Origin of the sequence: Litorivita pollutaquae, from assembly GCF_003205515.1 — a bacterium.
In the GTDB taxonomy this organism is placed as follows: domain Bacteria; phylum Pseudomonadota; class Alphaproteobacteria; order Rhodobacterales; family Rhodobacteraceae; genus Litorivita; species Litorivita pollutaquae.
Map to the genome: position 1 here is coordinate 57672 of NZ_KZ826488.1, position 57671 is coordinate 115342.

A 57671-nucleotide genomic window follows, 5' to 3' on the forward strand; every position below is an offset into this window, starting at 1 on the left:
GCTTTGACGCGAACTTTCACGTTATAATCGATCACGCGTTTGACAGGCACAAGCACCTTCATTTGCGGTCTCCTTAAAGTTCTTGATATGGTTGCGACCGGTTTATTGGTCGTTGAATTCAGGCTTTCGTTTTTCCGAGAACGCTTTCATGGCCTCGGGAAAATCATGGGCGCAGAGTAGAACGCTTTGCACGTCGCGCTCAATGTCGAGCGCTTCGATATAGTTGCACTCTGCAGTGCTGCGCATCACCCGCTTGGCGCTTTGAACACCAAACATCGGATGCTGGGCAATCTCGCGGGCGATTTCAAGCGCACGCGCTTCGACTTGATCTGCAGGCACGCATTCTTCTACAACTCGCAGGTCCTTTGCGGTGATCCCGTCGATCTCGCGACCTGTGAGAACAAGCATCCGCGCCACACCGGCGCCGACGCGTTGTTGCAAAAGCCAGCTCGACCCGGTGTCGGGACATCCGCCAACGCGGGCGAAGACTTCGCACAGTCGCGCATCTTCGGCAGCCACAACGATATCTGCCGACAAGGCCAAGCTCAGGCCCGCGCCAAAAGCGACGCCGCATACAGCAGAAATCAAAGGCTTTTTGAACAAATAGGCCGCGCGGCCGCCATCATGCACCCGATCGACCATTTCGGACGTGGCGCGTGCTCCCTTGGCGATCTCGGCTTGGAACCCGACCAGGTCGCCGCCACTGCTGAAATGATCGCCGCCGGTCATGACCACGGCACGGATCGTATCGTCGCGCTCGGCATCGCGCAGATGCGCCACCAGTTCTTCAACAAAAGCCATGCTGTACGGATTGCGTTTCTTGGCCTCAAGAAAGCGCAGGATGCCAATCGGCCCGTCCCGCTCCAGACGAATAAGTTCGCTCATTTCAGCCTCCTCAGGTGCCGGTCCAAACCGGCGCGCGTTTCTCTGCAAAGGCTTTGGGGCCTTCGACGCCATCATTGCTGGCATACACCACCTCATGCAGGCGCTTGCCCTCTTCCAAACCGCCGGCGCAGCCCAGATCCATGGTCGCGCGCACACTGCCTTTGGCCGCAACGACGGACAACGGCGCCGCAGAGGCAATTCGTTTGGCAAGATCATACGCCCGCGCACGCACTTCGTCCGGGGTGTCTTCGATATAATTGGTAAAGCCGTAATCATGCAGCCGCTCAATCGGCATCAGGTCACCGGTCAGGACGATTTCCATAAGGATCGGTTGCGGCAGCATCGACAGCGCCGGAGCCGCCCACGGAGAACCGCGGCCGATCTTAACTTCGGTAATCCCGACCTTGGTGCCCTTCAGACCCACGCGCAGATCACAATTCAGCGTCAGCATCATGCCGCCCGCCATCAGGGATCCGGTCATGGCGGCGATAATCGGCTTTTTGCAATCGCGCATCTTTTCGTGAAACGGATCGCGCATCTTGCTGAGGATATCGACACCCTCATCACGGGCGATCTGCGTTGCTTCCTTCAAATCGAGCCCGGCGCTAAATACACCGCAGTCGGTTGAGGTCAAAATGGCCACGCGAACATTGTCGTCGGCTTCGATCATTTCCCAAGCATCGGTCAGCCCGTTTGTTGCTGCCACGGACAAAGCATTCTTGCGCTCGGGCCGGTTGATACAAACTGTTGCAATGCCGTCTTCAATCGTCACGTCGATGGGGTTCATGAGCTACGCCTCTTCTCGTCGTAAAATTTTCGGCTGTTAAGCCAGCAGGAAGTCCCCCGCAGCTGGAATGCTGCGGGGGGTAGGTTTTTTTAGTCTACGTGGAACTTCTCGGAGCTTTCCTTGATCACTTCCCACACAACGTCGAGATACTCGGCGCTCCAGTCGGTCAGCGGAACCCATTGTTCACCGTCCCACTGCTCAACGCGGGTTTTACCACCGCCACCGTGATCTTCGCCGGTCACAGTCAACGGAGCCATCAGACCATTGGCATCGTAACCTTCAAGCTTCTCGTAACCCGCTTTCATGGTCTCGGGGGTCAGCGGCCAGCCATTTTCTTTGATGGCGATACGGGCGGCTTCGAACGCGGCGGAGTACATGCTCATGCCGGTGTTGTAATACACGTCACGGACTTTTTCTTCCGGGCCGCTGCCTTTGCCGTTGGCGTAGTAAGTGTCGAGCATCGTTTTGATGATTGGCACTTCTTGACCACCGGCAACGTTGGTCCCGCGAAGAACGCCTTTGGCGTCTGCTTCACCGATGTTGCTGATGTCGACTTCGTTCATCCAGTTCACCGACAGGTAGCGGTCAATCGGGAAACCGTTACGGCGCATTTCCTTGGATGCGACAACGTGGCCACCGGCGAGAAGCCAGCTGATCACATAGTCAGGCTTGTCACGACGGATTTTACTCCACGCACCGGACTGGTCCGATCCCGGCAGTGGCACCGGATAGAGATCAAGTTCAAAACCTTCTTTTTCGGCAAGTGTCTTCAGGATCTCGATCGGTTCCTGACCGAACGGATAATCAAGATAGATGAAGCCGATTTTCGCATCGCTCAGATTGCCGTCCAACTGTTGCTTGATAAAGGCAACGTCGTTGGCGGCTTGCTGCCAATAGGTCGGGCCGATTGGGAAGACCCATTCGAAGACTTCACCATCGACCGCGTCACCACGACCAACCGCAGATTGCATCAAGATGTTCTCGTCTTTCATGATACGCGGCAAAGCAGCGTTCGAGACGGGCGTGGACAGGAAGTTAAAAATAAACACCCCGTCACGCTTGAGCTGCTCGTAGCATTCAACGCCACGCTGCGGTTCGTTACCGTGGTCACGCACGACCATTTCAACCGGATGGCCTTCGATGCCGCCATTGTCGTTGGCATACATCGCGAGATCCTGCGCGGCTTGAGCCACCTGGGGCGAAATGAATGTGTACGACTTGCTAAGGTCGAAGCACAGACCGAAACGGATCGGTTCCTCGGCTTGGGCGGAGCCCACCGCTGCGCCAGTTGCCAAAGCAGCGGTAAGAGCCGCCACCTTGATGTGTTGAGTGATTTTCATCTTTACTCTCTCCCTTTGAGTGAATGCAGGGCGTTCGTTCTTCTATGACGACGGAGCGCCCTGCCAGATAGTTTACAATCAGTTAATCAAACTGTCATTGTCCGTATTTCTCGGAGCTTTCCTTGACCACGTCCCACACAACGTCAGAATATGCGGAGATCCAGTCAGTTTGCGGAACCCAGGTTTCGCCGTCCCACATTTCGATGCGGGTCTTGCCACCGCCGCCGTGATCTTCTCCGGTCACGGTAATCGGCGCCATCAGACCGTTTGCATCAAAATCCTTCAGAGTTTCGAGGCCAGCCTTGTAAGACTCCGGCGTGATCGGCAGCCCTTCGAGTTCAACAGCCTTGCGCGCGGCTTCGAACACGATCGAATACATCGCAAGCCCGGTGTTGTAGAAAACGTCTTCTGTTTTCTCCAGCGGGCCAGAGCCTTCACCCTTTTCATAAAGCTCGGCAAGGATCTCTTGGCGCAGGGGCACGTCAAGACCGCCCACCACATTGGTGCCGCGCTTCAAACCAATGGCGGCCTCGTTGCCGATATTGGCGATATCAACTTCGTTCAACCAGTTGACCGAAATGTACTTGTCCATGGGGATGCGGTTACGCTGCATCTCTTTCGACGCGACAACATGTGCCCCGCCCAACATCCAGACGATGACATGATCGGGCTTGTCGCGGCGCACCTTGGACCACACGCTGGCCTGATCGCTGCCGGGAAGCGGAACCGGATAGAGTTCGAGGTCGAAACCCTCTTTCTCGGACAGGGTTTCGAGAATCTCGATCGGCTCTTGGCCAAACGGATAATCGAAGTAAACAAATCCGACTTTTACATCCGACAGATCGCCATCATGCAATTGCTTGAGATAGGCAACATCGTTGGCCGCCTGTCCCCAATAGGTCGGTCCGACCGGATATACCCAATCGAAGACCGTGCCGTCCACCGCGTCACCACGTCCGACGAGTGATTGCATCAAGACGCGCCCGTCTTCCATGGCCCGCGGCAGGATCGCCAAAGACACCGGGGTGGACAACGTATCGAAGACAAAAACGCCCTCGCGGCTAAGTTTGGAGTAGCATTCAATCCCGCGCTGTGGCTCGTTGCCGTGGTCACGCACGATGACTTCCACCGGCTCCCCACCGATGCCGCCCTTCAGGTTGACCAGCTTTGCCAGATCCATGGCGGCTTGCGAAACCTGCGGCGAAGCAAATGTATATGCTTTGCTGAGGTCGTAACAAACGCCCACTTTGAACGGCTCGGCCAGAGCCTGCGACCCTGTAATCAGGCCGCCCATCATCGAAAATACGGCTAATGCCTTGGTAAGTTGTCTCATGTTGTCCTCCCTGGATGTTGTCTTTTTTAGTACCTCAGCTCAACCAACGCTTACGCCGGCTGTAATGCTTCACATTGTGGAAGTCGGTGCCTTCACCGCCACCAAGATAGAATTCTTGGATATCGGAGTTGGACTTGAGAGCTTCCGCAGTGCCGTTCATGACGACACGACCGTTTTCAATCAGATATCCTTCCGAAACGATCTCCAAAGCGGCCAGAGCATTCTGTTCCACAAGGAGAACCGACATGCCTTCTTCTTTGTTGATCTTCTGAAGGATGCCGAAGATCTCGGCCACCAAGAACGGCGCAAGGCCGAGGCTCGGTTCGTCCAGCATCAACAGCTTCGGTTGCGTCACCAACGCCCTGCCGATGGCGAGCATTTGCTGCTCGCCTCCGGACAGATACCCGGCTTGCGAATTGCGGCGTTCGGCGAGACGGGGGAAGTAAGCGTAGATCTTTTCCTTCTCCGCATTCAGCGTCGACCGGGACATCCCCGTCGGCGCAGCAGCGGTCAGGTTCTCGTCCGGAGACAGATGTTCAAAGACACGGCGCCCTTCGATGACGTGACAGATACCTTTCTGCACGCGATTTTGAGCCAGTGCGTCGGTAATATCTTCTCCTTCGAACTTGATCTCCCCGCGGCTGATACGTCCACGTTCAGCTTTCAAAAGACCGCTGATCGCTTTCAGGGTTGTGCTTTTTCCCGCCCCGTTCGAGCCCAAAAGCGCGATCATCTCGCCTTTTGGAACTTGAACAGAGACACCTTTGATTGCCAGCATCACGTTGTCGTACAGCACCTCGACACTGTTCATCGACAGAATGGGCTGGGCTTCTGCTTTATCTTGCATCGGGATCTCTCTTTATTTTCTGAGCTGATCGAAGGGCCAGACCATCAAATATTCTCTGATGTTGCCGTAGAGCTTACCAAGCCCCAGCGGTTCGATCAAAAGAATGACGACAATCAGCGCACCATAGACCGCGTTCGGGATATGAGCGAGCGTTTCAACGTTGATCTGCATTCCAATCGCCTCGCTGCCTGCGGCAACCAGACCATTCACCAGACCCGGAACAAGCAGGATCAAAGCAACCCCGAAGTAGGATCCGATGATGCTACCAAGACCGCCAACGATCACCATCGCAAGCACCTGGATTGAAACGTTCACCGAGAACTGCTCAGGCGCAGCCAAGAAGAAGAAGGTTGCGACAAGCAATGCACCGCTAACGCCCGCGATAAAGGACGACGTCGCAAAGGCCAGGATCTTGTAGTAGAAACTGTTCACACCCAAGATCGCGGCTGCGAAGTCTTTTTCCCGCACGGCGACCAGAGCACGACCAAGGCCGGTGCGCTTCAGGTTCAGCATGAAAATCGTCACCAACACACACCATCCGAAGGCGACATAGTAGTAGCCGGCGTCAGAGGTGATGTCCTGCCCAAGCAAGGCCAGAGTAGGAGATTGCAACGACGCGTGCGAGCCGCCCGAGATTGCTGGCGAGTGGGTCAACACCCAATCCATTACGAACTGCATCGCAAGGGTGGTAAGCGCCAGATACAAACCTTTGACCCGCAGAGCGGCGAAGGCGAAGAGGCTACCAATCACCGAAGAGGCCAGGCCCCCGATGATCAGAGCGAACTCCCAAGGCACGCCAAACTTTGCGGCGTGGATCGCGGAGTAAGCCCCAACAGCCATAACCGCAGCATAGCCCAAGTGAAGCTGACCGGCCCAACCCGTCACCAGGTTCAGCCCAAGTGCGGCCGCAGTCCAGATGAGCCAAGGCAGCATGTAGCTGTTCAGGTAAAGCGACGGGATAATGAACGGTGCCGCCACCCCGATGATTAGGAAAAAGACCGCCAGATTTCGGTCCGCAGGGACCTTGAACATACGACTGTCTGAAATGTAATCGGCGTGATGGACACCGGAAAGTCGGTAAAACATCTTTTATACCCTTTCGATGTCGTGACGGCCGAACAATCCATGTGGACGGATCATGACCGTAAGAATGAGAACCGCAGCGACGATAAGTTCACGGCTACCGCCACCAACGAGCGGATCGATGAAATCTGCACCGACGTTTTCGATAATGCCGAGAATGATACCGGCAATCACCGCGCCGAGGATGCTGTCGAGACCGCCCAGAACCGCAACTGTCAGACCTTTAAGAAGCAACAGCGACAGGGATTGATCGACACCTTGAACTTCGCCCCAGATGACGCCTGCGGCGACGGCAACAACCGAAGCCAGGGCCCAGGACAAACCGACACCACGTTCGACCGAAATCCCGACCGACCACGAAGCGGTATAATCATCCGCAATCGCGCGCAGTTTGATGCCCGTCCGGCTGCGGAAGAACAGCATGAAGGCCACAAAGAGACCGATCGCCACAGCAGCACCGACAAGATGGATACGGCTGATGAAGATGTCGCCCAAGAACAACGGATCATAGCTGACGCCCAATTCCATCGAACGCGACGTGCCGCCCCAGATGGCAAGCGTTGTGCCGCGCAGGAAGATATCGAGGCCCAGTGTCAACATCAGGATCATGACAACAGGGCGACCCGCGAGACGGCGCAGAGCGACACGCTCGATGCCAAATCCCAATGCGAACATGAACAACGCCGCCAGAGGGATCGCAAGCCACAAAGGCAAACCCGCGTCATGCGAAAGAGCCACAACCACATAGGCCCCGAGCATTGTCAGCCCGCCCTGTGCCAAGTTGGGCACCGAGGAAGCTTTGTAAATCAGCACCAAGCCGATGGCGAAAAGCGAATACAGAAGACCCGTGAGGGCACCGTTGATCGCAAGCTCCGATAAAAATATCCAGTCCATTTATACCTCCCTGATGGGAAGGCTTTTTTCGACCTTCCCTACTTCCCCGGTCTCGTAAGTCACTTGTGCGCTTACATGGACCTCTTTTGAACCGTCGTAGAGCGCAGCGATAACATCGGCATAACGTTCCTGAACGACTTTACGACGTAGTTTACGGGTCCGTGTGATTTCCCCATCATCCGGGTCGAATTCTTTCGGCAAACTGACAAAACGCTTCAACTGCAAAGGCTCCGTGACGGCCTTGTTCACCCGCTCGAACGCCTGGTGCAGCAGCTTGGAAACTTCATCGCGCTGAGACAAATCGGCATAAGAGACGTAAGGCACGCCATTCACTTCGGCCCAGTGACCTACCGCTTCGAAATCGACGCAAACCATGGCTGTCAACTCATCCAGTCCCGCACCCAGAACAGCCGCATCTTTGATGTACGGGCTGAACTTCAGACGGTTCTCGATGTAGTTGGGAACATAGCGTTCGCCGCCGGCCGTATACATGACCTCAGACACACGCCCGAGAACCACCAGCTGGCCGTTATCTTCAAGATACCCGGCATCGCCAGTACGCAACCAGCCCCCTTCGAGGGCCTCGGCGGTTGCTTCGGGCTTGTTGAAATAGCCTTCGAACACGCTATCCGAGCGCAGCAGGATCTCGCCGCTGTCGTCAATCTTGACGTCAACACCCGGTGCCGGTTTGCCAACAGTATGCAGGCGCACTTCGTCCGGTGCTTGCATCGCACTGATCGCGCTGATCTCGGTTTGACCGTAGAACTGACGCAGTTTGATGCCAAGGGCGCGGTAAAACACAAAGGTGTCTTCGCCGATGGCCTCACCGCCGGTGAAGGCATTCTTCAAACGGCTCATGCCGAATTGGTCCTTGACCGGCCCGAAGACGAGCAACTCGCCCAGCATCCGGCCCAAAGGTTCCAGCACGCCGCCGGTCTGGCCATTCAGCTTGCGGGTTTCGGCTGCCGTGGCCCGATCCATGAAGAAATGGTACAACCATTTTTTCAACCGGGTGGAATCTTCCATACCGACCTGAATTGTGGTCAGCATCTGGTCCCAACTTCTGGGCGCCGCCAAATAGAATGTCGGTGCGATTTCGCGCATGTCCCGAACGACCGTTTCCTGCCGTTCCGGCACGTTCACGGTAAAGCGGTACAAAAGCGCAGCAGCCACTGTAATGGCATAGTCCCCGACCCAAGCCATCGGAAGATAGGCAAGAATTTCCTCACCCTCTCCATATGCCCCGGCGTCATGGCCATTCTTGGCCGCCGCCAAAACATTCTTCTGGCTCAGAACAATACCCTTTGGCGCGCCGGTTGTGCCCGACGAGTGCAAGAAGATCGCCGGATCGTCAGGCGTTGCTCTCTTTGAAAGTTCTTCGCGACGCTTGGGATCTTCGTTCAGATGGTGTGTACCAACTTCAACCAAGTGGTCCCACGACATCAGACCTTCGTCTTCGTAGAACCCGAGCCCGCGCGTCTCATCATAGATGATATGTGCGATGCCGCTTGCGCCAGCGTCCCGAAGCTCAAGGATCTTGTCGACCTGTTCCTGATCTTCCGCGATCGCCGCAACAATTTCAACTTCGCCGAGGAAATGCTGCAGCTCGTCAAGCGTTGCCCCCGGATAGGCCGGCATTGCGTAGGCACCAAGCAGTGAAATCGCCAGCATGCCGCCATAAAGCCGCGCGCGGTTGTCGCCCAAAATGAGCACAGCCTTGCCCGGCTTTACGCCAAGTTTCTCCAGACCTGCCGCACAGGCCAAGATTTCTTCTGCGTAATCGGCCCAGGTTGTTTCCTTCCAGATGCCGCGCTCTTTCTCGCGAACCGCAATACTCGACCCGTGGCTAGACGCATTCCGCGCCAACAAAGCGCCGATCGTCTCGCTGGCAGAATGCAATTTTGCTCCTTCAGCCATGGGACCCTCCAATATATGCTTCGATGACCCTTGGGTCTTTTACAACTTCTTTCGGAATGCCGCTGGCGATCATTTCGCCGTAGTTCAATGCAAGCATCCGATCGCAAATGCCGGTGATGACATCCATGTGGTGTTCAATCAGCAGGACGCTGACGCCACGTTCGGCCCGCGCATCCAGAATAAAGCGGGACATATATCCCTTCTCTTCCTGGTTCATACCGGCCATCGGTTCGTCAAGGATCAGCATTTGCGGTTCCGCCACCAGCGCGCGCGCCAGCTCGACCCGTTTTTTCAACCCGATCGGAAGACCATCGACCAACTCGTGGCGGATGCTTTCAAGTTGTAGAAACTCGATCACTTCCTCGACGATTTTGCGGTTCTCGATCTCTTCGCGTTGTGCTGCCAACCAATAAAGCGCGGTGCGCATAACGCCCGGCTTCATGTGGATGTGCCGCCCGAGAAGAATGTTATCCAGAACGCTCATCCCGTTGAACAGGGCGAGGTTTTGGAACGTGCGGGCCACGCCGAGCGTCGCAACCTTATGCGGTGCGGTGCCGGTGATGTCTTTTCCTGCCAGCCGGACAGTCCCGACGTTTGGCGGGTAAAACCCGGTGATTGCGTTTGTCAGTGTTGTTTTGCCGCTGCCGTTTGGGCCAACGAGACCAAAAATTTCACCCTGCTGAATAACAAGGTCAACACCGGTAACAGCGACGATCCCACCAAACCGGCGTTCGATCCCACTGCATTCCAGTATAGCCCCATCTCCGGCGCTGTTTGCTGTTTGCTTGTTCGTCATCATCTAGATTCTGTTGTCCCCCTATGTTCGTAGCTTGTGTTAGGAAATCCGGAAGTAGTCCGGTCGCCCTGTTGGCCAGGGATCCCCCCACAGCTGCTGCCCGCCGTCGATATTTAGAACTTCGCCAGTTACGAATTTCCCCGAATTAGCCGCCATATAGACGACACCTTCCGCAACATCCCATTCGTCCCCTGCATGCCGCATCGGATTGGAATCCTGAAAGGTTGCCGAGCCTTCTGCGGGATAGTTTCCAAAGCCGTTGCTTTCACAGCAGCCCGGCGCCACGCAGTTCACCCGGATATTATGCGGTGCCCACTCCACGGCAACCGATTTGGACAGGTATATCACCCCTGCCCGCGCCGCACAGGTATGCGCGATGCCCGGCATACCGCGCCAGATATCGGCAACGATATTCACGATTGAGCCCGGTTGTTTGTTCTTTTCCCAATGGCGCGCCGTGGATTGCATCATCCACCAGGTGCCATTGAGATTGGTATCGATCACCGCGTTCCAGCCCTTAGGGGTGAAATCCAGAGCAGCCTGTGGAAACTGCCCGCCCGCATTATTGACCAGAACGTCAATCGATCCGTATTCCTGATTCACCTTGCTGACGAAATCCTCGACCTGTTCAGGGTCGCGGATGGTCATCGGCATGGCAAAGACTTTGGCACCCAAGTCTTCGAGAAATGCCTTGGCCGAAGCCAGCTTTTCCTCGTTACGTCCATTGATTGCAAGATTGGCACCCAGTTTGGCGAACAGGGCCGCGATCGCCAGGCCCAGGCCACCACCTGCGCCAGTTACGACAACCGTTTTACCCGCGAACAAGTCGCTTGAAAAAACGGTCGAGCGCTCCCGTAGGTCTTCTCGCGAAGACCCAAATTGCGTCTCACTCATGACGCCTCCTCCCTTTGTCCCTCGTTCGAGGTTTTCCCCGATAATCTAACGCGCGTTAGAAAAACAATCAAGCAATAATGCCCGATGTTTCAACGCCCCCCTCATACCTAGTAAGATTTTGGAAGTCCAAGGGCTTTTTCAGCAATAAACGACAAAAGCATTTGCGGCGTCACCGGAACGATCCGGAACAGCAATGCCTCTCTCACCAGCCGTTCGACATGATATTCCTTGGCATAGCCGAATCCCCCAAAGGAAATTTGCGCCGCTTCGGTCGCCTCAACGGCCGCATCCGCCGCCAAAAGCTTGGCCGCGTTTGCCTCGACGCCGCAGGCCTCGCCCGAATCGTAGAGGGCAGCCGCGTGCATTACCATAAGGTTGGCTGATTCCACCCGCGCCCACGCCCGTGCCAACGGGTGCTGAACCCCCTGATTCTGACCGATCGGCCGGCCAAAAACCACGCGCTCGTTGGCGTATTTCGCGGCACGGGTCAAAGCATTGCGCGCAATGCCGATGCATTCTCCGGCCACAAGGATGCGTTCAGGGTTCAGCCCATGCAAGATCTGCCGGAACCCCTGACCTTCTTCACCGATCAGATCTTCGGCCGGAATGGGCAGACCGTCGATGAAGACTTCATTCGAATCGACCGCTTTGCGCCCCATTTTCTCGATCTCGCGCACATCCACGTATTTGCGATCAAGGTCGGTATAGAACAGGCTCAATCCTTCGGTCGGGTTGGTCACCTCTTCAATCGGCGTGGTTCGGGCCAAAAGCAGCATCTTATGCGCGACCTGCGCCGTCGAAATCCAAACTTTCTGACCATGCACGATGTAGTGATCACCCTGCCGCACAGCCATGGTTTTCAATTTGGTCGTATCCAATCCGGTGGTCGGTTCGGTCACGGCGAAACAGGCCTTTTCATCGCCGGAGATCAGAGGCGCCAACATCCGCGCGCGCTGCGCGTCAGAGCCGAACTTCACCACCGGATTGAGCCCGAATATATTCATATGGACCGCCGAAGCCCCGCTGGCCCCCGCACCCGATTCGGCGATGGCCTGCATCATGATGGTTGCTTCGGTGATCCCCAAACCGGCCCCGCCGACCGATTCCGGCATGGCAATCCCAAGCCATCCGCCATCGGCCATGGCCCTGTGCAGATCATGCGGAAAGCCGCCGTTGCGGTCGCGCTCCAGCCAATAGTCGTCGTCGAACTGTTCGCATATCCGCAAAATCTGGTCGCGAATTTCTCTTTGCTCGTCCGTCATTCGAAATGTCATGATCTGTCCTCCCCATCGTCAAAACTTATCAGCCCTGCATCGCTCAGAGCCGCGATCCGGTCATCGTCAAAACCAAGTTCGCGCAGAATGCTGCGGGTGTCGGCGCCGGGCGCCCGTCCCAGCCACCGCAGCGCGCCGGGTGTGGCGCTCATATGCGGGACCGGACCGATGACTTTTGTCGGCTCGCCTTCGACCGATACGATATCGCCGCGATGCTTGATTTGCTCGTTGGTCGTGATCTCTTCGACACTCAGCACCCGCGAGGCAATCGCGTCGTGACGGGCGAATACCGCCTCGACCTCGGCAAGGGTGTGCTGCGTGACGAAATCATTGATGGCATCAAAGACCACGGACATGTGCTGCGACATCTCGGCAAGGGTCGCAAACCGCGGATCATCGGCCAAAGCATCGCCGCCCACCGCACGCAACAGCCGCTGCGCGGTCTCGGCGCTGCCTGCTGAAACCGTCAACCACACGCCATCGGAGGTGCGAAACATGCCCCCCGGCGCGTAATCCATCGGCTGGCGCAACCCGTTGCGGCGCGGCGAATGATTGGCACCCGTCAAAGCCGGAACCGGATAATCCATCAATCGCAGCAAGGCCTCGAACACCGCCAGATCAATAACCTGACCACGCGCCGTGCCTTTTTCGCGCGCAAACAGCGCGATCATAATGCCCAAAGCGCCCATCAAACCGGTGGTGCTGTCCGCCGCCGGAAATCCGGGATGCATTGGCGGCCCGTCGGTGAACCCTGTCAGATGCGCCAGACCGCTCATGGCTTCTGCGGCACGTCCAAAGGCGGGCACATCCCGCATCGGGCCGTCCTGCCCATACCCCGAAATCCGCAAAATGGTCAGATCCGGATTCCATTCGTGCAAGGTCTCTGGCCCGACCCCTCCGCGCTCCAGCACGCCGGGGCGGAAATTTTCAACCAGCACATCGGCACCTTCAACCAGTTTGCGCAGGATCTCGCGACCTTCATCCGACTTCCAATTCAGGCTCAGGGTTTGCTTGTTGCGGCCCAGCGTTTTCCACCAGACGCCCACCCCATCTTCGGCTTTGGGTCCAAGGTCGCGCACCATGTCGGTCCGGTTCGGCGATTCGATCTTGATGACATCTGCGCCAAAATCAGAAAGCAAAGCGGCGGAAAGCGGCCCGGCAATAACATGGCCGAGTTCAATGATTTTCAGGTGTTGAAGTGGTCCGGTCATCTGCTCTCTTCGCTCATATTCTAACATTTGTTAGATTATTAGCCACCCGGGACGCAAACCTCAAGTCATCAGATCGCGAAAGAGCACCGCAGCAGGCTGGCACGCAGACGGAAAGCAAGGCAACCGCGATGCATCAACACCGCCCGCAGATCTGTCAAATGGGCCTCCAGGGCAATCCCCCACCCCGTGGCCGCAGCCCATCTAACCCGGCCATGCGGCGATACACTCGGACATGCAATCTGGGAAACCCGCAGGCCACGGCCCCTCTGCGCAATGGTCTCAACCAATCACCGGCGCCATGGCCCATAACCGATCCGTTTAGGAGCGGGGCGGCGATGCGCTTCGCCATGATCGCTCAATCCTCGCGCCACAAAGCGCGATAAATGCGGCCCCGAAACACGGGTCAAACGCCCGCGCCGGCCCCTTGAGCCTCGCCGTGTCCTGCCGGCCCGTGCACCACGCCGCTATTTATCCGGCCCTCGCACCAGCCCGTGCTGCGACCGCACCACACCAGACTTGAGGCACGTTGATGCTGCACAACCCGTCGAAAACACGGCTAAAAGCGGATTCCAGCGGCCAAGACCATGACTACTGACTTGCCCTGAGGGCAGTGTATCCCTAGACATTCCATCGACCAACCGTTCCAGCCAGAGCGGACTTTCATAATCTGAGGACTTTCAGCTCTTGCTCGATCAAACTGCGCTGCGCACCGAACTTGCCAATCACTATGATCTTGCCCCTTCGCCCGAATTGGCGGCGGCACACCCCGAGATTTATGCCAAAATGGCCCGGGTGGTTTCTCCGCCCGATTGGGCAATGTTTGCCCCCTATGTGGTGGCAATCAACCAACTGAAGAAAGAGCGCAACGCGGTGATCCTGGCGCATAACTACATGACGCCCGAAATTTATCATGGCATCGCCGATGTCGTCGGGGACAGCTTGCAGCTGGCGATCGAAGCGACCAAAGTCGAGGCTGATGTGATCGTGCAATGCGGCGTGCATTTCATGGCCGAAACCTCGAAAATCCTGAACCCGTCGAAAACCGTGCTGATCCCCGACATGGAGGCGGGCTGTTCGCTGGCCGAAAGCATCACTGCCGAGGGCATTGCCGAGATGCGGGCCCAATACCCCGGCGCGCCGGTGGTCACATATGTGAACACCACCGCCGAAGTGAAAGCCGCGTCAGACATTTGCTGCACCTCGTCCAATGCGGCGCAAATCGTGGCCGCACAGGACAGCGACACGGTCATCATGACGCCCGACAAATATCTGGCACAGAATATCGCACGGGAGGTGCCACAAAAACGCATCGTCTGGTGGGACGGGTCATGCATCGTGCATGAGCGGTTCACGGCACATGATCTGAACGCGTTTCGCGCCCATAATCCCGACACCCGCATCATCGCCCACCCCGAATGCCCACCCGATGTCGTCGATGCGGCGGATTTCTCTGGCTCGACCAGTGGCATCATCGCCTATGTCGAACGTGAGCGCCCCGCACAGGCGATGCTGGTCACCGAATGTTCAATGGCTTCGAATATCTCCGACAACCTGCCGGATGTGGATTTCGTCGGACCTTGCAACATGTGCCCCTACATGAAGAAGATCACTTTGGAAAAAGTGCTTTGGTCGCTGCACAGCATGCAGGGCGCGGTCGAGGTTGATCCGGCCATCGCGGACAAGGCGCGCCGCTCTGTTCAACGGATGATCGATCTGTCTCAGCAATTGGCCCGCTAAGCGGATGAAACGCATCGAGACCTCACGTGTTGTCATCGTCGGGGCGGGGCTTGCGGCGCATTATGCCGCGCTCAAACTGGCACCGCGACCGGTTCTGATGATCTCGCCCGAACCCTTGGGAAAAGGGGCCTCTTCGGCATGGGCACAAGGCGGCGTTGCTGCTGCGATGAGCCCTGCCGATAGCGCCGCAGCCCATGCGCGCGATACGGTGCGCGCCGGCGCAGGCACAGTGGATGCGCAGGTCGCATTGGCCGTGACCGAAGAAGCCCGCGCCCATATTCTTGATTTGACCGGCCTTGGCACCCCCTTCGACCGCACCGAAACCGGCGACTACGTGATGTCCCGCGAAGCGGCGCATTCCTTTGCCCGCGTGGTGCGGGTGCGCGGCGATCAGGCCGGCGCCGAAATCATGCGCGCGCTGACCGCGCAGGTGCGCGAAGCTCCCCATATTCAAGTCCTCGAAGGCCTGATGGCCTCCGGTCTGGAGGTGGTGGATGGCACGGTGCGCGGCGTCGAGGTCATGCGCTGTGATAACGGGGTCTCTGCGCCTTGCCTGATCCGCGGCGCGGCAGTCCTTCTGGCGGGCGGCGGATCAGGCGGGCTCTATGCTTTGACGACCAACCCGCCGCGAGTGCGCGGGCAAGTGATCGGCATGGGCGCCCGGGCCGGCGCCGTGATTGCCGATGCGGAATTTGTGCAATTCCACCCCACTGCGATCGCCTGCGGCCTCGACCCGGCCCCGCTTGCCACCGAAGCCCTGCGCGGCGAAGGCGCCATATTAATCAACCGCCATGGCGAAAGATTCATGCGCGGCGCCCACCCCGACGCCGAACTTGCCCCGCGCGACATCGTGGCCCGCGCCGTATTTGCGCAAACACAGGCCGGGCTGGCCCCGGCGCTGGATACACGCGCGGCTTTGGGGGCGCGGTTGTTGCACGATTTCCCTGCTGTCGCTGCCGCCTGCGCACAGGCTGGGCTTGATCCGCTCACCACCCCGATCCCGATCGCGGCCGCCGCGCATTATCATATGGGCGGTATTGCCACCGATGCGGCAGGACAAACCTCATTGAGCGGCCTTTGGGCTTGTGGCGAAGTGACCTCAACCGGATTGCATGGCGCAAATAGATTGGCCTCAAACGGGCTTCTCGAAGCGCTCGTCTACGGGCGGCGCGCCGCCGTCGATATCGAAGCCGCATTGGGTCCCATGACCGGACAATGCGCTCCCGTTATATTGCCCGACTTGCCCGACGCCGTGCCGCCGCGTGCCGATCTGGTAACCCCACTTCGCCAAGCCATGACCAACGGCGCAGGCGTGATCCGCACCGCCGAGGGATTGCAAAGCACCCTAAGTGACATTGTCCAGATCGAAGCCGCACAACCCGATAGCGTCACCCTCGCAAATATGACCGCGACCGCGACACTGATCGCGGCGGCGGCGCTGAACCGCTGCGAAAGCCGCGGCGCGCATTTCCGTTCTGATTATCCCGAAAGTGACGGCGACACCGGCGACCGTTCGTTCCTGACCCTGACCGACGCGCGGGCCATTGCCCGACAGGAGACCCCATGACGCATACCCCCCTGCCCGACCTGATCCTTGAACCATTGATCCGCGCCGCGCTGATGGAAGACCTCGGCACCTATGGCGATATCACCACGCGCACGGTCATCCCGGAAAAAACCCGTTATACCGCGCGATTGAATGCACGTGAAAATGGCGTGATTTCGGGGATGCAGATTGCGGCACTGGCCTTCCGTCTGGTTGATCCCGAACTCAAGGTGACCGCGCATAAGGCCGATGGCGACACCATTGTCGCCGGTGATCTGCTGATGGAGATCGAAGGCCGCGCCGCATCGATCCTGTCGGCCGAGCGGGTGGCGCTTAATTTTGCCGGGCGCCTTTCTGGCATCGCCACGCTGACCGCAGGCTTTGTCGCACAGGCCAAAGGCACGGCGACGCGCATCACCTGCACCCGCAAAACCACGCCGGGGCTGCGGTTGGTGGAAAAACAGGCCGTGCTGCATGGCGGCGGCTTCAATCACCGGTTTTCGCTATCGGATGCGATTTTGATCAAAGACAACCACATCGCCGCCGCCGGTGGGATCCGGCCCGTGCTCCGCGCTGTCAAAGCCCAAGCATCGCATATGATCCGCACCGAAATCGAAGTTGATCGTCTCGACCAATTGGAAGAGGTCCTGGATGAAGGCGGCGCAGAGGTGGTGTTGCTCGACAACATGGACACGCCGACGCTGAAAGATGCGGTCGCGATGACAGCGGGGCGTTTGGTTTTGGAAGCCTCGGGCAACATGCGGATGAGCCGCGTGGCGGAAGTGGCGGCAACAGGGGTGGATTATATCTCCTCCGGCGCGCTGACCCACTCGGCCCAGACCCTCGACATCGGATTGGATTTCTAAGCCCGCAAAGCGACCGGTTTCTTCCGCAAGAGAGCCAAAAGTCCCGCGCCCGACATCACCGGATCGAACCGCATCAGTCACCGCAGGCTGCACGGCGGCAGCAGGCCGCGCGCGGCCTGCTTTGGGCGCAGATCAGGGGCGGAAACCCCATGATCTGCATGATGCCAAAAACGGGTTCAGTTTGCCCCCTACCCCACGACACATCGCGGCCAACGCCGAGTCAGGCGGTTGACGGATCGCCTTCGGCCCCTGATGCGGTGCGCTGTGGCGGGCGAATTTTGAAGAAGAGCGCATAGAGAACCGGCACCAGAACCAAGGTCAGAACCGAAGCAAATGCCAAGCCGCCCATGATGGTCACCGCCATCGACGCAAAGAAGGCGTCAGGCAACAGCGGCAGCATACCAAAGATCGTGGTGCCCGCCGCCAGAACAACCGGCCGTAGCCTGCTGACCGACCCGTCCAGAACCGCCTTATAATCCTCGACCCCATTGGCGCGCTGCGCATCAATCTCTTCGACCAGAACAATCGCGTTTTTCATCAACATGCCCGACAAAGACAAGAAGCCGAGGAGCGCGGTGAAGGTGAACGGCAGACCGGTGAACAACAGCCCCAAGACCATGCCCGTGACCGACATCGGCACGACAAGCCACAGGATCAGCGGCTGCCGCAGTTTGTTGAACATCAGGATCGAAATTGTCAGCATCACCAAGAAGCCCAAGGGCAACTGTTTGCCGAGCGAGGCTTGCGCGTCGGATGCGCTTTCAAATTCTCCGCCCCACTCCATAGCATAACCGGGCGGAAGCGCGATGGCTTCGATCTGCTCTCGGACGCTGCGGAAGGCTTCATCGGCGGTCAATTCATCGCGTGCGCCGCCCAATGCGGTGATCGTGCGCTCACGGTTGCGGCGGTGGATCAAGGCTTCGGAAAGCTGCGGTTCGAATCTTTCGACAAGGCCGGACATCGGCACATATTTTCCGCCGCCATCTGACCAAACATCAAGATCACGCAACCTTTCGACCCCATCGCGGTCGCTTTCGGGAAGCCGCAAGATCAGCGGAACTTCGGTATCGCCTTCGCGCAAGGTCCCGACACGTAGCCCCGACGTGCCATATTCAATTGTATCCGCGATGGCCTGACGGCTGGCCCCGGCAAGACGCATCCGCGCCTCGTCAACCACGGGGTTGATCGTCAGCTCGCGCTGACGCCAGTCGGTGCGCGGATCGGTGATGGTTCCGGTCTCCCGATAGATCAGCAACGCCTCGTCCGCGAGGCTGCGAAGAACAACCGGATCGGGCCCCGAGAATCGCACTGCGACCTCTGCACCTGCGGGGGGGCCGAACACCAGCTCATCAATCCGGACCAATGCGTTGGGGAACTGCGCCGGCAAGGATTGCCGCAGGTTCTGGGCCAACGCCGGAATGGTATCCGCATCCTCGACACGGACAATAAGTTGCCCATATCCGGAATTGGCCTGTTCAGGGTTATAGGTCAGCATAAAGCGGCTCGCCCCCCGCCCGACCAACGTGGCCACATCTGTGACGCCATCCGTCTCAAGCAGAACCTTTTCCAGCCGTTTCATATCCGCATCCGTGGTCCGGATGTCGGTCCCTTGCGGCAATTGGTACTGGACATAAAACAGCGGTGTGGTCGAGGCCGGGAAAAAGGCTTGTTTGACCTGCCCGAACGCCATCAAAGACAGAACCGTGATCCCGACAACAGACCCGACGACCAACACACGAGACCGCAGCGCGCCCCAAAGAATGCCACGATACATCGAGTAGAACCCGCTTTTGTAAGGATCTTCCGACACGTCTTTTGGGGCCCGCAGCAACAGCGCGCCAAGGTAGGGTGTCACCGTCACGGCAAGAATCCAGCTCAGCAACAAGGAGATGCCGATCACCGCAAAGAGCGAGAATAGGAATTCGCCGGTTGCGTCAGGCGACAGACCGATACCGGAAAAGGCCATAATGCCAATAACCGTTGCCCCCAAAAGCGGGATCGAGGTCGCGGTTTCCGTTTCCGATGCGGCCGCTTCGGCGGATTTGCCGCGTGCCATGCCAATCACCATACCTTCGGTGATGACGATCGCGTTATCGACCAGCATCCCCATCGCAATGATCAAGGCGCCAAGGCTAATGCGCTCCATGGGAATGCCGAACACAGACATGAAAAAGATGGTCGCAAGCACGGTCAGGGCAAGCGTGGCCCCCACCACAATCCCGGCGCGCCACCCCATCGTCAGCATCAGCGCGCCGATCACGATGGCGACGGATTGACCCAGACCGATCAAAAAGTTGGATACGGCGGCATCCACGACCTTATGCTGCTCATAGATCGGTGCGACCTCGACGCCCTCAGGAAGCCCCGCGATCAGCATCTGCAACCGTTCCTCAACACGTTTACCAACCTCAACCACGTTGCGATCTGCCAAGGCCGAAACACCCAAGGTAAAGGCCCGCTCCCCATTGTGGCGGATGATCTGCGCCGGTTGTTCTTTCTCGCTGCGCGTTACGCGCGCAATATCTGCCACGGCAATCTGGCCCACCTCACCGGGCGCACCCAGCCGGAGCGCCTCAATGCCGGAAACTGTCGCGTAACCTTGCGGCACGGACACGCCGATGCGGGCCGATCCTTCGGTGATTTCACCGTCTGCAAACACCCGGTTTTCATCTGCAATGGCGGCCAAAATCTGATTTGGCGGCAGCCCGAGACCGATCAGCCGCGAAGAGGGAATTGCGACCGTGATTTCTTCTTCGGTCAGCCCTTGAATTTCAACCTTCGCAACCCCGTCCACAGAGACAAGACCGCGGCGCAAAAAGCGCGCGATCTCGCGCTGCTCTGTTGGCGAATACCCGTTGGTGCCGACAGCGTAAAACAGGCCGTAAACGTCCCCAAAATCATCGTTGATGATCGGAGCGCGCGCCCCGTCGGGCAGATCGCCGCTTAAATCGCTTAACCGGCGGCGCATCTCGTCCCAGACCTGAGGCATCTCTTCAGGCCCATAGCTATTGTCTATTTCGACGGTAATTTGCGCCATGCCCGGCATCAATTTGGATTCGATCCGGTCCAGTTGCGTCATCTGCTGCAACGCACCTTCAATCACCTCGGAAACCTGTTCCTCGACCTCCTCGGCCGTGGCGCCGGGGTATGGGACAAACACCAATGCGGTTTTGAGGGTAAAGCTCGGATCTTCAAGCCGGCCAACGGTGTTCAGCCCCCAAAGTCCGCCAAAGACACAAAAGATAATGGCCAGCCAGATGGTGACAGGACGCTTGATTGAACCCGCTGCGAGAGACATTGCCATGGTGTTTTCCTAAAGTGCGTCGGGACGGACCATCATGCCGTCAATCAATTTCCACCAGCCACCCGAAACGACGCGCTCCCCTGCGGTCAGCCCCTCGAGCACCAGGATGGAGCTTTCGCGAGGCAGTCCCAAACGCACAGTGCGCGGTTCTACGGTTTCGGTCGAATCATCGAAAATCCAGACTCTGGGCTCTGGCGCACTGGTCGTGTCGATCGCAGACACAGGAACAAGAACGCTTCCGGTGTCATCCGCCACCTGAAGCCCGGCCGTGACATTTGCGGTCATACCGGGCAACAAACGCGGATCGGGCTGACCGGCAATTGCGAATTCGACCATATATGTCTGGGCAACGGGGTCTGCTTCGGTCACAAACTCGCGCAGGATCAGCTCGACCTGATATCCCGGTGCGGCGGGGAATGTCGCGGTGATGTTGAAATCATCCGCGCGCGTCCGCGCCAAGGCGGCGACCTCCTCTGGCAGCGAGATATAGACACGCATTTCGCTGACATCCTGCAACCGGACGATCGGCGCCGCCGGTGTCGTATTGGCATAGGCTTCGGTAAAAATGCGCCCGACAAGCGCATCAAACGGGGCCTCGATCCGTGTCTGTGCCAACCGGCGTTCCGCTTCGCGCAACGCCACCTCGGCCTGTGCTTGCTGCGCCTTCGCAGAATCGAGCCGCGCCTCGGAGCCAGCACCGCGATTGGCCAGCTCCTCGGAGCGTTTGAATTCACTCGCGGTCAGGTCAAACGCGGCCTGCGCCCGCGCGAGCGCCAAATCGAAGTCCGCGACATCCAAGCGGGCGATCAAATCGCCTTTCTTCAGCCTCTCCCCCGCCGAAACCGGCAATTCCAGTATCTGCCCCGGCACCTGAAAGGCCAGATCAACCACTCTCAACGGTTCCAACCGGCCCACAAAGACGCGCTGCACGCTGTTCTTCGCCTGCACCGCCTCTGTCAGCGGCACGGTCACGGCTTCGGTGCCGGTCTTGGTGCTGGCCAATTGCTCTTGTGCGATTGTCGCCGTTGTGACGCATCCCACAAACACCGCCATCAACCCCAAAGACCGGGTGATGCGCGTAAAGGTCTTACCGTAAATCATAGATCATTCTCTCGAGCCGGTGTTATCGTGTTGATCGTGCCGTGGTTGCCATGTGGTGGCCTGTCCAATTGCGGTTGACGCCGCAGGTCGTGCCCTGCGGCCGCGACGGGCGCAGTTCGTAGATCGTCAGAGGCAAACCCGGCCTTTTGCGGATTGCTTCCAGTCATACTGCCGCGCGGATCGAAACGATCGGAGCATTTTGCAGCAACTGCAGGTATGGCCATCAATAGGTTTTCCTTAGGATCGGTTAGAAGCAGCAAGCAAATGCAAGGGCCGCCGCAAGGGTGCGTCCGGTTTCGTCGGGACCACCGCGTATTTGCGCACGGGAGGGCCCTCAATCATGTTGTGAGGATGGGCCGATAACACTGCCTGCTTGGATGATACGTTACAGCGCACGCCGCCTTTGCTCATTCTAATCGCCCACTGCGGGCGGAATTTCACACGTTGCGTGCCGGTCTTTTTTCACCTTTTTACCTCTGACCATTTGATCGGCTTTTAATTCTGACAGATCAGTTAAGCTTATGCCTAACAGTGTCAAGTTAAAGAACCGTAGATCCGCGCAGATTTGTCCGCCGCGTAATACAACGCCGAAATCTTTGGCTTTTTCGCACAAGGACACTGCCGGTGCGACGATCTACCGCGCGCGGTCACGCAGGCGGTCAATCCATTTTCCGGCAGGGCAGAAGGATGGGCAGCGACACCCGCATAGGCCCCGCGCGGCCCGCCTCTTCGCAACCTCTTCAGGGCGGCCCATTCAGGCGAGCACATGCGTCTCACCTGCTCCGCATGAAAAAAATTATATTTTTCAATGCCTTATACATCACTTGACCGACTTCGCACCGTATCGGGTGGGGCAAGGCCCCTGCCCTGCCCCACCGGTATTGGTACGGCAAGGACGCCCGACACTGCACGACCTTATCCGCGGATAAGGTCAGCCCAACCCATCAACCAAAGAGGCAATCGCCCGTTCCAATTTGGCCCGATCAATGGTCGAAAAATCACGGTCAACTTTGATCTCAAGCCGGCCGACCCCGGCGGTGCATTTCACCTGCCCTGCTGAGCTGCGGATATGAAAGGTGGTCTTGGTCTTGGACCCTGCCCCCCCGCGTGCGGGTTTGGCGGCGGGCTTCGGCGCCGCCTCCTCAAAATCATCCAGGCCAGCAAACCGGCGCAATACGCCCAGCTCATCGGCGATGCTGCGGTTCTTCCAAGTCTTCAACTCATCCGTGATCCGTCCCACCACTTCGGGGCGCTCCTTGATCTCGCGGGCCAAAGCCACGCCGAGCGCGCGGGGGATTTCGGTCGGGTAATCCAGCACCTCGCCAAGACGGTCAAGCAAGACAGCAAAAGACCGGATGTAGCTGCGCTTGGAATAGGGGGCGGATTGGAACAGGGCCGCCACCGCATCGGAAAGGTTCTTCGCCTCTGTCGCGGGATCGGCAGCATAGTTTTGCGCCGCATAGGCCATCTCGGCAAAGGACAGATCCTTGCGGATCACGTTCTCATCAACCATCCGGCGGTAAAGGCCGGCAACGTCGCCCTCGCCCGCCATGACCAGCGCCGGGATCGTCGCCCAAACGGCATTGCCCGTGTCCTTCAACAGCCGCTTATAGGCGCTCAGCCGGCGGAAGCCTTGGACCAGTTCGAACCCGCTGCCATCGGGGCGCGCCATCACGCGGATCGGGTTCGACAACCCCAATTCCTTGATGGATGTCACCAGCCCGTCAAGCTCGTCATCCTCGCCGGGAAGACGGTCGCGCACCAACATGAACATATGCACATCATCCAGCGCCACGGCCTGCACCACATGGCCCGCCTCGCGCAGCGCAACATATTCATGGGCCAGTGCGTCATTCTCGTCGCGGATCGCTTCGGCGGCGCTTTTACGATGCTTCAACGCCTCGGCATTCTCATTGATCGCTGAGGCCATAGGCCCGCGCCGCGCTGCCGTTTCCGCGGCCGGCGGCGCGACCACATCTTCGGGCATTTCGATATCGAATCCACGCTTTTTGCGGCTCATGTCTGTTCTCCTTCACCTGCCACCTTATCTGCGGATAAGGTCGGGGCCGACATCGCCGCCCAATGGGGCAACATCGCCTCTTTAAACTCGCTATAGGCCTGATCAAAACTTGCGCGCGCCCGACGCCATGTTTCACGAGTCATGTCGCGATAATCCATCTCATAGATCGAGCTCAGGAACCGGCCGGATTGCTCCACGGCACGGGTCATTTCGACCGGATGCTTGGCCAATTTGTCACCGAACACCTTACCGAACGCCTCAAACATCGCGCGGTGCAATTCATTGCCCGGCTCATACCGAGTAAGCAAAAACCGCACGTCCTGAAACACCTTCGGCAGGGTGACCTTATCCGCGGATAAGCTGCCATCGAATCCATGAGCAAGATCCTCGAGCGCCTCGCTCAACTGTCCGATGAACGACGTGGTGCTATCGTATTCCCAATAGCCGGGGCCAGAGGGCACATAAAGCATATCCGCCGCGAAGACCGCATTCATCGATTGGTAGCCAATCGCCGGCGGGCAATCAAAAAACACCAGATCCCATTGATCATCCGGCAACTGATCCAGGAAACGATTGACCGCCGCAAAGAACGACCACTCGGGGTTCAGATGTCGATACTGTGCCGAGGCAAATTCGACAAAGGCCGCGTTGGCACAGGACGGAATGATGTCGATCGTCGGCCAATTGGTGGGCTGAATGAAGTCCCCGATGCGCAGATCCTGAAGACCAAGGTCAGAGATGCTCGACGGGATTGCACGGCGGGGCAGGGCGGTGCCCGAGGCCGCGCCGCGCGGCGCATTGTTCTGCGCCTCGGTCTCGCGGATCAGATCGCGCGCCATAATTCCCCATACGGTGTGCTCCTCGCTGACCGTGTTCAACCCCATCGAATGGGACAAGGTCGCCTGTGGATCGAAATCAACACACAACACGCGATACCCGTCCAACGCCGCTGCATGGGCGAAGTGCAGCGCCACGGTGGATTTGCCCGCACCGCCTTTGAAGTTGGCAATCGCTGTCCGAAAGGCCCGCCCCTTGGGCCGCGTCGGCATCAACGATTTGCCACGCGGTTTGAGCTTACGGCGCAGGGTATTGACCTCGTCCAACGTGAACCACCGCTGTCGCCCCTCCGGCTCGACCTTACCCGCGGGTAAGGTGGGATCGGCGGCCATCTTGCCTCGAAACGTCGACTGGTTCAGCCCGAGGATCAATTCCGAGACCTCCCACGACGAGAACCGCCGCAACTGCTTCTCATTTTGCGGCGAGAAGGTCTGCTGCCGAATCCACCCCTGCATCTTGAGCGACCTGGATTGGAGCTCTCTCAAATCTGTATGCGTAAACATATTCCCTCGGACGTAGAATGTTGCGTTCCCCTGATTTACGCTGAACTTGCAAGATTTGTCGAGAACCTTATTATATATAGAGCGTGGAAAATCTCCGTGCCTCACAGGGCCCCCGCCAAGGCCAGCAAGGCAAACCCATCCGAATCCCACATGATTCGGTTCTTGCAAGACACGGCCTGCAAAATGTCTCTGCTTCGGCTGATTTGGGGGGACATAGGATGCGCCCAACTATATCTTGAGGGGACATCAAGGGCGGTTGAGGGGACACTCAAGACGTCCCCTAATACCAATCAATACCTATTTTCCTTTTCAAATAGAATTTGGGAGGCACGGCAATTCACGCGAATCCTTGACAACAGGCCCACTTCCAACGCTAATCATCCCAAGATCAGAAAAAGCGTTTGAATAGCCTCATCAAAGAATGGCGACCCGCGCTTTCACGAGGCATAAGGCAAGACCAATCGAGGGATCGGCATGCAGGGACGACAGATCGGGCAGGGCAGTCCGGACATGAAAGCCGCCGGCCCCGGATCACAGGCCATCAAATACGATATTCTCACCGCATTATTGGCCATGGCCTCCAGTGGACCGGCCATCGAAGCGCGGCTGTCATTGCGGTTATCGTTGTTGATCACCGCCCGGTTCAATTGGCGGATCGGGACGTTTGCCGTGGGGCAACGGGAAATGGCGCGCATGTGGGGCGTCAGCGAACGCACCGCGAAACGCGAGATGGCAGCAATGCGCGCGCTTGGATGGGTTGCAGTGGCGCAGCCTTCGGCGAAGGGCAGGGTGGCCCAACACCGTATTGTTTTACCGGCGGTTCTGCGCGCCACAATGCCCTATTGGGATGCGGTTGGCCCTGATTTCGCCGCCCGCATGGCGGGGGCACCGGAGCCGGAAAACCAACCGCCCTCAAATGTGGTGCCTTTGCATGCGGAGCCGGCGCCAATGCCAACCGAAGATGAAACCGGATGGGGCGCCGCCGCGCGCCGTTTACAACAGCAAGATCCGGCCATCTACAGCGCATGGCTGGGTCAACTCGAGCCGCTTGAAATCGAAGGCGATGTGTTGAGCCTTGCCGCGCCGTCACGGTTTGTCGCGGATTATATCAAAACCCATCATCACACCCGCGTGCTGGCCGCGCTGGTCGCCGAAAACCGCGCCATCCGCGACATTCACATCATAGCGGTGCAATCGTAAATTGGTTTCTATTCGGCGATTCAAGGCGGATTAGTGTCACAAAACCGGTTGTAAAGGTGATTGTGACTGCTGCTGTACGACAAGGGAGCCTCATGATGAGGATCGCGCGCGTGGGGCTCCAAACCCGATCGCGGGGGCGATCATCGACCCCAAGCGCGCCGTGTGTTGGGCATTGTTGATATCGTTTTGCTCCTCTTGCGGCAGCAGGGGCGGACAGGGAAGGCATCCCTCGGTCAAACTTCGCCCTGCGGCGGCGTTGATCACCATCAACCGCGCCACTTGCGGCGTGGCGCCAGAGGTGCCAACCAAACGGGATTGCCCGCCGGAATAACATCCAATGGAGGGCGTGCCGCGCAAAACCCGCGAATGATCGGCGACCGCCGAAATCGTGGTCTGGGCCCCCCATGGTTGGACACCACCGATGTCATGGCGCAGCCCGCCTGCCGCGCTGTAAGACGCGGGTTGGCCGGAGGATTGGACATATCCCGCCACACGGGTCACCCGCGGCGCAGAGCCGACACCGCTGAGGCTGCCAAAGCCGGAAATCGGTTTGATTGCGGTGGAATAGAGACGATATGGCGGGGCAGGGGGGCGGGCATGCCCGGGCCCGCGCGGCGTTAGATCGACAAAGCGGCTTTGCCGTCCGCCGGTTTGCAGGGCGCTCGGATCATCGTCGCGTTGCACCCAAAGCCGAATGTCTGCACCCTCGGGCAAGGCAGGGGCGCCCGGCCTTCGCGATATCTCGATCTGCCACCGGCCAGCGGGCGCGCGGCGCGTCTGATTGCGGACATATGCACTGGGGATCAAGGCAATCAAGACCCGCCAGCGGTTGCCACGGTGCAAATCTGCCGAGAGTTGCCCGATATTTTGTCCGTTCATCTCCAATTCAGTAAACCGCCGCGGATCGCCGCGATGGCCCAGTTCCGGTGTGAGGGTGATGGCCCCCCCTGAGGATAGGGAAAAGCCGTTTGGCGGTGTAACAGTGACAGAATAGTCCGCGCCATCGACGCCTTCGGGTAGCCAGATTTCGAGATAATTTGAGGTGCGATCCTCGGGTTGAATTTGCCAACCCACCGCATGTGCGCCGCCGCTCAGATCTTCTTCGCGCAGGGCCGCGTGCATCTGGCTGTCGAAATTATTTCCTGTCGGCATGGTGATCGCGGTTTCGGGTTGAAGTTGCTGGCGTTCGGAGAGCAATTGTTCAATCGCCAATTCCATTTCTGATTGCCCGTCATGGCGACCCGCGCTCCAACCGTAGCTGAAGTTCAGCACCAGCGGCAGTTCGTCGGGATGGGCGGGATCGGCGGCATATTTGGCGGCAATCGCGCGGGCACGGTCAAACACATAGTGGATGGCGCTGAGCATATACATTTCTTTGCCAAACCCGGAGGTGTCCCATGCGATCGTGTTCGGCAGTTGCACGGCAATGATTTGAATGTCATCGCCGAGCACCGCATCGCCATAAAGAGGCCCATTGCCCGCCGCCATCCCCATGACATGCGCGCCATGGGTCATGGCGCGGCGCATATAGGGGCCAAGTTCGTCCAAAACAGGGTCTATTGCACCGGAATTTCGATAAAATGCAGCCTCGTCATCCCCCGCTGCGGCGCGCAGGGCATTGATATCACCGTTCATGAATTCGCGGCCAAAAGGCACGGCGCTATGCCCATTTGCGGCGTGCGCGCGGGCGGATTGCAACCAGATATGCGATACACGAGTATGGCCGGTGCTGTCCAAAAAGGCACGGTGGCCAAAGGGCAACCCGTCGTCGATCACCGCTATAATGGCTTTGGGACGTGTATGCGGCACCACCCAGTGGTCCATATCACAATGGGGGTGATATTGCCGCGTCCATGCTTCGGGCGCGATGGGGAAATTGACTCGAAATCGCGGGCGAATGGCGCTGCGGGCGGCGCTTTCGGCACTGACGCTGTCGAGCAGGCTGGCGACTTCCCGATCCACACGGGCGCGGCGGTTGGGATCGTTGGCGCCTTTGTCATAGAAGGCAAAAGGCACGATCGTGCGGGTGCGGCCCATGGGATTCCACAGCGGCGGCAGGCGCGTTTCAAACCGTGGATGCTCAGGCAGATGATCGGTGCCCTCAAGCAGCGCCGTATAATAGCCCGATGTTTGCTCGGCGATGGCCGGAAAAGCAAAGGGTTGGCCGAGCTCTTCGGAGAAGACATAGCGTTCATAGGGCCCCGAATAATTCGAGATCCGCTCATTCGGGTCGCGCGTGGCATACATGGCTTAAATCCCTGTCGGGGCTTGATGTTCACCCGCCGCTTCATCCCAGAGCCATGAGAAATTCGGCGTTGCGGTGGCGGTGTAATCTGCGCCCTCAGTCAGACCATGCGCGGCGGCGTTCTGCGCGAAGTCATGGTCGTTGAAATCACTGTTTTGCGCGGCATAGCTTAGGGAGGGCAGGGCGGAAGGCGCCTGTCCGCAGCGACCAAGAATGGCGCGGCCCAGGGCGGTGCCAAGCGCCGCGCCGGCCCAGCTGTCGATCGGGAAATGCACGCCTGCAACCGTACGATTGACCGCGATGCGTTCGGCCAAACCGCGTAACATCGCCAGACGGGGTGCGATATCGCCAAGGCTGCCCCATGTGCTGACCAAAGCCTCCATCACCGTCAAAACCGTATAGGCTTCGGTGGCATGAGCAGAGGGGAAGCTGCCGTGGCCGGGGGTCGGGATCATCGGCAAAATACGTCCGCCGATTTGATCGGGGCGGCGCACGGCGAGCGCATGTTTGACGATCATCGCAGCATGGGCGGCGATGATTTGCGTCGCCATGATCAATTCAAAGGTTTTCGGATGCTGCCCCACATGCATCCCGAGGATCATCGCAAAGTATTCGGTGGGAAAACCGAGCTGCGAGGTGATCTCGGTGGCGCGGTCAGAGCGCAAATCGGCATAGTTAGAGACTAGTTCGATCTGTTGGCCCAAAATCGCATCGGTGGGGCGGGTCAATGTGACCATGGGCGCCCCGTCAAAGGCCAGAGTGACGGATTTGGTCGCCTCTTGGGTGGAAAACGAAAGCGCCGGGAAGACTTCAGAGAGGTAAAGCGAGCCGCGCACCCATTGCGCCCACCGCTCCAAATTGTCGGGACTGTCAAACTTCAAAGGCGCGGGATCGGGGGCCACGGCCGTGCCGGCCAAATGACGCAAGCCGTCGGCGGTTGTCATCAGGCCGGCGGTCACCGCGCCGCTATAGCCGCCGGTATCACCGGCGCCCAGAAAAGCCCCGAGCCCGGTTTGAACGCCCAGCCCCCCCAAACCTCCGAGACCACCCAAACCGCCCAAACCACCGAGGCCGCCCAAGCCGCCAAGTCCGCCTAAACCACCATATTGTGCCATTCGAATTGTCCTTTCAAAAATGAATCTGTCCTAAAGGTGAAAAATCATGTGATGCCGGAGGATTGCAGCGCCTCGATCACCATTTTTCCGACGCGATGGTCGGACGAAGGGTGGCTTGCGCGATAATGCTCCAGATTAAAATCGGGGTGTCGGCGGCGGATCAAAAGCGCCGCTTCGCGGGCCTCTTCATGACGGCCAAGGTTATAAAGCGCGGTGACTTTTGAACGCATGGTCGATAGATGCCGGTCATTGACGGCGAGCGAGCGGTCGGCAAAGGACAGGGCCTTTTCGAATTGCTCGGCAGAAACATAGGCCGTGCTGGCAAGGCTGTCGTAGTAATAGCCGAAGGGATCAATCGGCGACAGGCCGCGCGCGGTTTGCGTCGCCCGGATCGCTGCGGCGCCGTCGTCCTGAAATGCCATGAGCGCACCGCGCAATAGCCAAGACAGGCTCTCGTTCGGATTGACCTCAAGGGCGGCGTTATACCGCGCCTCGGCGACATCCATATTCCTGAGCAGGTTATTGTTGGCAAACCCGTCGATTGTGAGACTAAAACTGCTCTCAGGGTCGATATCAAGCGCCCGGGCGGTGCAATCCAAGGCCTTTTGCGTGTCGCCGTCGGGGTCGGTGGTGAAGCCCTTGAAGACCGACAGCACATACCATTTGCCGAGCCAGGCGTGAGGTTCGGCAGTATTGGGCATGCGTTTGGCGGCTTCGACCAGATATTCACGCGAGGACAGGAAATCGCGCATTTGCGGGCGATGCATCATCGACACGCCGGCGATCACCAAATGATGGTCCTCAATCATCGGCAGCGGGCGGTCCCGTACATATTGGATGGCTGCGTCGGCAATCGTCCGTCCGATGGTCTGGATCACATTGACGAGGTGGCCTTGCAATTCTTCGGTAAACGCGCCGACCGGGCAGGCAAGGTGGCGGTTCCATAGGATGTTGCCGCTGCGGGCGTCGACGAAATCGAAATCCGCCACCAGATCGCCTTTGAACCGGCGCAGGGTGCCGGTGATGAGGTAATCGACATCCAAGGTTTCGCGCACCGATTGGATGTCGATCAAATTCACCGCCATGGCGCGGCTGGACAGGTGGGAAATCACCGTCAGCAGATTGGAGCGTGACAGGGACCGACACATTTCTTCGGCGGCCCAATCGCCCAACACGCGCAATTCGGGATCCGCGCCCAGAACCGAAAGCGGCAGAGCCGTGATGCGCGGGCGCGGGCGGCTCAATTGCGCGCGTGGCGTGATGCGATATAGCGCGGCAACCTGATCCGGCGCGGCGCGAATCCCGTCGACCCAATCGCGAAATTCCTGCTCCGCGATGTTTAGATCTTCTAAAAACGCGCCGCCGTTCGGATCGCCGACATAGGTGACGTGTTCGAGATCCAACTCGATATCGCTGTTTGTGGTGTGAACGAAGGCGCTGAAATCATCGCCCATGAGTTTGCGCAGATCCGACAGAGCACGGCGCAGGTTCTGGTGCCCGCTGTCATAGCCGGCATAGCCCCACAGCGTGTTTTGCAAATAGGTGCGGGTGCGCCGGCCCAAAGGCGCGGTGGCCAGCATTGCAAACAGGGCGCGATGTTTGGCGCCGCGAATTTCACGCACCTCTTCCCCGATCACGCGAATGGCACAGGTGCCAAACAGGGATATTTCAAGCCGCGCTGTCAAAACCGATGTCTCCGATTGCCGTTGGGGAAACGTTAACATTGGATTTACACGGCACAAAGCACTTCACAGTTTATTCACGCACGCCACCGGAGGCCTTGTCGTAGGGTTAAGGGGTAATCATCAAGCGAAGGGTTTCACGATGCATCCATCACCTGACGATCATCCTATCGAAGATCTCGTCGATTTTTATCATCGTTGGCCGGAGTTGCGTCAGGAGGCTGTGTCTTTGGCTGAAACCTGCAAGCTCGAGGGCGGTCAACGAGAGATTTTGGGTTGGATGATTAAAGTGATTGACCGCGTCGGCCCTGCGGATCTGGCAAAGGAGAACACAGATGTTGAGTAGACTGCAAACCTCACGTTGGATGCCACTGGAGTTAACCGGATGGACACGCCGCGCCTATGGCCGCCGTATCATGTTGGAAACCGAAGGCGGCACATTGCGCACGAGACTGGACCTCGGACAGGCGGCGGAACAGCTTTACCTTCAGGTCGAAGTGAAAGGCCGGATGCTGATCCAGCTTTACTGCAAGGATGTGCTGGTCGTGGACGAATTGGTCGCCCATGGCGAACTGGATACATTGGTCAATCTGGAAGATTTCGGCGGTTTGGGACCGCTGGATGTCGAATTGCAATTGATCCCCGCGACCTATGGCGAGGCCAAGGTGCGTCAGGAATTGCGCCTTGTTGCGATTGATTTCGGGATGGAGAAAGTTGCCGTTTGACACCCCGAATATCCGGCGCGCCTGTCTGTTCCTTCTAGAGGTTTGGTTATTGCGTGCAGGGCAGGGCGCCCGATACGACCCGCGATACATTTTCCCCGTGTCTCGCGGTACGGTTCGATCTCTATCTCCCTAGAGATTTAACCTGTGACGGCGGCGTTGGTCTATCCCGTATCAACGCCGCCTTTATATGCGTGGCGGGAGCGCCGCCTTGCATCATCCGTCCGGCGTTTTCACGCGGCATATGTGCGATGTCATGCGCAGATTTATGCGCATGGGCTGGATCGGCGGGCGCAGCTGTGGTAGGCTGGATCACCCTATGTCACCGGAGCCACGCCATGTCGCGCATCGAAGGGCGCAAGCCCACCAATCTGAGCCTCGACGCCGCCCTCGTCAGCCGCGCCCGTGAAAGCCAGGTCAATTTGTCACGCGCAGCCGAAGAAGGCATTCGCGCGGCATTGCGCGCGCGCAGCCGTGAAGACTGGCGCAAAGACAATGCCGAGGCTTTGGAAAGTTCCAACAGTTTTGCCGCGCAAAGCGGTTTGCCTCTTGCCGGTTTCCGGCGGTTTTAAGGATGCTATGCCTGTCCCGCGCCGCAACCCGCCACGAGGTTTGAATGCCACGCCATGATGTTTATGCCCTGCGCGACGGGGCTTTGGTTCTGGATGTGCAGGCCGACCTTCTGGAGCCATTGAACACCCGTATCGTTGTGCCGCTTTTGCCGCGCGCCAGCGCGCCGAAACCGGCGCGCGGTCTCAATCCGGTGTTTCTTTTGGGCGAAACCGAAATGGTCATGGTGACGCAATTTCTCGCGGCGGTGCCTTTGGCCGAGATGGGCGCGGCTTTGGGCAGTCTGGATGCCCATCACGATGAAATCACCCGCGCCCTTGATATGGCGTTTCAAGGCATTTGAGGTGCTGGGGCGTTGATGGCCCCCGCAGGGATCAGCGCGCCGGTGTCGATCGCGGGCCTTATCGCTCCGGCGGGGTCCAGTCTTTTTCCATGTCGGCATTGTTGCGGCGCAGCCTGAGCGCGAGACCAATGCTGACACCCACGCCAATGGCGACGGTCAAATCGGCAAAAACCGTCAAAACCAACGTCAGCACCAGAAGCACCCGATCCGAAGGGCGCGCATGTAGATAGCTGCGCCATTTATGTGGCTCGCTCATATTCCACGCGGTCAGGATCAACAAACCGGCAAGCGCAGGCATGGCCAGATACCCCGCCAATGGGGCCGCCAACATCATCACAAGCAGGATGGTCAAGGCATGAACAATGCCGGCCACGGGGGTTTTGCCGCCCGCCCGCACGTTGGTGGCGGTGCGCGCAATCGCACCCGTCGCCGGAAGACCGCCGAACAAGGCAGAGCCGATATTGGCAAATCCCTGGGCGAGAACTTCGGCATTGGGCCGGTGATGCCCGCCGATCATTTTGTCCGCGACCATCGCCGATAACAACGATTCAACGCTGGCCAGAAAAGCGATGACCAAGGCCGATGGAAGCAGCTCGATGATGCGCGCCGCGCTGATGTCAGGCAGGGCGGGAACCGGCAAAGCATGTGGCAAACTGCCGAATTGTGAAAAGATCGTGTCCACTGGAAGCGGGGCGAATGCGACAACGCCCGAGGTCAGCCCGACCGCAACGATCAATCCCGGAAATCTCGGGGCGAGTCTGCGCAGGAGGACGATCAACACCATGGTAACAAGCCCGATACCAAGAGCAAAGCCGTTCAGGGTCTCGCGCGCCTGCCATAGGGTTTCGATCTTGGCGATGAACTCCGCAGGGACTTGCGCGCCGGACAGCCCGAGAAGGTCTTTGATCTGACTCGTGGCGATGACCACGCCGATGCCGATGGTAAATCCGTTGATCACGGCTTCGGGGACAAAGGCGACAAGATTTCCGGCCCGAAGATATCCGGCAATCATCATGATCATCCCGGCCATGAGCGTCGCCAGAACAAGCCCGTCATAGCCATGCTCGGCGATAATCCCGTAGACGACGACGATAAACGCTCCCGTTGGACCGCCGATTTGCACGCGGCTGCCGCCCAGAAGCGAAATAAGAAATCCGGCGACGATGGCGGTGACCAGACCCTTTTCCGGCCCCGCGCCAGAGGCGATGGCGATGGCAAGGCTGAGGGGTAGGGCGACCATTGCGACGGTCATGCCGGCCAGCAGATCATCGGAAAATTGTCGACGGTCGTAGGTTTTGAGTGTGGTAATAATTTTCGGTTTCATAGGAATAGCTACGTCCGGTGGCGTAGGAAATTCAACCTGTCAAATATGCAACGCCGTTATTCACCCTGCGGTTCGACCTCATGGCGGGCGTATTTTTGCGGCCTGTTTAAGCCGGATCCGTTCGCCCGCCCGCCGCAACATCGACCAACCGCGCCAAGAGCAGGGGGCATATAGGGATGCTGAGAGTAGGGGCGGCGGGGCAGGGCGCGGGTCCGGATTCCTATGAGGGCGCGGGGGGTTAGGGGGGAGGTCGATGGACCCCGAGGGCGGCGTCCCCGCATCTGCCGCTAAACGTCCGGCGCGCCCGGTGCGATCAGCCCGTCAATCGCCCATGCGCCATCTGCGAGCAATGTGGCGACAGTTTCGCGCAACAGATCGGCGATGACCTCGCCCGCGCGCGACATGGGCCGGTCGGTCATATGCACCAAATAGGCCGAGCGCCACAAACGCGGTTCTGCAAAATGGCGGATACCAACCAGCCCTGCTTTCGCCTCTGCCGCGACGGCGTGATAGGGCAGGATCGAACAGCCGTGCGCACCCGCGACCAGCGCTTTGATATTGCTGAACGAGTCGATTTCGACTTCACATGTCAGCTTGCTGCCGGCGTGGCGGGCGGCCTGATCGATCATCCGGCGCAAGCCATGCGCGGAGCTGGGCAAAATCAGGGCTGTCCGCTGGAGATCCGCGAGGGATACCGGATCGGGCATATGATCGCCCGGCGGTGTCAGCATCACCAATTCCTCCTTCAAGAGCAAATCCGAACGCAGCCCCTTTTGCCCGATATCATTGTAAAGGATTGCCATATCGATGCGCCCATCCATCAACCATTCGCTGACAAATCCGCTCATGGCCTCGGCGATGTTGATGCGGATTCTCGGATATCTGTCGCGGGCGGCGGAAATCAGCGGCACCGAGAGGATGCTGCTGACCGTGGCGGGGAACCCGAGACGCACCTCGCCTGCCGGATCGGAATGGAGCGAGCGGATTTCGTCCTCGGTGCGGGCCATTTCCGACAGGATCCTGCGCGCCCGAAGCGCCAGTAAATCCCCGGCCTCTGTCGGCACCACGCCCTGTGGGCGGCGGATCAAAAGCGGCGTGCCCAAGGCATCTTCCATTTTACGCAGATGGATGGACAAGGCCGGTTGGGCCACGTTCAACACCGCCGCCGCGCGCGAAAACGATCCCTGTTCGACGATGGTCAGGAAATAGCGCAATTGCCGCAGGTCCATTTTTGGACTCCTGAGTGGGGCCGCGCCAATTGGGGATGCGCGCGGCAGCTATAACAAAATGTTATTTCTTATAGTATGAATGGATATTTGATTTATACCCCCACCCTCGGGTTATCTTTGCGCATTCCATCGCCCCGCCGGATCGCCCCGACCGTTAAGGACATCAGATGACAGATTATGCCGAGGAACAGTTTCAGGACATCCGCGATGGGGCGCAATTGCTTTGCGCCTCATGTCCAGACGCATATCACCCCAAGATCGATGACGCGCGCGCCGAACCGAAAGCCGGTGTCGACGCCCTGATCACGGCGCATGGCGGGGCGGCATGGATCCCCGAAAACGGCGGCGTCGAACACGCGCGCGGCCTGCCGGGGTCGTTATAATGCCGCCGCTATGGCCCCTGCAGGGGCGACCGTATCACCGGGGTATCGGGTCGTTTCCCATACCCCCTGTCAACGCGCCGGTTGAATTTCCCATCCCCGTGGGCATGATCGGCGACGCATCCCGCATCTACTGTCCGGTACCCGGATTGTCCAAAATGGAGACACGCACATGAGCCTCGATATCGACCACCTTCGCAGCTGGATAGGCAATACCGAAACAGCCAGCGAAACGGTGACTTCCGACATGGTGCAGCGGTACGGCGCTACGCTTGATCTGGACCTGGAGACAGGCAATGGTGCGATTGCCCCGCTGTTTATTCATTTGTGCGTGGCGCCGCCGGCGGTGCCTTCGACGGAAATCGGCCCCGACGGGCATCCCAAACGCGGCGGCTTTCTGCCTCCTGTGCCTTTGCCGCGGCGCATGTGGGCGGGCGGCGCGCTTACCCTTCATGACGATATCCATGTGGGTGATGTGGTTTCCCGTCATTCCACGATTTCCGATGTGACGGTCAAACAGGGGCGCAGCGGCACGCTGTGTTTCGTCACGGTCCAGCACGAAATTTCAAGCGGGACGCGCCATGTGCTGAGCGAACGTCAAGACATTGTCTACCGTGATGTCGATGACCCGGCGAAACCCGCCGCGCCCAAGGCCGCCGGTGCGCCCGCCGCCCCGGCCGGTGCGCATCGCCGCCCCATCACACCCACCCCGCCGCTGTTGTTTCGCTATTCCGCTTTGACCTTTAACGGCCACCGCATCCATTATGATGCACCCTATGCGCGCGATGTCGAAGGCTATCCCGGCTTGATCGTGCACGGCCCGTTGCAGGCCACGCTTTTGGCGCTTTATGCCGAAGAACTGCGTGGCGCGCGTCCGGCTGAATTCAGCTTCCGCAGCCTATCGACAATCTTTGATACCAGTGATTTTTCGCTCAACGCCAGTGAGGATGGCGAGGTGATGCGGCTTTGGACGGCGCAAGACGGCGGGCCCGTTGCCATGGAGGCGACTGCCAAATGGTGAATGTTGACACCCTATGGGCGCCGCTGTTTGTGCCGGCGAACCGCCCCGAACGGTTTGAGAAAGCCGCCCGCAGCGGCGCGGACGCGGTGATTCTCGATCTGGAAGATGCCGTCGCACCCGAAGCAAAAGACGCCGCCCGCGCCGCCCTGCGCACCGATTTTACCGATCTGCCGGTGATCGTCCGGATCAATCCGGCGGGCACCCCGTGGCACGAGGATGACCTGGCCGCACTACGCACCCTGCCGGTCGCGGCGATTATGCTGCCCAAAGCCGAAAGCGGGGCCGCGTTGGATCGGGTTGCCGCCGATTTTACAGGACATACGCCGATCATCGCATTGGTTGAAACCGCGCGCGGGATTGCCGATGCCCGCGCCATTGCCGTTACTGAAAATGTGGTACGACTGGCCTTTGGGTCGGTGGACTATTGTGCGGATCTGGGCTGTGCGCATCTGCGCGAGGTGCTTTTGCCTGCCCGCTGCGAAGTGGTATTGGCGTCGCGCCTGGCCGGGATCGCCGCCCCGATTGACGGGGTGACCACCGCGTTGGATGATCTGTCGATCACCGCCAGCGATACCCAACACGCCCGCGCATTGGGGATGACCGGAAAACTATGTATCCACCCCAAGCAGATCGCCGAGGTGATGCGCAATTTCGCTCCCGCGCCGGAGGAGCTTGATTGGGCGCGCCGCGTTCTGGAGGCGGGCGATGGCGCGGTGTCTGTCGATGGGGCCATGGTGGATGAACCGGTGCGGATCAAAGCCCGCGCTCTGATGGCGCGCAGCGGAGCGTAAAGCAATACCGCAGCGGCCGCCGTTTGCCGGTGGGTATCGCGGCCGGTTCAGGACCGGTTCAAAAGAGCGCATCCGTGTCACGGCTTTGTTGGCGACGGCGGGGCAGGGGGGTTAGGTCGGGGTGGCCGCCGGCTTTTGCGCCACCCACGCCATAATTGCATCGGCTTCCGGTGTCAGTTCTGTGGCCATGCCATCTGCGAACCGCAAGAAGGCTTCGATATTGAGCGGATTGACCACGGTGATGACCGGCACGCCCCGGTCGAGAGCCTGCGCGATTGCGGCGCTAAACCCGTGGCCCTTGGATTCTTGTGCGCCGAATTTATTCACGATGAGCACCTCTGCGCCCTGAGCGATTTCGCGCTCGACCTGTGCGACGGCGGTTTCGAGCGATCCGATGTCCATCCGGCATCCCGAGGCGCCGCGGCCCAGATCCTGCGCGATAGAAAAAACCTGCCCGCCGGGTAGGCACATCAGCTCCATATCGCAGGGGTGCGCGCCGGTTTGAGGCGCGCGGAATTGGACCAGTCCGGTTACGCGGACTCCTTGCGCTGTGAGGCGCGCGGCCACCTCCGATAGGATGGCATTGGGGCGCCCGCGCGTGGCGGTGTGGATGTAACCCAGCATGGAAAAGGGGACTGTTGCATTAATTTCTCTCGGCATGGTTTGGGCCTTCGAGTTCAGGGGGTAAGCGGTTTTGAATGGCTTGCTGATAAACTCCAACTCGTCCAAGATACCTGATCGATTGTGATGGACATGTCCACGTTTGATTGTCCGGGCGGTCTCAATCCCGATCAGGGTTGCTTTTGCCATTAGAACGATCAAGAACGGACACATTCAAAATAGTCAGTCAGGCGTAAGAGGGCAAGTTGCCTTCGTAAGCCGATTGTTTGGTTTGGCTGCGTGAAATCAACGTGTTACGATATAAACACGGGCTTGGCCGGTTAATGCAACAGTCCCGGAACGAGAGGCGCTATCAGAAATGCGCTTGGACAGAGACGCTTGGAAGCAGCAAGCTACCGCGCTTTTAGGCGCACCGGAAAAGAAACATCGTCGCTGGTGGCCATAGCCATAGAACACGTTCTAGCGGGCGTGATGGGGAAATAACATAAAATGACCGATTTGGATTCAGAACTTCAAGATGTGGCCTTGGAGCTCACCATGTTGCACTTTGCAAGAAGCAACGTGAAATCTGCTACTGAGGTGGCAAAATTACTTAAGCTCAAGAAACCACTATTTCGCAGAGCACGAAGACTTGCTGGGCTCAGAGCCGAAATATCTATTCTCTTCTGTGCCCTCGTAATCACGCAGGCCAACCGGCTCCTTGATCAAAGCTGCACCAAAAGCCTTGTAGATATGTTCCTGAACAAATCCCAGCTCGTAGTCTTTCGGGATTTGGAAAAGGCGAGGGAAGCATTTCAGAATGAGTACAGTGAGAAGATTCAAGAATATTTTACCGCCTTACAAGAAGAAAATAGCTCATTGTCAGTTTCCCTGACCTTTATTCGCAACGTTGGCGGAAATCTCGAAATAGGGTGCCAAATGCAAGTTATTGATCTTGTATCAACCATATCGGAGAAGATCACAGTTTCCCTCGAACGCCTTAGAGCAGCTGACGCGCCGAAGTTTGACGAATATGATAATTATCATGATGCTCTCGACGAGATTGTGGCAAAGCTTGAACCTGCCTTTCTTGAAAAAATTCCAACTGGGAGCTTCCAAAAAGCAACCGATCCAAGGAGCCTCTGCGAACTCATTGCTTATTCGGCAGTTCGGCGCGTACGTGACCTTTACGGCGAACAGGTCAACGATATGGCGTGGAACTCGTTCCGCCGAAGCATAGAAATCAGGCTATGTGAGGTCGCCGGAAATAGCCCATTCAATGACACACTAGAAGTCCACGAAGATGGGTCGAGGTCTCTCATCTCTAGGTCCACGCCTTGGCTGAGCCGATTGACAAAAATTGACTCGCTTATTGAGGCACGCTCACAACGTGGCCCGTTGGACGCGTCGTTTGCTCTCGCGTCTATTGGATTGGAGGACAGCCACTTCTCAGCAGAAGAACTTAACCAAATCAACGAGATTCTGTATGAGGCTGAAAGCACCGCTCAATCTTTCATTCTACCAGACATCATCACGGGCTTCAGTTGACCCCTTCGGCTTTGATGGTGATTTTGTGATCCCTACACAAGGTTAGTCTATGATGGCTGATAGCCAACCTCTTTCTGGTGCCGCACCGCGACGACCAAAGCCACGTCCGGGACTGTTGCATTAATTTGTGAAGCATTACTTTGTTGCAGGGCAGGGGGCAAAAATGCATAGAAAGCAACCATTCAAACGACACCGTTTTCCGTCTTTGATCATTTTGTGCGCGGTGCGGATGTATCTGCGATACCCGCTGTCTTACCAAGATGTCGCGGATCTTTTGGGCGAACGTGGCGTCGATGTTGATCGTTCAACTGTCTTTCGTTGGATTCAAAAATTCGGACCGGAACTGGCGAAGCGCACAGAAGGCCATCTGCGACGGGCAAGCCTAAATTGGCACGCCGATGAAACCTACATCCGCGTTGGCGGGAAGTGGCGACACCTATGGCGAGCCATTGATGCGGACGGTCAACTGGTGGACTTTAGACTAACAGCGCGGCGGGATGCAAAAGCAGCCAAAGCCTTTCTGAACAAGGCGATCGAACGTGTCCGGCTCCACAGGCCGATCTCAATCTGCACAGACAAAGCGCCCACCTATCGCAAGGTCATACGAGAAATAAATCACCGATATGACCCTCACTTTAATTACATCACACATATCGACAAAAAGTATCGAAACAACCGTGTTGAAAGCGATCATGCTGCTCTCAAGAGGTTGCTGGGGTACCGACAAAGCTTCCGATCATTATGATGTGCGAAGGCGACATTGCAGGGAATGGAAGCCATTAGAACGATCAAGAATGGACACATTCAAAATCGTCAGTCAGGCGTAAGAGGGGAAGTTGCCTTCGTAAGCCAATTGTTTGGTTTGGCTGCGTGAAATCAACGTGTTACGATATAAACACGGGCTTGGCCGGTTAATGCAACAGTCCCGCACGGAGAATGATATCACCTGAAAAATGATGATGGTTGAAGGGGGAGCTACGCGGCATTATGTGAACTCACGGCGAAGCGCAATTTCTCTTTGTTCAGTTTATCTGGATCACGGCTCTCCTTCCATCAGTTTTGCGCGGAATACTTCTGAAGGTGTCTGATAGCCTAAACACTTTCGCGGCGTTGCGTTGAGGCGGTCGCAAATCGACCCTAAATATCGATTTGTGAACGCCGTGGGATCGGCCTTGCGGGGTAGGTAGCGACGCAGGCGGTTGTTGGTATTTTCGACGGTTCCTTTTTGCCAAGGAGATTGCGGATCACAGAACCAAGAATCAACGCCCAAACCAGCCTTCAGATATTGCCATGCTGTGAACTCGGTACCACGATCAAATGTGATCGACCGGCGCGCGTTTGCGGGCAGGGGTGACAGACTTTCGATGAGGCTTTCCATCACGGGCTTGGATTGCCTATCTGGGTTCTTCAAAACAACCGCATATCGACTAACACGTTCGACCAGCGAGGTGACGTTGGCTTTGCCAAATTCCTTGCGGAACATCACCAGATCGCACTCCCAGTGCCCAAATTGGTTGCGATCAGCGACCATGTCAGGGCGGTGCGCTATGGCCAATTCATCAAGAAACCTTCGTCCATGATGCTTGCGCGTCCCACGTGGCCTGCGACGTCTGCGGTGCTCAGGCAGATGGCGATAAAACTTCTCAGCACGGCCATCTTTAGAATAAGCATACCGATAGATCGTTTCGTGACTAACGCGCGTTGGATGACGCTCTAACTTCATGCGGCCCGCGATTTGTTCGGGCGACCAGCCAGCATCAAACCCATCGAGCACGGCAGCCATCAATTCAGGGTGTCGGATCAACTTGCGATGCACCGCACGACGCTTCTCATATTGATCCTGCGCATTCACCGCGTGGTAGCCGTTCAGCTCTGGCAGTTCTTCGTCATGATAGAAGTTCCGCCTAATCTCGCGGTAGATTGTTGAGGGCGCTCTCGCCAGGTTGTCGGCGATCTCTTTGATTGGTATCTTCGCATCAAGCCATTTGGCCAGCTTGCGACGTTCTTCGAGGTTCAGGTGAGGGTAGCAGCGTCCCATTGATTAACTCCATGCAAGGTTCTGTTTTAATACAGAATTCGCACTTCATTTGTGAATCCACCTTATCAACCACATAAGGCCAATAATACATCTTATGTAAATAACGGGGGCGCCTGCTCTATGGTGGTCGCGGTATCGGCCATATCCGAAAGGCCAGCATGCCACGACCAAATATGTGAAGCAAACCGTGCCTCACGGTTCTTTGCGCCACGCAGAGCCGTCAGCTGTCAGCCGTTTGGCGGCGTCGTGCCAATGCGCGCCGCAAGCACGGCAGGCCCGTCAGGTTTATCTATATAACAGATGTCTTCCCACAGGGCAGCGCTGAGATCCCGACCGAGCAAGGTTTCCGACTTGTCTTGCAGTCGAAGTTTGATCGCGTCGGGGTCGTTGGTGGTAAGAATATCATGGCGTGCGCTGCGCACCGTTTCACCGGCAGTGACGCAGACCTGTGCTTCGCTGTCCGACAATGTGTCATCGGGGATTACCGTGACCCGATCGCGGAGGGCGCAAATGTCGCCGCGTGTGCAGGTTTCGGCGCTATAGACGTCCAGCGCAGCGGTATCGAGCCCGCCGAGCACCATTGCGGCGGTCAGACGATAACTAAATTTCGCCTGCAGGCCGGTTTCGGGGGCGGGTTGGTTGCACACGTTGAGCCAACGCGGATGTGTGTTGATCGACACGGTGTCGATCGCGCTTGCAGGGATGTCCGTGAGGTCGATGGAGCGCAAGGCTTCCAACATCGAATGAAGGCCATGACAGCAGGCGTGAAATTTATAGGACACTCCCGAAAACAGCCACTCCTGACCGATGTTGTGCAGGGCAGAAATTTCGGCCGCGCCGGAATGGGTGGGACCAAACCCTTGCGGACCCTCAAGAGCATCGGGGGCCGAAGTGGCACCCATCTGCGCCAGCAGCGCGGTGGTCACCCCGACTTCGGCGGCAAACCCTGCATGCAGCGGTTTGCCCATTGTGCCGAATTGACTTTTCAACCCAGCGGCACGTGTAGCCGTCAGGCTGAAGGCCTGTGCCATCTGGTCCGCGTTCAACCCAAGTATCCGCCCCGCTGCTGCGGTTGCACCAAATGCGCCGGATGTGCCGGTCTGGTGAAATCCTGCTTCGTAATGCGGCCGGCCCATCCATGCACCAACCCGGCAGGCCGTTTCCAGACCAACGGTCAATGCTTCGATGAAGTCCGCGCCTGTGGCGGCTTTGGCCTCGGCCAGCGCAAGCGCGGCGGGGACCACCGCAACGCTTGGATGTCCGAGATACCCGAAATGCGTATCATCATAATCAAGCGCATGACTGGCCGCGCCATTGGCAAGTGCGGCGGCGGCGGGTGACGCACGACCGGCGCCAAATACAGTGGCACTGTTTTTGGTCCCTGCGGTTTCAAGCGCCATCGCGCGTGCCGCTCGGGCCACGGGTTCATCACGTCCTGCAAGGCCGACCGTGGCCCAGTCATATAAGGAGCAATGCACGAAGCGGGTCATGCGCGTGTCGGGGGTGATCGGGCCTGTTGCGAATGTGCCAAGGGTATGGGCAAGGGTCATGTTATGTCTCATTTTGTGGAGTGTGGTGCGGCGACTGCATCGCGACCTGCGCGCAGCAACAGGTCGGGCAGCCAGGCCGGTTCGGGTTCGGCGGGGGCAAGCGGATCGCGTGTCGTCAAGCGTTCTGACAAAACCATACGCGCCAGCAGCGCGCGATCCGTGGCCGCAACCGGATCTGTTGCGGTCAGTCGGGCGCTTTCCCACGCAAGAAAGACAGCCGATGTCACGTTATAAAGCGCGCTGGCCGCGCGGCGTGTTTCTGCTTCCTGCGCGGATTGATGCTCTCCTGCGGCGGCCTGTATCAAAATGCTGACATCTTCAATCGCCTGCGCAATCGGAGAGGTCAGCGCGTCCTCGACCTCTGAAAGGCAGGCAATCAGATAGTCGGTGAGAGCCTCCAACGCGCCTTCACGGCGCACCGCGCGTCCGACATCGAGTGCGACGATATTGCTTGTGCCTTCCCAGATTGATCCAAGATGTGCATCGCGCAGCACGCGGGCATCCGACCATTCCTCGATGTAGCCGCACCCGCCGCGCACCTCCATGGCATCTCCGGCAACCTTGCGCGCATCCCGACAGGTCCGGAATTTGACAAGGGGTGTCAGGATCCGCAGCACCTTTGCCATCGTGGCATCGCCCCGGTCCGCCGCGTCCAAAACCCGTGCGGTGTGGAACACCATGCTGCGCCCTTGTTCCGTCGGCAGAAGCATTTTCGCCAACTGGCGGCGCATCAGTGGCATGTCGATCAACCGTTTGCCAAACGCGGTGCGGTGGCGAGAGATGAACAACGCCTCCGAGGTGGCGCGCCGCATCAGCCCGGCGCTGCGGACACCATTGGCAAGCCGTGACATGTTGATCATGTCGGTCATTTGCTTGAACCCCTGCCCGGCCGCGCCAACCAGATAGGCTTCGGCCCCTTCAAGGGTTATTTCCCCCGATGCCATTGATCGGGTGCCCATTTTATCCTTTAGCCGTATGATCCGATAGGCGTTCAGGCTGCCATCTGAAAGGTGGCGGGGCAGCAGGAAAAGCGACAGCCCGCGGGTGCCCGCTCCGCCGCCTTCAGGCCGCGCCAGCACCATCGCCAGCGCCGCATCCGGATTTGAGCAAAACCATTTGTCCCCATAGAGTTTCCATGTGCCGTTCTCGTGGCGGGCCATGGTGTCAACCGCGCCAACATCGGACCCTGCGGCTTGTTCGGTCATGAACATTGCCCCTTGGAACAGCTCGTTCATGTCTTGGCTGGTCAGCCGGTCAAGATAGCGGTCGATCAACGCGTTCGAGCCGAATTTACATAGGGTGCGCGTCAACGAGTCGGTCATGCTCAGCGGACAGCACAGCCCAAACTCTGCCTGCACAAAAAGATAAACCAGTGCATATTTCGCCAAGGGGTGCAGTTTGTCCGCCTGATCAAAGACGCCGCCCCGATGGGACATGGCGGCCAGCCCGAATTCGCCAAAGGCAACGCGTTCAAGCTCCTCATAGGCGGGGTGTTTTTCTATCTGCTGGCAGGGTTCTCCGGTGCGGTCGCGCAGCAAGAGCCGGGGCGGATTTTTATCCGATGTCAGGGCAAGTTGTTCCAATCTGTCGCCCACCAATTGGCCCATCCGGTCAAGCTGTGGTTCCAAAACCGGATGCAGGGCCTTGGGCAGGTACACGGTCAACAGCGCCGCAAACGCCGGATCTGTCCGAAATGCGTTCAGGCCCCGACTGTCGGGGACGTTTGTATGGGCCAGATCGTTCATGTGCTCCTGCCTTTCTGCTGTCGTCTCAGCGCAACAGTGCGGTTTTGGCGGCGCGCTACGCCCGCCCAAGCGGCGCGGCGATATCCGGCCTGGGTGAGCTTTCGCTGCGCGGCGTGCCGGAGGGCCCTGCGCTTCCGAGATCTTTCCTTGCTTGGCCGCAGGGGGCTGCAGGAGCCTCGGCCCGCGCGGGATACATACAGGATTTCATCAAAAATCGCCATGACAATCCTCTCTTCTGGCCCTCCGCGCGCGGGGCCGATCATGTCGCAATGCGGCCGGCATTCCCCCATGCGGGCATGGCCTGCGTCTGAGGCGATGTCCCGATGTCGGCGGCGGGTCCGACCGGCGCCGCGCTGCGGTCTGGCGCTTGCCCTCACGCGATCCCCGGCGCTCCAGAGCGCGCTTTCAGGCTTTTCGGACAGGTGGTCTTTGGGCTTTCGCATGCTCGCCCCTTTTCCTTTACGTCAGGATCTCGGCGTCAGTCAGGGATTGAACCTCTTCAAAACTGTTGCCCGGTGCCAATTCCACCAGTTTGAAACCCTCCGGCGTCACATCGAGCACCGCAAGATCGGTATAAACCGTGCTGACCACGCCCAGACCGGTCAATGGATAGGTGCATTTTTTCAAAATTTTGGGGCTGCCGTCGCGGTTCACATGCCGCATCATCACCAGAATCTTTGGCACCCCCGCGACAAGGTCCATTGCCCCGCCTACGGCCGGTGGAAATGAATCGTCAAGCGTTGCCCAATTGGCCAGATCGCCATTTTCTGCCACCTGATAGGCCCCCAAAACCGCAATATCTATATGCCCGCCGCGCATCATTGCAAAGCTGTCGGAATGTTCGAAAAAGGCAGCTCCGGGCGCGGCGGTCACATATCGTTTGCTTGCGTCGATCAGCTCGGGGTCTTCTGTACCTGCGGGCGGTACCGGGCCGACGCCTAAAATCCCGTTTTCGGAATGGTAGATCACTTCGCGGCCTTCGGGGACGTGGCTGGCGACATGCGCGGGCTTTCCGATGCCAAGATTGACATAGGAGCCGTCTGGAATGTCTTGCGCGACCCGCGCCGCGAGCTGCGTATCTGTCAGTGAATTCATGGCCGGACCCCGTATTCCACGACGCTTTGTACAAAAATGCCCGGTGTTACGACCTGCTCGGGCTCCAGCGGGGTTTCGGACAGGTGCCGGACTTCGGCAATGGCATGGCGGGCGGCCATTGCCATCACGGGATTGAAATTGCGCGCTGTCGCATGAAAGTTCAAATTTCCATATTTGTCGCCATTCTCCGCGCGCAAAAGTGCGAAATCGGCATGCAGCGGCGCCTCAAGCACGTAACCGCGACCATCGATCATGCGTGTTTCCTTGCCCTCGGCGAGGAGCGTTCCATAGCCTGTCGGTGTGAGAAAACCGCCCAACCCTGCCCCCGCAGCGCGGATACGTTCGGCAAGCGTGCCTTGAGGCACCACTTCAAGGCCGATTTCGCCGGCTTTGTACCGTTTTTCGAACCAGATTGATCCCGGTGTGCGCGGGTAAGAGCAGATGACTTTGGCCAACCGCCCCGCCTTCAGAAGTTTTGCAATCCCGGTTTCGCCGGAACCGGCGTTGTTCGAGATCACGGTCAATCCTGTGGCCCCCTGTTCCAGCAGAGCATCGATCAAACCGAAGGGAATACCGGAGGAGCCAAATCCGCCGATCATCACGGATGCGCCGTCGGGGATTGGGGCGACCGCATCGCGCAAATTGGGGGCGCTTTTGTCCATTCGCAGATCTCCTGACTTAGGTTCCGGTGGCGCTGTTACGGCGTCCAATCCCCAAATTGACCACGATCACGGCGGTGAGGATCGTGCCGCCAATGAGGCTGGTCGCCAGTTCGGGGAAGATGATCAGAATACCACCGGCGCCAAAGGCAATGCGACTGACCGTGCCGATCCTGCCGACCTTGTAGATCCAGCTTTCGAACGCCGAAGTGACTGCCCAGATCGCGATCAATGTCAGGGATATGCGTTCGATGATCTGCGGCCACGTGCCATCCATGATCAACGCCGGATCATAGACGAAAATAAACGGCAGCACGAACAGCGGCATTCCAAGGCGCATGGCGTGGAACCCGGTTTGCATCGGGCGCGATCCGGCCAGATTGGCCGCTGTGATCGCTGCGAGCGCAACAGGTGGGGTGATGTAGGACAGCATGCCCCAATATAGAATGAAAAGGTGACTGGCGATCGGGTTCAGGCCTGCTTGAACCAATGCGGGGGCAAGCAAGATGGACAGGAAGATATAGCAGGCGGTTACGGTCATCCCCATGCCAAGAACAAAGCTGGTCACAGCCCCGGCAATCAGCATCAATGCGGTGTTGCCTCCGGCATAGAGAAGCAATTCTCGTGCGAAGGCGCCCGCCACACCGGTGTAGGAAAGCCCCCCGACCACAAGACCGATCCCCGCCAGAACCGCAACAAGGCTCGCAATGTTCTTAGAAACATCCAGAAGCAGGTCTTTCGCACGGCGAAGCGATAGCCGGGTTTCTTTTTTGAACGAGGTGGCGATCAACATGACAAGCGAGGCGTAGTAAGGCGAACGGGCCTCCATCCGCAGGCCCATCAGGACAAAGATCAATACCGCGAGGCTCAACAGGTAGGGCCAGCCGGATTTCAGCACCGGCCAAATGGCGGGAATTTCGGTGCGAGGCAGGCCTTTGAGACCACGCCGGGCGGCATACATGTCGACTTGCAAAAGCAAAGCCACATAAAACAGCAAGGCCGGAATGACCGCCGCAATCACAATTGTCGAATATTGCACCCCCAAAAACGAGGCCATGACAAACGCCACAGTCCCCATAACGGGTGGCATCAGCGTCGCCCCCGTGGAGGCACAGGCCTCAATCGCGGCGGCATAGCTGGCGGGGTAACCCACGCGGCGCATTGTCGGGATGGAAAATGGCCCCGATGTCAGAATGTTCGATATGACGCTGCCTGACAAAGATCCCAAAATGCCGGACCCCATGACCGCGACTTTGGCGGGGCCGCCGCGGCTGTGCCCAAGAAGGGCCGACGCCAGTTCCATGAAAAAATCGCTGCCCTTGGTGATGACCAAGACCGAGCCGAAGATGACAAAGCCAATGACCAATTCGGCCACCACTTGCATCGGGATGCCAATGATGGATTCAACCCCAAGCACATGGGCCCGTATTGTCCCGATCAACGAATATTCTGTGCCCCACAAAAAACCCGGCATGTAGCCGGCGTAAAGCGGATAGGTGCCAAATAGAATTGCGGTGAACAAAAGGATGGGACCGCCTGCACGGCGCACGCCCTCAAGGACCAGAATGATCAGGATTGAGGCCATCACATCGGCCATCAGCGGGGCGTCATATTCCCATCCGCGTTGGATGATATCGAGCCCATGCCGCCCAAGCCATCCGGCACTGACCAATGCGGCAATTGCGAGAACCGGGTTCAGCCATTGAAGCCGCTGCGGATGCAACCTGCTGACGGGCATGGTGAGAAAGGCAATCGCCAGAAAAATCCCGATCAGGTAATACAGATAGGCGTTTCCCAAGGGCTGAAACCCGAGGATATTCAAAAGAAACTGTTGGTTGATCGCCATAGCGACGCCAAGGGCGCCAAGCCCCATGACCGCCACGCGCATCATGCGCTGTCCGGTCGGTGCATCGGCACTGACCTCCGCCGCATGTGCTGCGGTCGGAGCCTCGTTCTTGTCTTCGGATACCATTGTTTAATCCCGACCTGGCAATGTTTATTCCCCCGGCGGCAGATCAAGCGCACCGGGGGAAGCAAAAACGCGCGGCTCAGTTCAGGCTGGCAGCGACCTCTGCGCGCCGGGCCATCCAAGCGGCGGCGAATTCTTCCTCGGACATGTCTGCATTCTGAGGTTTGAATTCGGCCCAGGCGGCAATCAGCGCATCCATCCGTTCGGTACGCTTTGCATTCCAGGCATCATCTTCGGCGGTCCAGATCCCTTTTTCTTTCAGGTAGCGGATGGCGCCTTCGTGGAAGGGCACGTCGATGGCCGGTTTGCCGGATCTTTCGAGCGCCCACCGTTTCATGGCGGCGGTGCCATCTTTGTAAAGATCGTAGGTTTCATCCAGAGCCTTGATAAAGGCATAAACATCATCTGCCGATTTATCCACGGTCGTGGTGATGATCGGATAACGATAGGCACCCATTTTGGCGACTTCGCCTTCGGCGAGACCGGCGGCGACATCCTCGTTAGAGGGGCTCATGATCGGCAGAACCTCCAAAAGCTGTTTCCAACCTTCCGCATTGTCCGCTTCAAGCGGGGCGTAATGAATGCCACGCGGGCTTTCGGCCAGTTCATAGAGCTGGCTGGTGGTCGGAGTCGTGCAGGTTGCGTCCGACTCGTTGCGTGTCATGGACGACATCGCGGCTGCATATGTCGGGAAGGTCACCACCTCGACATCGTCAAGCGTCAGCCCGCCAAAGGCAAGGATCGCCTCACATTTCACGTTCACAGAGGGGTTCCCGGCGACAAAGGCAATGCGTTTTCCGCGTGCATCGGCCACGGTTTCAATTCCGGCGTCCGCCGCCGCAACCAAAGTGAGGCCTGCCGGACGCCCGGCAATGGCACGCAGCTCTTTTGGTCCCCAGTCAGGCGTTGCAAAGTCATAGGCGCCTTCAGAAAGGAAGAAAGCTTCGGTGGCGAGAAATGCGTAATCGGCGCGCCCCTGAAGCAAGGGCTGAAGCCGTCCGATCCCGCTGCCGGAGGGTTGAATCCGCACGCGGGTGCCGAATTTCTTGCCAAAGGCGTCTGCGATGGCCGAGGCTTCGGCGTAACCGGCCGACCCAACGTCATAGGACGTCCAGATCATGGTATCCGGCAGGTCCTGCGCCGAGGCCGAAAAGGCCGATAGTGTCATCAAGCCGCTAACGGCAGCTGCAATATGCGTTCTGGTTTTCATGTAGCTCTCCCTGTCAAATGGAAGCCTCTCGAACCGCCGATCCTCCACCGGCGGCGGCGCTGTGGTGTATATGAAAACACCAAGACACCGGACAAAGACGTTCCTTGAAGTAAACAGTGCATGATATGGAAGCCATGTTGCAAGTGTATTATAGATATATCAGCTATACCAATGAGGTATGAATGGACTTTCGCCAACTTCGTAATTTTATCCATGTGGTTGAGCTGAGCAGCATCACCGCCGCCGCAGAGCGTTTGAACATTGCGCAACCTGTGCTCAGCCGACAGGTCAAATCGTTAGAGACAGAATTGAATGTGCAGCTGTTGCGGCGCCACGGCCGTGGGGTGATGCCGACAGAAGAAGGCATCAGATTGGCGCGCCGGGCCAAGGTTATTTTGGAAGATGTCGAGGATTTAGCGGGCGAAATTTCGGGCAACCTTACGCCCCTTTCGGGCACGGTGACGCTTGGCCTGCCCCCGACCGTCGCGGAAATTTTGGCGACGCATTTGATTGAACAGGCATTGCACGTCTATCCGGATGTGAACCTGCGGGTCATTTCCGGCTTTAGCGGCCATGTGCAGGACTGGCTTGTGCGCGACAAGATTGATCTCGGGGTGGCGTATGAGGGGCAAAGACCCCCTGCAATTACATCGCAACCTATTATTATAGAAAAGCTTTTCTTGGTTCAATCTGCTCAACACGCATCGGCGGATGATGGCGTTCCAATCCGTTCCGGTGAGGCATTGAAGCAGGATCTGATTTTGCCCAATCGCGAACACGGGTTGCGCGGATGTATCGAAAACATCGCCAGCGACGCACAGATCGACCTGAACGTGATCCTGGAAGTTGACATATTGCCAACCATGCTCGCCTTTGTGGAGCGAGGTTTGGGCAGCACGATCCTGCCTCTGGTCAGCGTGATCAATCAGGTGCGTGCAGGACGGTTGATTGCACGTCCGATCGAGAGGCGCAGCATCGACCGCACATTGGTTTTGATGACGCCGTTGAACCGCCCCGGTTCGCGTTTGACCAGCAGCTTTGCCGATTTCCTGATCGCTGAAGTGCATAAGATGGTTGCATCGGGACAATGGCCGGGCGTCACCCTGTGACGGCTGTGCCATCCGATCATGACCTGAAATGTGGTTTGGACATTTCACACAGATATGATTTTCACATCCGGCGGATGGTGCGGGCGTTGACTTTGCGGATCCATGTGCACCGCTAAATGTCTTTAGATCAGGCCCGTTTGTATCAGCGCGGTCAGCAGCACGGCCCATACCGCCAGGATCGCCATACAGTAAGGCCCGTTCCAGAACAGGCCAAGACGTGCGGGTGAGCGCCCCATTATGGCCGCCCCGATGATGACGGTGGTTATGAAAGGCGAAAACCCCATCACAGCCGCCCATCCCCCGCTGATTGCTAAGGCAATAATCGTGTCGTTGAGTCCCGGAACCTCCAACTGTGTGGCGATGGCTCCCAGAACCGAGGCCACCACAATCGGGTTCACCCCAAGAAGCCCGATCACCACCATCATCAGCAGCAATCCCAACGCCAATATGAGTGGCCCAAACCCAAGTGCGGCAATGGCATCGCGTAATGCTTCGGACGGGATCAACGCCAATAAGACAACAGGTAAAAATCCGGCCGATGCGAAGACCCCGATTTCACCGCCGATCCCGGACAGCCGTTGCCAGCTTGTGCGGGTGGCGGTCTTGATACCGGCGACTGGTCCGCCCGGCGCGCGCCGTGTCGCTATGGCGGCCCAAAAGATTGAATAACAGGGCACCACAAGGATCAGGGCTTGTTGAAAATTGAGGAGGCTGAGGTCATGCACGATAAACACCGCCGCCCCCAAAGCCCCCACATGGCACAACAGCAATGCCGCTCCGGCCCAACTTCTGGGCGGGGGGCTTGGCGGCGGAAGGCCCATGCGCCGATACCGCCGCCCCTCCCATCGATCCATGCTCCAGCCGACGGCAATGAATACGAAAGACATCGCAAACCCGATCGGCCCGAAATCGAAATAGGAAATACCGGGCAAGGTGATCAGGATGGCATTGGTGGCAAACCCGAAAGGCGACCAGAGTGCAATCAGCGAAAACCCCCGGATCACCGCCAAGGTCATGCGTTTTTCACGCAGGTTCCGGGCCTCTTGGGTCATTTGTGCGGCGGCTTCGGTGGATATCGCGCGTTTGGCCATATCCAGTAGCACCGCAAGCCCGCCGAAATTGATCAGCACACCAAAAAGATGCCCGCCAAAGGTCATTGCCAGATACCGGCGTGAGGCCGGTTGATTTGTCACATATTGACCGGCGCGATGCACTTCGGGTGCCAATGCGGCGGACGACCGCAATGTGCCCAGAAACGCGATCAAGGCCGATAGGAAAAGCATGCGGTCGGAGGCTTGCCACAGAACAGCAGCAGGCACTCCGCGAAACAATGCAACGATCAGGGTCAAAAGAGACAGCAGGACCGGCACCCAGGTGCCAGCACTGAACTGGCGCAGGGTCAAAATCAGGTACAGCCCCAAAGCCGCCATTCCGGCCAATGTCAGCCCCTTTGAATCGGCAAAGATAAGCACAACCGCCACCAGCATGACGAAGGCCAACAGCCCCCGCAGCAGCACCATCCTGCCGGTCTGTAAAACCGGATGGGAGGGTGCGGGTGCATTGGTGCGCTCCTTGGTCAACATCCGCGAAATCTGGGTGGCCTCTTTTCGGCAAAGGCAGCCCGACCTTCGGCGGCATCGGCGCTGTTCACCAAAGCGGGCTGAAGCGTTTGCTCATAATCAAGCGCCGCACCGAGATCACGGGCAAACCAGTCCACAATAAATTGACGCGGCATCGGCGCCGTTTTGGCTTCCTCAAGCGCCAGCACCCCGGCCAAGCGCGCGGCGTCGCCGGGGTCGGTCAATTCATCGACCACGCCCAATGTCAACGCTTCGGGGGCATCGATCACACGGCCGGTAAGCAACAATCGCCGCGCGCGTGCGGGACCGACCCGCGCCGGAAGGGTGGCAAATAACCCCATATCAGGCATCAGCCCGACCTTGGTAAAACTGGCGACAAATCGGGCATTCCGCGAGGCGACCACCGTCGGGCACGCCAGTGCCAGTGAAAAACCGCCCCCTGCGGCCCATCCTTCGACCCCTGCAACAAGTGGTTTTGAAAACCGGGCCATCCGACCGACCAAATCCTTGATCAGGGCGAACCGTTCACGATGTTCGCAGATGCTGCGGTCTTTTTGCTCGCGCACATCCCCGCCGGCGGAAAAATGCCCGCCCGCGCCGGTTAATACGACGGCGCGCACGGTGGGGTCTGCCTCGGCCTCCGACAGCCGGGCCCGTAGCGCTTTGCGTCGTTCATGCCCGATGGGATTGCGGCGCTCGGGGTCATTGAGTGTGATGATCAAAAGGCCATCGTCGTGATGCTCTGTTGTGACGCTCATTTTGCACTCCTGTGCCGGAACAACTCATTGCCGATGACGATCTTATCACGCTCAATGGCGCGCGTGCGGAATGATCCGTCTTGCCAAATTTCGGTCCGCAGCGTTTCGCCGAGGAATACATGCGCGGTGAACCGTGCATCCATTGACCCAAATGCCGTGTCATCATAGTCGCATAAAACCGCAAGCAGCGCATGGGCGGCGCATCCAAAGCTGCATCGACCGTGCAAAATGGGTCGTTCGAAGCCTGCCTCATGCACGGCGCGCGGGTCAAGATGCAGCGGATTGGGATCACCGTTCCAATGAAAGAGCAAGGCTTGCTCTGGTCGCGTGAGTGTTTCAAAAACATGATCCGGCGCAATTTCAGGGAGAAGATGTGGGGTTTTTAACGGCCCGCTGGGGCCGCCAAACCCACCCTCCCCACGCAAAAATGTGGTCCCCCGGCACGTGGCCAGATGCACACCGGTGTCGGCGTCGTGCAGGTCTTTTTCGGAATAGAGCAAGGCACCTTTTCCGGCGCCTTTGTCGATAAGGCCCGTCACGCGGGTCTTGGCCGCCACGGCACCTTTGGCGTGAATGCGGTTGTGGATCGTCATGCCCTCTTCGCCATGCATAGGCTTAAGCGCGTTGACGTCCGTTTCCGGCTTGCTCATCCAAAATCCCGGATGGCCCAATATGTTGACGATGGCGGGTATCGCAGGTTGATCATGTGCAAGCGCACCGACATATGACATCTGGCGTAGGTCCACCGGATCCTGTCCGAGGCCGACAGAAAGACCATAAAGCCCCACTTCCGCCGGCCCGTAGGTTTGCCGCACGTCCGGGATCTCGACATGCATCAGATGATCATAGTCAATGGCCATCAAGGGTCCTCGTGAGGGGTCAGTTCAATAACCGCATCCAGAGCATAGGCGCCCTGCCCGCTTGGCATGGCCAGAACCGGATTGAGATCGACGGAGGCAAGACGCTCTCCCGCCCCGGCGGCAAAGACCGACAGGCGCGATAGCATATGTGACAGCGCATCAATATCTGCCGGCGCTGTCCCGCGCGCCCCTTGCAGAATGGCGGCGCTGCGGATCGACAAGATCATGTCGCGGGCGGTTTCGGGATCAAACGGGCAAGCCCGTACAGCCACATCATTCAGCAGTTCGACAAAAATACCGCCAAGCCCGAATACGCCCACGGGCCCAAAGGTTGGGTCACGGTTAATCCCCATCAGACATTCCACACCGCCCGACAGTTGCTTGGCCACAAGCACTCCGGTGACTGTTGCCTCTGGCGCGTGTTTGGCCGTCGCTGCCAAAATGTCACCATAGGCGGTGCGCACGGCATCTGCATCCTGAATGTCCAATTTGACAGCGCCGATATCGGATTTATGCACAATCTCCGGCGACAGGATTTTCATCACCACCGGATATCCAAAGGCGGCGGCGGCTGTCACCGCCTCTTCGGCGCTGCTGACGGCCTGTTCGGGGGCGGCGCAAATGCCGGCGGTGGTGAGGAGTGTTTTGGCTTGGGCTTCGTCGGGGCTTGTTGCGGGCAAGATCACCGGTCCATGCGATGGCAGCGCAGGTCGGGCATCTTTGTCCCGCGCGCCGCCGAGCCTCAATATTGCATCAAGCGCGCGCACCGCGCGACACGGGTCATTGAAAATCAGGATGCCCGCGTCATCGTATTGGCGCAGAATTTCGGGATCGCCCAAGGCACAAAAGGCGATGATGCGATCGGGATAGGCGCGGCGCAGCGGCACCATCGCCTTGAGGATCACTTCGGACATTGCATCACTGCCGGCGACATAGGTCAGGAAACACAGCACTGCACCATATCCACCCTCTTCCAGAGCGGCCTGTGTGAAACTTTCCAGAAGCGAAGGATCGTTCAGCGCCTGCGCCGTGCAGTCCAGCGGATTGACCGGCGAGGCATAAGGCAGCAGAGCCTTCAACTTGGCCTGCGCGGCGTCGGGCATGGGGGGCATCGGAAGGCCAACGCGTTCTGCCTCGTCGCTGGCGACGATACCCGCGCCGCCACTGACGGTGATGACGCCCAAAGAATGGTGCGCCGGGAAAACCTTCTTGGAGGCCGCATAGGCAATATCCATCATCGTTTCGGGATCGCGCAGGATAATCGCACCGTGATCGGAGAGAACAGCATCTGCCACCACGGCATCACCTGTCAACGATGCGGTATGCGATGCGGCGGCGCGTGCGCCTACGGCCGAACGTCCGGATTTCAACGCGAGCACAGGTTTGCCTGCCGCGCGTGCGGCATCGAGCGCCGCCAACAGAGCGGGCGCATCATTGATCGCTTCCATATAGGCGCAGATCACATCGGTGGTGTCGCTTTCGGCCATCCACCGAATAGCTTCGGCGACGGTGATATCGGCTTCGTTGCCGGTGGTGATCAATATCGAACAGCCCAGCCCCCGATCCCGCGCCAGCGCCCCGAGATGCGCCCCAAACGCACCAGACTGGCTGGCGATTCCGATGTTGCCGGGAAACGGGTGGCCCGTATCCAGAGACGAAGAAAATGTCCCGTAATACCCGATATCTACATTATAGACCCCCAGCGTGTTCGGACCCAGAAGGCGCATACCGTGTTCGCGGGCAAGTTCGACAAGTTCACGCTGTGCGGCTTCGCCTTCGGCGCCGACCTCGGCAAAGCCGGCGGAAAACAGCGTGGCTGCGGTGCAACCTTTGCGCCCAAGCGCCTCAATCGTTTCGGCCACCAGTTTGGCGGGCACCGCGATCAGCGCCGCATCGGGCACTTCGGGCAAATCGTCTACGCTGCTATAGCAGCGCAGGCCCTGCACAGTGTCGCGTTTCGGATTGACGGGCAGAATACGGCCCTCATAGCCCGCCTTGAGCATCGCGGCGATCGGTCGTCCGCCAATGCGTGTGACATCATCCGAGGCACCGATCACGGCAACGGAGCGAGGCGCAATCAAATTATCAATATGTGGAAGACTGGTCATAGTGTGGCCTCCGATCCCAAAATGGCGGTGCATTGGCTCGAGAGTGTGCCGCCATTGCCATGACACAGCGCCAGATGGGCCTCATAGGCGGCCTGCGGTCCCAGTTCGGTCATGTCAGATGTGGTCATGTTGTCTCCCCCTTATTTTTCGTCCTTCCACCCCAGAAGCAAATGCGTCTGAGAGGTCACGCCAGCGACTTTACCGTCGCCACGTGTCATCGTGACCTGCAGCACCAGCGTCGTGCGCCCGACATGCAACGGAACGCTATGCGCGACCAGCGTATCGCCGACGTGCACCGGGCGCATGAAATTTGTCTTGGCCTCGACGGTGGTGTTTGAAAATTCGGCCGCGCTGTTGATAAAGGCCAATGTGCCCGCCGCCGTATCGGATAGCGTCATCAATGCCCCACCATGCAAGACGCCGTTGCGATTCGACATTTCGGGCGTGACCGTCATGTGGCAGATCACTTCCTCGGGGGTGCAGCGCACAACCTCGATGCCCAGAAGATTTGAGAAATTCGAAGGTGCCGGCATGTCTTCGAGGCTGCGTGTCGTTGGGCGCGCCATGATCAACCCGCCCTTTGCGCCAAGGTGCGGCGCGCGATGACAAGCTGTTGGATCTGACTCGTCCCTTCGTAAATTCGCAGCAACCGGATATCGCGGTACAGCCGTTCGATATCATATTCGGCCATATATCCGGCGCCGCCGTGCACCTGCAACGCGCGGTCTGCGATACGGCCCGCCGCCTCGGTGCAAAAATATTTGGTGCAGGAGGCCTCAAGAATGGCCTTCCCATCGCGGTCAAAGGTTTCTGCCGTGGCGCGCACCAATGCACGGGCCGCATGGAGGTCCGCCTGACAATCGGCCAAGAGGCCCTGTACCAATTGGTGTTCACCAATCGGTTTGCCGAACTGCTTGCGCTCCAATGCATAGTCGGTGGCGATGTCCAACATGCGCTGGCTTTGGCCAACGGCCATGGCGCCAACATGAATGCGTCCGCGGTCCAGCACCTTCATCGCGGTCCGGAACCCCAGATTCAATCGTTC

At 58.5% G+C, this 57671-nt stretch carries 50 protein-coding genes and 1 pseudogene (2 of these 51 cut by a window edge); 14 read left to right on the plus strand and 37 right to left on the minus strand.

The annotated features are described in order from the left end of the window. The 13 genes from DI396_RS13040 to DI396_RS13100 all read right to left on the minus strand — a co-directional run. On the minus strand, positions 1 to 62 hold the 5' portion of the coding sequence (locus tag DI396_RS13040) for an electron transfer flavoprotein subunit beta/FixA family protein (protein WP_027238647.1). The gene continues 697 nt to the left of window position 1, outside the view; the window shows 62 of its 759 coding nt (coding positions 1–62); its start codon is at positions 60 to 62; its stop codon lies off the left edge, out of view. A 40-nt stretch (positions 63 to 102) separates the two neighbouring features. Continuing rightward, positions 103 to 885, minus strand: a complete 783-nt coding sequence (locus DI396_RS13045) for an enoyl-CoA hydratase/isomerase family protein (protein ID WP_027238646.1) — start codon at positions 883 to 885, stop codon at positions 103 to 105. A 10-nt stretch (positions 886 to 895) separates the two neighbouring features. Further along, on the minus strand, positions 896 to 1672 hold the full coding sequence (locus DI396_RS13050) for an enoyl-CoA hydratase/isomerase family protein (protein WP_110796656.1): 777 nt from the start codon (positions 1670 to 1672) through the stop codon (positions 896 to 898). Positions 1673 to 1761: 89 nt separating this feature from the next. After that, positions 1762 to 3012 carry an ABC transporter substrate-binding protein gene (locus tag DI396_RS13055; RefSeq protein ID WP_110796657.1) on the minus strand — a complete coding sequence of 417 codons (1251 nt, stop codon included), beginning with the start codon at positions 3010 to 3012 and terminating at the stop codon, positions 1762 to 1764. Between the two features lie 94 nt (positions 3013 to 3106). Next, complete coding sequence (locus tag DI396_RS13060; protein WP_328588347.1) at positions 3107 to 4345, minus strand: ABC transporter substrate-binding protein; 1239 nt, start codon at positions 4343 to 4345, stop codon at positions 3107 to 3109. Between the two features lie 34 nt (positions 4346 to 4379). After that, entirely contained in the window at positions 4380 to 5192 is an 813-nt protein-coding gene (locus DI396_RS13065) for an ABC transporter ATP-binding protein (protein WP_027238642.1), read from the minus strand. A gap of 12 nt (positions 5193 to 5204) precedes the next feature. Beyond that, a complete protein-coding gene (locus tag DI396_RS13070; RefSeq protein ID WP_110796659.1) occupies positions 5205 to 6278 on the minus strand; it encodes a branched-chain amino acid ABC transporter permease in 1074 nt (357 codons plus the stop codon). 3 nt (positions 6279 to 6281) lie between these two features. Next, positions 6282 to 7169 (minus strand): branched-chain amino acid ABC transporter permease, encoded by an 888-nt coding sequence (locus DI396_RS13075; protein WP_110796660.1) that lies wholly within the window; start codon positions 7167 to 7169, stop codon positions 6282 to 6284. Continuing rightward, positions 7170 to 9086 (minus strand): AMP-dependent synthetase/ligase, encoded by a 1917-nt coding sequence (locus tag DI396_RS13080; RefSeq protein ID WP_110796661.1) that lies wholly within the window; start codon positions 9084 to 9086, stop codon positions 7170 to 7172. After that, the gene (locus DI396_RS13085; RefSeq protein WP_169731201.1) at positions 9079 to 9882 is read right to left on the minus strand and encodes an ABC transporter ATP-binding protein; all 804 of its coding nucleotides are present in this window, start codon (positions 9880 to 9882) and stop codon (positions 9079 to 9081) included. The genes DI396_RS13080 and DI396_RS13085 overlap by 8 nt, the downstream gene beginning before the upstream one ends. A gap of 39 nt (positions 9883 to 9921) precedes the next feature. After that, complete coding sequence (locus tag DI396_RS13090; protein ID WP_027238637.1) at positions 9922 to 10776, minus strand: SDR family oxidoreductase; 855 nt, start codon at positions 10774 to 10776, stop codon at positions 9922 to 9924. A gap of 107 nt (positions 10777 to 10883) precedes the next feature. Further along, positions 10884 to 12050, minus strand: a complete 1167-nt coding sequence (locus DI396_RS13095; RefSeq protein ID WP_204362856.1) for an acyl-CoA dehydrogenase family protein — start codon at positions 12048 to 12050, stop codon at positions 10884 to 10886. Then, positions 12047 to 13261, minus strand: coding sequence for a CaiB/BaiF CoA transferase family protein (locus tag DI396_RS13100; protein WP_110796663.1), 1215 nt, complete (start codon positions 13259 to 13261; stop codon positions 12047 to 12049). The genes DI396_RS13095 and DI396_RS13100 overlap by 4 nt, the downstream gene beginning before the upstream one ends. A 684-nt stretch (positions 13262 to 13945) precedes the next feature. Here DI396_RS13100 and nadA point away from each other — a divergent pair. Genes nadA through nadC form a run of 3 tightly spaced genes read left to right on the plus strand, consistent with a single transcriptional unit; the run spans position 13946 to position 17410 of the window. Then, on the plus strand, positions 13946 to 14998 hold the full coding sequence (nadA, locus tag DI396_RS13105; protein WP_110796664.1) for a quinolinate synthase NadA: 1053 nt from the start codon (positions 13946 to 13948) through the stop codon (positions 14996 to 14998). 4 nt (positions 14999 to 15002) lie between these two features. Beyond that, positions 15003 to 16565, plus strand: coding sequence for an L-aspartate oxidase (locus DI396_RS13110; protein ID WP_110796665.1), 1563 nt, complete (start codon positions 15003 to 15005; stop codon positions 16563 to 16565). Further along, positions 16562 to 17410, plus strand: coding sequence for a carboxylating nicotinate-nucleotide diphosphorylase (gene nadC, locus DI396_RS13115; protein ID WP_110796666.1), 849 nt, complete (start codon positions 16562 to 16564; stop codon positions 17408 to 17410). Before DI396_RS13110 ends, nadC begins: the two co-directional genes overlap by 4 nt. 220 nt (positions 17411 to 17630) lie before the next feature. On the opposite strand, the gene DI396_RS13120 is transcribed toward nadC, so the two are convergent. The 4 genes from DI396_RS13120 to DI396_RS13135 form a co-directional block, all read right to left on the minus strand. Further along, complete coding sequence (locus DI396_RS13120; RefSeq protein ID WP_110796667.1) at positions 17631 to 20714, minus strand: efflux RND transporter permease subunit; 3084 nt, start codon at positions 20712 to 20714, stop codon at positions 17631 to 17633. A 9-nt stretch (positions 20715 to 20723) separates the two neighbouring features. Further along, a complete protein-coding gene (locus tag DI396_RS13125; RefSeq protein WP_110796668.1) occupies positions 20724 to 21815 on the minus strand; it encodes an efflux RND transporter periplasmic adaptor subunit in 1092 nt (363 codons plus the stop codon). Positions 21816 to 22746: 931 nt separating this feature from the next. Beyond that, positions 22747 to 23835: a ParB/RepB/Spo0J family partition protein gene (locus DI396_RS13130; RefSeq protein ID WP_110796669.1), complete on the minus strand. Its 1089-nt coding sequence runs from the start codon at positions 23833 to 23835 to the stop codon at positions 22747 to 22749. Beyond that, positions 23832 to 25175: an AAA family ATPase gene (locus tag DI396_RS13135; protein ID WP_110796670.1), complete on the minus strand. Its 1344-nt coding sequence runs from the start codon at positions 25173 to 25175 to the stop codon at positions 23832 to 23834. The genes DI396_RS13130 and DI396_RS13135 overlap by 4 nt, the downstream gene beginning before the upstream one ends. Before the next feature lie 474 nt (positions 25176 to 25649). Between DI396_RS13135 and DI396_RS13140 the strand changes: the two genes are divergently transcribed. Beyond that, the gene (locus tag DI396_RS13140) at positions 25650 to 26375 is read left to right on the plus strand and encodes a DnaA N-terminal domain-containing protein (protein WP_235851871.1); all 726 of its coding nucleotides are present in this window, start codon (positions 25650 to 25652) and stop codon (positions 26373 to 26375) included. 90 nt (positions 26376 to 26465) lie between these two features. Here DI396_RS13140 and DI396_RS13145 read toward each other — a convergent pair whose 3' ends face one another. The 3 genes from DI396_RS13145 to DI396_RS13155 are packed head-to-tail and all read right to left on the minus strand — an operon-like array spanning position 26466 to position 31459. After that, positions 26466 to 28622 carry a S8/S53 family peptidase gene (locus tag DI396_RS13145; protein ID WP_110796671.1) on the minus strand — a complete coding sequence of 719 codons (2157 nt, stop codon included), beginning with the start codon at positions 28620 to 28622 and terminating at the stop codon, positions 26466 to 26468. A 3-nt stretch (positions 28623 to 28625) separates the two neighbouring features. Continuing rightward, positions 28626 to 29735: a phosphatase PAP2 family protein gene (locus DI396_RS13150; protein ID WP_110796672.1), complete on the minus strand. Its 1110-nt coding sequence runs from the start codon at positions 29733 to 29735 to the stop codon at positions 28626 to 28628. 44 nt (positions 29736 to 29779) lie between these two features. Next, on the minus strand, positions 29780 to 31459 hold the full coding sequence (locus tag DI396_RS13155; protein ID WP_110796673.1) for a hypothetical protein: 1680 nt from the start codon (positions 31457 to 31459) through the stop codon (positions 29780 to 29782). A 100-nt stretch (positions 31460 to 31559) separates the two neighbouring features. On the opposite strand from DI396_RS13155, the gene DI396_RS13160 reads away from it, so the two are divergent. From DI396_RS13160 to DI396_RS13175, 4 genes are all read left to right on the plus strand, one after another. Beyond that, positions 31560 to 31763, plus strand: a complete 204-nt coding sequence (locus tag DI396_RS13160) for a hypothetical protein (RefSeq protein ID WP_110796674.1) — start codon at positions 31560 to 31562, stop codon at positions 31761 to 31763. After that, a complete protein-coding gene (locus DI396_RS13165; RefSeq protein ID WP_162617226.1) occupies positions 31753 to 32142 on the plus strand; it encodes a hypothetical protein in 390 nt (129 codons plus the stop codon). The genes DI396_RS13160 and DI396_RS13165 overlap by 11 nt, the downstream gene beginning before the upstream one ends. A gap of 335 nt (positions 32143 to 32477) precedes the next feature. After that, complete coding sequence (locus DI396_RS13170) at positions 32478 to 32711, plus strand: type II toxin-antitoxin system CcdA family antitoxin (protein WP_110796676.1); 234 nt, start codon at positions 32478 to 32480, stop codon at positions 32709 to 32711. A 44-nt stretch (positions 32712 to 32755) separates the two neighbouring features. Further along, a complete protein-coding gene (locus DI396_RS13175; protein ID WP_110796677.1) occupies positions 32756 to 33052 on the plus strand; it encodes a CcdB family protein in 297 nt (98 codons plus the stop codon). A gap of 58 nt (positions 33053 to 33110) precedes the next feature. Here the strand turns inward: DI396_RS13175 and DI396_RS13180 are convergent, their stop codons facing one another. Together DI396_RS13180 and DI396_RS13185 are read right to left on the minus strand one after the other, a co-directional pair. Further along, positions 33111 to 34376, minus strand: coding sequence for a SulP family inorganic anion transporter (locus DI396_RS13180; RefSeq protein WP_110796678.1), 1266 nt, complete (start codon positions 34374 to 34376; stop codon positions 33111 to 33113). Positions 34377 to 34663: 287 nt separating this feature from the next. Further along, positions 34664 to 35605, minus strand: coding sequence for a LysR family transcriptional regulator (locus tag DI396_RS13185; protein ID WP_110796679.1), 942 nt, complete (start codon positions 35603 to 35605; stop codon positions 34664 to 34666). 167 nt (positions 35606 to 35772) lie between these two features. On the opposite strand from DI396_RS13185, the gene DI396_RS13190 reads away from it, so the two are divergent. The 3 genes from DI396_RS13190 to DI396_RS13200 all read left to right on the plus strand — a co-directional run bounded on the left by DI396_RS13190 (position 35773) and on the right by DI396_RS13200 (position 37797). Beyond that, positions 35773 to 35988 carry a hypothetical protein gene (locus tag DI396_RS13190; protein WP_110796680.1) on the plus strand — a complete coding sequence of 72 codons (216 nt, stop codon included), beginning with the start codon at positions 35773 to 35775 and terminating at the stop codon, positions 35986 to 35988. A gap of 169 nt (positions 35989 to 36157) precedes the next feature. Further along, the gene (locus tag DI396_RS13195) at positions 36158 to 37006 is read left to right on the plus strand and encodes an HTD2 family dehydratase (RefSeq protein WP_110796681.1); all 849 of its coding nucleotides are present in this window, start codon (positions 36158 to 36160) and stop codon (positions 37004 to 37006) included. Further along, positions 37000 to 37797: an HpcH/HpaI aldolase/citrate lyase family protein gene (locus DI396_RS13200; RefSeq protein WP_110796682.1), complete on the plus strand. Its 798-nt coding sequence runs from the start codon at positions 37000 to 37002 to the stop codon at positions 37795 to 37797. Before DI396_RS13195 ends, DI396_RS13200 begins: the two co-directional genes overlap by 7 nt. A 111-nt stretch (positions 37798 to 37908) precedes the next feature. Here the strand turns inward: DI396_RS13200 and DI396_RS13205 are convergent, their stop codons facing one another. Then, a complete protein-coding gene (locus DI396_RS13205) occupies positions 37909 to 38457 on the minus strand; it encodes a DUF2478 domain-containing protein (RefSeq protein ID WP_235851872.1) in 549 nt (182 codons plus the stop codon). Positions 38458 to 38907: 450 nt separating this feature from the next. On the opposite strand from DI396_RS13205, the gene DI396_RS13210 reads away from it, so the two are divergent. After that, a complete protein-coding gene (locus DI396_RS13210) occupies positions 38908 to 39945 on the plus strand; it encodes a hypothetical protein (protein ID WP_110796683.1) in 1038 nt (345 codons plus the stop codon). Positions 39946 to 40108: 163 nt separating this feature from the next. Next, positions 40109 to 40819 (plus strand): annotated as a pseudogene (locus DI396_RS13215) (IS6 family transposase). Between the two features lie 162 nt (positions 40820 to 40981). Here the strand turns inward: DI396_RS13215 and DI396_RS13220 are convergent. The 7 genes from DI396_RS13220 to DI396_RS13255 all read right to left on the minus strand — a co-directional run bounded on the left by DI396_RS13220 (position 40982) and on the right by DI396_RS13255 (position 50211). Then, positions 40982 to 41983: an IS30 family transposase gene (locus DI396_RS13220; RefSeq protein WP_110796684.1), complete on the minus strand. Its 1002-nt coding sequence runs from the start codon at positions 41981 to 41983 to the stop codon at positions 40982 to 40984. Between the two features lie 227 nt (positions 41984 to 42210). Beyond that, complete coding sequence (locus tag DI396_RS13225) at positions 42211 to 43533, minus strand: MmgE/PrpD family protein (RefSeq protein ID WP_110796685.1); 1323 nt, start codon at positions 43531 to 43533, stop codon at positions 42211 to 42213. 8 nt (positions 43534 to 43541) lie between these two features. Further along, positions 43542 to 45278, minus strand: a complete 1737-nt coding sequence (locus tag DI396_RS13230) for an acyl-CoA dehydrogenase family protein (protein ID WP_110796686.1) — start codon at positions 45276 to 45278, stop codon at positions 43542 to 43544. A gap of 459 nt (positions 45279 to 45737) precedes the next feature. Next, positions 45738 to 46373: a 3-oxoacid CoA-transferase subunit B gene (locus tag DI396_RS13240; RefSeq protein ID WP_027238571.1), complete on the minus strand. Its 636-nt coding sequence runs from the start codon at positions 46371 to 46373 to the stop codon at positions 45738 to 45740. Further along, entirely contained in the window at positions 46370 to 47035 is a 666-nt protein-coding gene (locus DI396_RS13245) for a 3-oxoacid CoA-transferase subunit A (RefSeq protein ID WP_027238570.1), read from the minus strand. Before DI396_RS13245 ends, DI396_RS13240 begins: the two co-directional genes overlap by 4 nt. A 16-nt stretch (positions 47036 to 47051) precedes the next feature. Further along, on the minus strand, positions 47052 to 49004 hold the full coding sequence (locus DI396_RS13250) for a TRAP transporter permease (protein WP_204362857.1): 1953 nt from the start codon (positions 49002 to 49004) through the stop codon (positions 47052 to 47054). 76 nt (positions 49005 to 49080) lie between these two features. Then, complete coding sequence (locus DI396_RS13255) at positions 49081 to 50211, minus strand: TAXI family TRAP transporter solute-binding subunit (RefSeq protein ID WP_110796688.1); 1131 nt, start codon at positions 50209 to 50211, stop codon at positions 49081 to 49083. A gap of 182 nt (positions 50212 to 50393) precedes the next feature. On the opposite strand from DI396_RS13255, the gene DI396_RS13260 reads away from it, so the two are divergent. Then, positions 50394 to 51320, plus strand: a complete 927-nt coding sequence (locus DI396_RS13260) for a LysR family transcriptional regulator (protein WP_110796689.1) — start codon at positions 50394 to 50396, stop codon at positions 51318 to 51320. Positions 51321 to 51442: 122 nt separating this feature from the next. Here DI396_RS13260 and DI396_RS13265 read toward each other — a convergent pair whose 3' ends face one another. The 7 genes in view from DI396_RS13265 to DI396_RS13290 are tightly spaced (at most 12 nt apart) and all read right to left on the minus strand, a layout consistent with a single transcriptional unit that may run on beyond the window. After that, the gene (locus DI396_RS13265) at positions 51443 to 52903 is read right to left on the minus strand and encodes a hypothetical protein (protein ID WP_110796690.1); all 1461 of its coding nucleotides are present in this window, start codon (positions 52901 to 52903) and stop codon (positions 51443 to 51445) included. Beyond that, complete coding sequence (locus DI396_RS13270) at positions 52897 to 53658, minus strand: enoyl-CoA hydratase/isomerase family protein (protein WP_110796691.1); 762 nt, start codon at positions 53656 to 53658, stop codon at positions 52897 to 52899. Before DI396_RS13270 ends, DI396_RS13265 begins: the two co-directional genes overlap by 7 nt. Continuing rightward, complete coding sequence (locus DI396_RS13275; protein ID WP_110796692.1) at positions 53655 to 54518, minus strand: MaoC/PaaZ C-terminal domain-containing protein; 864 nt, start codon at positions 54516 to 54518, stop codon at positions 53655 to 53657. The genes DI396_RS13270 and DI396_RS13275 overlap by 4 nt, the downstream gene beginning before the upstream one ends. Next, complete coding sequence (locus DI396_RS13280; RefSeq protein ID WP_110796693.1) at positions 54518 to 56626, minus strand: acetate--CoA ligase family protein; 2109 nt, start codon at positions 56624 to 56626, stop codon at positions 54518 to 54520. Before DI396_RS13280 ends, DI396_RS13275 begins: the two co-directional genes overlap by 1 nt. Continuing rightward, positions 56623 to 56754 (minus strand): hypothetical protein, encoded by a 132-nt coding sequence (locus DI396_RS16855; RefSeq protein WP_268876851.1) that lies wholly within the window; start codon positions 56752 to 56754, stop codon positions 56623 to 56625. Before DI396_RS16855 ends, DI396_RS13280 begins: the two co-directional genes overlap by 4 nt. Positions 56755 to 56766: 12 nt before the next feature. Then, positions 56767 to 57192 (minus strand): PaaI family thioesterase, encoded by a 426-nt coding sequence (locus DI396_RS13285; protein ID WP_051360498.1) that lies wholly within the window; start codon positions 57190 to 57192, stop codon positions 56767 to 56769. A gap of 2 nt (positions 57193 to 57194) precedes the next feature. Continuing rightward, positions 57195 to 57671 carry the final stretch of an acyl-CoA dehydrogenase family protein gene (locus DI396_RS13290; protein WP_036783938.1) on the minus strand. It continues 690 nt past the right edge of the window, so only the last 477 of its 1167 coding nucleotides appear in the window; its start codon lies beyond the right edge, outside the window; it ends in the stop codon at positions 57195 to 57197.

What these genes read in the sequence shown, in the direction of transcription:
- DI396_RS13180 (WP_110796678.1), bottom strand. Translation starts at nt 34,376, where the DNA reads ATGAAACCGAAAATTATTACCACACTCAAAACCTACGACCGTCGACAA.
- DI396_RS13160 (WP_110796674.1), top strand. Translation starts at nt 31,560, where the DNA reads ATGCATCCATCACCTGACGATCATCCTATCGAAGATCTCGTCGATTTT.
- DI396_RS13155 (WP_110796673.1), bottom strand. Translation starts at nt 31,459, where the DNA reads ATGTTAACGTTTCCCCAACGGCAATCGGAGACATCGGTTTTGACAGCG.
- DI396_RS13135 (WP_110796670.1), bottom strand. Translation starts at nt 25,175, where the DNA reads ATGTTTACGCATACAGATTTGAGAGAGCTCCAATCCAGGTCGCTCAAG.
- DI396_RS13285 (WP_051360498.1), bottom strand. Translation starts at nt 57,192, where the DNA reads ATGGCGCGCCCAACGACACGCAGCCTCGAAGACATGCCGGCACCTTCG.
- DI396_RS13260 (WP_110796689.1), top strand. Translation starts at nt 50,394, where the DNA reads ATGGACTTTCGCCAACTTCGTAATTTTATCCATGTGGTTGAGCTGAGC.
- DI396_RS13050 (WP_110796656.1), bottom strand. Translation starts at nt 1,672, where the DNA reads ATGAACCCCATCGACGTGACGATTGAAGACGGCATTGCAACAGTTTGT.
- DI396_RS13140 (WP_235851871.1), top strand. Translation starts at nt 25,650, where the DNA reads ATGCAGGGACGACAGATCGGGCAGGGCAGTCCGGACATGAAAGCCGCC.
- DI396_RS13250 (WP_204362857.1), bottom strand. Translation starts at nt 49,004, where the DNA reads ATGGTATCCGAAGACAAGAACGAGGCTCCGACCGCAGCACATGCGGCG.
- DI396_RS13225 (WP_110796685.1), bottom strand. Translation starts at nt 43,533, where the DNA reads ATGACCCTTGCCCATACCCTTGGCACATTCGCAACAGGCCCGATCACC.
- DI396_RS13090 (WP_027238637.1), bottom strand. Translation starts at nt 10,776, where the DNA reads ATGAGTGAGACGCAATTTGGGTCTTCGCGAGAAGACCTACGGGAGCGC.
- DI396_RS13195 (WP_110796681.1), top strand. Translation starts at nt 36,158, where the DNA reads ATGAGCCTCGATATCGACCACCTTCGCAGCTGGATAGGCAATACCGAA.
- DI396_RS13120 (WP_110796667.1), bottom strand. Translation starts at nt 20,714, where the DNA reads ATGGCAATGTCTCTCGCAGCGGGTTCAATCAAGCGTCCTGTCACCATC.
- DI396_RS13145 (WP_110796671.1), bottom strand. Translation starts at nt 28,622, where the DNA reads ATGTATGCCACGCGCGACCCGAATGAGCGGATCTCGAATTATTCGGGG.
- DI396_RS13230 (WP_110796686.1), bottom strand. Translation starts at nt 45,278, where the DNA reads ATGAACGATCTGGCCCATACAAACGTCCCCGACAGTCGGGGCCTGAAC.
- DI396_RS13220 (WP_110796684.1), bottom strand. Translation starts at nt 41,983, where the DNA reads ATGGGACGCTGCTACCCTCACCTGAACCTCGAAGAACGTCGCAAGCTG.
- DI396_RS13185 (WP_110796679.1), bottom strand. Translation starts at nt 35,605, where the DNA reads ATGGACCTGCGGCAATTGCGCTATTTCCTGACCATCGTCGAACAGGGA.
- DI396_RS16855 (WP_268876851.1), bottom strand. Translation starts at nt 56,754, where the DNA reads ATGACCACATCTGACATGACCGAACTGGGACCGCAGGCCGCCTATGAG.
- DI396_RS13095 (WP_204362856.1), bottom strand. Translation starts at nt 12,050, where the DNA reads ATGACATTTCGAATGACGGACGAGCAAAGAGAAATTCGCGACCAGATT.
- DI396_RS13245 (WP_027238570.1), bottom strand. Translation starts at nt 47,035, where the DNA reads ATGGACAAAAGCGCCCCCAATTTGCGCGATGCGGTCGCCCCAATCCCC.
- DI396_RS13205 (WP_235851872.1), bottom strand. Translation starts at nt 38,457, where the DNA reads ATGCCGAGAGAAATTAATGCAACAGTCCCCTTTTCCATGCTGGGTTAC.
- nadC (WP_110796666.1), top strand. Translation starts at nt 16,562, where the DNA reads ATGACGCATACCCCCCTGCCCGACCTGATCCTTGAACCATTGATCCGC.
- DI396_RS13055 (WP_110796657.1), bottom strand. Translation starts at nt 3,012, where the DNA reads ATGAAAATCACTCAACACATCAAGGTGGCGGCTCTTACCGCTGCTTTG.
- DI396_RS13100 (WP_110796663.1), bottom strand. Translation starts at nt 13,261, where the DNA reads ATGACCGGACCACTTCAACACCTGAAAATCATTGAACTCGGCCATGTT.
- DI396_RS13275 (WP_110796692.1), bottom strand. Translation starts at nt 54,518, where the DNA reads ATGGCCATTGACTATGATCATCTGATGCATGTCGAGATCCCGGACGTG.
- DI396_RS13200 (WP_110796682.1), top strand. Translation starts at nt 37,000, where the DNA reads ATGGTGAATGTTGACACCCTATGGGCGCCGCTGTTTGTGCCGGCGAAC.
- DI396_RS13125 (WP_110796668.1), bottom strand. Translation starts at nt 21,815, where the DNA reads ATGATTTACGGTAAGACCTTTACGCGCATCACCCGGTCTTTGGGGTTG.
- DI396_RS13075 (WP_110796660.1), bottom strand. Translation starts at nt 7,169, where the DNA reads ATGGACTGGATATTTTTATCGGAGCTTGCGATCAACGGTGCCCTCACG.
- DI396_RS13210 (WP_110796683.1), top strand. Translation starts at nt 38,908, where the DNA reads ATGACCGATTTGGATTCAGAACTTCAAGATGTGGCCTTGGAGCTCACC.
- DI396_RS13060 (WP_328588347.1), bottom strand. Translation starts at nt 4,345, where the DNA reads ATGAGACAACTTACCAAGGCATTAGCCGTATTTTCGATGATGGGCGGC.
- DI396_RS13130 (WP_110796669.1), bottom strand. Translation starts at nt 23,835, where the DNA reads ATGAGCCGCAAAAAGCGTGGATTCGATATCGAAATGCCCGAAGATGTG.
- DI396_RS13255 (WP_110796688.1), bottom strand. Translation starts at nt 50,211, where the DNA reads ATGAAAACCAGAACGCATATTGCAGCTGCCGTTAGCGGCTTGATGACA.
- DI396_RS13240 (WP_027238571.1), bottom strand. Translation starts at nt 46,373, where the DNA reads ATGAATTCACTGACAGATACGCAGCTCGCGGCGCGGGTCGCGCAAGAC.
- DI396_RS13175 (WP_110796677.1), top strand. Translation starts at nt 32,756, where the DNA reads ATGCCACGCCATGATGTTTATGCCCTGCGCGACGGGGCTTTGGTTCTG.
- DI396_RS13170 (WP_110796676.1), top strand. Translation starts at nt 32,478, where the DNA reads ATGTCGCGCATCGAAGGGCGCAAGCCCACCAATCTGAGCCTCGACGCC.
- DI396_RS13070 (WP_110796659.1), bottom strand. Translation starts at nt 6,278, where the DNA reads ATGTTTTACCGACTTTCCGGTGTCCATCACGCCGATTACATTTCAGAC.
- DI396_RS13110 (WP_110796665.1), top strand. Translation starts at nt 15,003, where the DNA reads ATGAAACGCATCGAGACCTCACGTGTTGTCATCGTCGGGGCGGGGCTT.
- DI396_RS13085 (WP_169731201.1), bottom strand. Translation starts at nt 9,882, where the DNA reads ATGACGAACAAGCAAACAGCAAACAGCGCCGGAGATGGGGCTATACTG.
- DI396_RS13045 (WP_027238646.1), bottom strand. Translation starts at nt 885, where the DNA reads ATGAGCGAACTTATTCGTCTGGAGCGGGACGGGCCGATTGGCATCCTG.
- DI396_RS13265 (WP_110796690.1), bottom strand. Translation starts at nt 52,903, where the DNA reads ATGTTGACCAAGGAGCGCACCAATGCACCCGCACCCTCCCATCCGGTT.
- DI396_RS13165 (WP_162617226.1), top strand. Translation starts at nt 31,753, where the DNA reads ATGTTGAGTAGACTGCAAACCTCACGTTGGATGCCACTGGAGTTAACC.
- DI396_RS13280 (WP_110796693.1), bottom strand. Translation starts at nt 56,626, where the DNA reads ATGACCAGTCTTCCACATATTGATAATTTGATTGCGCCTCGCTCCGTT.
- DI396_RS13270 (WP_110796691.1), bottom strand. Translation starts at nt 53,658, where the DNA reads ATGAGCGTCACAACAGAGCATCACGACGATGGCCTTTTGATCATCACA.
- DI396_RS13190 (WP_110796680.1), top strand. Translation starts at nt 35,773, where the DNA reads ATGACAGATTATGCCGAGGAACAGTTTCAGGACATCCGCGATGGGGCG.
- DI396_RS13065 (WP_027238642.1), bottom strand. Translation starts at nt 5,192, where the DNA reads ATGCAAGATAAAGCAGAAGCCCAGCCCATTCTGTCGATGAACAGTGTC.
- DI396_RS13150 (WP_110796672.1), bottom strand. Translation starts at nt 29,735, where the DNA reads ATGGCACAATATGGTGGTTTAGGCGGACTTGGCGGCTTGGGCGGCCTC.
- DI396_RS13080 (WP_110796661.1), bottom strand. Translation starts at nt 9,086, where the DNA reads ATGGCTGAAGGAGCAAAATTGCATTCTGCCAGCGAGACGATCGGCGCT.